Here is a 57,310-nt window from a genome sequence, read left to right as displayed (position 1 = left end):
CGCACGGGATGTACACGATGGCGCTGGTCGCCCGCGCGGTCGAGGAGTGGACCGGCGGCGCCGAGGTACGCCGGCTGGGCGGCAAGTTCACCTCCCCGGTCGTGGTGCCCGCCGACGAGCCGGCCCGCGTGCGCGTCCAGGGCACGGTCAAGGAGGTCGCGGTCGACGACGCGGGGGACACCCTGGTCACCTTGGCCCTCGAGGTCACCTGCGGGGGCACGAAGGTGCTCGGGATGCCGCGTGCGGTGGTGCGGGTGAGCACGGGTGCCTGAGCTGCTCAGCGACCTCACGACGCTGCGCCTCGGCGGCCCGGCCGCCGAGCTGGTCGAGGCCACCACCGAGGCCGAGCTGGTCGCGGCGGTCGCCGAGGCCGACGCCGCGGGCACTCCGGTGCTGCTGGTGGCCGGCGGCTCCAACCTGGTCGTCGCCGACGAGGGCTTCGCCGGCCGGGTGGTCAAGGTCGCCACCCGGGGCGTCGTCCCGGACGTCGAGGGCCCGGACGCAGCGGCCTGCGGCGGCGTGCTGGTCAAGGTCGCGGCCGGGGAGTCGTGGGACGACCTCGTGGCCCGCGCCGTGGCGTCCGGCTGGGTCGGCGTGGAGGCGCTCTCCGGCATCCCGGGCTCGGTGGGGGCCACCCCCGTCCAGAACGTCGGCGCCTACGGCCAGGAGGTGGCCCAGACGATCGCCTCGGTGCGCACCTGGGACCGGGTCGAGCGCACCCAGCGCACCTTCGCCGCCGCCGACTGCGGCTTCGGCTACCGGCACAGCCGGTTCAAGGCCGACCCGGACCGCTACCTGGTCCTCGAGGTCACCTTCCAGCTGCGCCTGGGCTCGCTCTCGGCCCCCGTCGGGTACGCCGAGCTGGCGCGGCGCCTCGGCGTCGAGGTGGGGCAGCGCGCGCCGCTGGGCGACGTCCGGGACGCGGTGCTGGCCCTGCGCGCCGGCAAGGGGATGGTGCTCGACGAGGCCGACCACGACACCTGGAGCGCCGGCTCGTTCTTCACCAACCCGCGGCTCAGCGCCGAGCAGGCCGCCGCGCTGCCCGCGGACGCGCCCCGCTACGCCCAGCCGGACGGCCGGGTCAAGACCAGCGCGGCCTGGCTGATCGAGCACGCCGGGCTCTCCCGCGGGTACAGCCTGGGCGCGCCGGTGAGCCTGTCGACCAAGCACACGCTGGCCCTGACCAACCGCGGCGGCGGCACCACCGCCGACCTGCTCGCCCTGGCCCGCGCGGTGCGCGACCGGGTGGAGCAGGCCTACGGCGTCCGGCTGGTCAACGAGCCGGTGCTGGTCGGCGTCTCGCTCTAGGCCAGCCAGTCGTCGATCTCGGCCAGCACCCGGCTCTTGAGGTCGTCCGGCGCCGCGGAGGCCCGCACCGACATCCGGGCCAGCTCGGCGAGCTGGGCGTCGGTGAGCTCGTGCGCGGCTCGCATGGTGGCGTACTGGCCGGCCAGCTGGGAGCCGAACAGCAGCGGGTCGTCGGCGCCGAGGGCGACCGTCGCCCCGGCCGCCATCAGCTCGGGCAGCGGCACCGAGGTGAGGTCGGAGTAGACCCCGAGGGCCACGTTGGAGACCGGGCAGACCTCCAGCGCCGTGCCCTGGGCGACGATCCGGTCCAGGAGCTGCGGGTCCTCCGCGGCGCGCACCCCGTGGCCCAGGCGGTCGGCGTGCAGCTCGTCCAGGCAGACCCGCACGTGCTCGGGGCCGCGCAGCTCCCCGCCGTGCGGGGTGAGCAGCAGTCCCGCCCGCTCGGCGATGGAGAAGGCGTGGGCGAACTCCGACGTCCGGCCCCGTCGCTCGTCGTTGGAGAGGCCGAAGCCGACCACCCCGCGCCCGGCGTACTGCGCGGCCAGCCGAGCCAGGGTGCGGGCGTCCAGCGGGTGCCGGGTGCGGTTGGCCGCGATCACCACCGCCATCCCGATGCCGGTGGCGCGGGAGGCCTCTGCGACCGCGTCCAGCACCAGGTCGGTGAACGCGGTGACCCCGCCGAACCGAGCCGCGTAGCCGCTCGGGTCGACCTGGATCTCCAGCCACCGGCCGCCGTCGCGCACGTCGTCCTCGGCCGCCTCCCTCACCAGCCGGCGGACGTCGGACTCGGTACGCAGCACCGAGCGGGCCACGTCGTAGAGGCGCTGGAAGCGGAACCAGCCCTTCTCGTCGGCCGCCGAGAGCTGCGGCGGCCACTCGGTGACCAACGAGTCGGGCAGCACGATGCCGTCGCGCTCGGCGAGCTCGAGCAGCGTGCCGTGGCGCATCGACCCGGTGAAGTGCAGGTGCAGGTGCGCCTTCGGCAGGGCCAGGAGGTCGCGCCTGGGGCCGGCGGCGTCGGTCACGGAGCTCAGGAGAAGAGCTTCTGGATCCGGCTGATGCCCTCCACCAGGTCGTCGTCGCCCAGGGCGTAGGACAGGCGCAGGTAGCCGGGGGAGCCGAAGGCCTCGCCGGGCACCACCGCCACCTCCGCCTGGTCGAGGATGTACTCCGCGAGCTCGGCCGAGGTGTCGATCTGCCGCCCCCCGTGCTCGCGGCCCAGCAGGCCCTTGACCGAGGGGTAGGCGTAGAAGGCGCCCTGCGGGGTGGGGCAGTAGATGCCCTCGACCTCGTTGAGCATCTCCACGATCTTGCGACGCCGGCGGTCGAAGGCGACCTTCATCGCGTCCACGGCGGCCAGGTCGCCCTCGACCGCGGCCAGGGCCGCGCGCTGGGAGACGTTGGCGACGTTGGAGGTGGCGTGGGACTGCAGGTTGCCGGCCGCCTTGACCAGGTCCTCGGGACCGATGATCCAGCCGACCCGCCAGCCGGTCATGGCGTAGGTCTTGGCCACGCCGTTGACGACCACGCAGTGGTCGGCCAGGAACGGGCACAGCACCGGCATTGAGCCGGTCTCCACGCCGTCGTAGACCAGGTGCTCGTAGATCTCGTCGGTCAGCACCCACAGGTCGTGGTCCTCGACCCACTGGCCGATGGCCCGGATCTCGTCGGCGGTGTAGACCGCGCCGGTCGGGTTGGACGGCGAGACGAAGAGCAGCACCTTGGTGCGCTCGGTGCGGGCGGCCTCCAGCTGCTCGACGGTGACCTTGTAGTCCTGGGTCTCGTCGGCCAGCACCTCGACCGGCACGCCGCCGGCCAGGGCGATCGCCTCCGGGTAGGTGGTCCAGTACGGGGCCGGCACGATCACCTCGTCGCCCGGGTCCAGCATCGCCGCGAAGGCCTCGTAGATCGCCTGCTTGCCGCCGTTGGTGACCAGCACCTGGGCGGGGGTGACCTCGTAGCCGCTGTCGCGACGGGTCTTCTCGACGATCGCCTTCTTCAGCTCGGGCAGCCCGCCGGCCGGGGTGTAGCGGTGGTTCTTCGGGTCGCGGCAGGCCTCGACCGCGGCCTCGACCACGTAGTCGGGCGTGGGGAAGTCCGGCTCGCCCGCGCCGAAGCCGATCACCGGGCGGCCCTCGGCCTTGAGCGCCTTGGCCTTCGCATCGACCTTGAGCGTCGCGGACTCGGCGATCGCGCCGATCCTGGCGGAGACTCGACGGTCGCGGGGGCTGCCGGTGGACGGGCTCGAGGTGGGGGAGTCGCTCATGGCCCCATCGTAGGCGTTTGGACGACGGTGCCGCGGCCCCGTACACTCCTGGACTGGTGGTTTCTCCAGGTGCTGAGGCCTGCCCTCCCCGGGCAAGTCGAGGTGGAGAACGATCCGGAGGGCACTAGCTCAACTGGCAGAGCATCGGTCTCCAAAACCGAAGGTTGGGGGTTCAAGTCCCTCGTGCCCTGCAAGGCGCACCACGTCTGCAGCAGAACTCAGTCAACTTCCCACATGGAGGCCTCACGTGTCCGACACCAAGGCGGCTCACGAGCCACGCGGTGGCAAGGGCCCCGACAAGGTCTCCGGTGCGAGCACCCGGACCGACCCGGTGACCTTCCTCCGCCAGGTGGTGGCAGAGCTCCGCAAGGTCGTGTGGCCGACCCAGCAGCAGCTGATCACCTACTTCATCGTGGTGATGGTGTTCGTGCTGGTGATGATGACCCTGATCGCCGGGCTGGACCTCGCGTTCGGCAAGCTGGTCTTCGAGATCTTCACCGGCGGCGGAGAGCTGTGATCCACGCCCCTGCGTGGGGCAGGACCGAACAGCTATACGACAGCGATTTCCACAGTGACGGAGCAGCACGTGTCTGAGCAGAACGACTCGATCGAGAACGACCAGGCCGAGACGGCCGAGGTCGAGACGGTCGACGAGACCGCGGCGCAGGCCGGCGACGAGACCCCGGAGGACACCCTCGCGGAGACCTCCGACGAAGCAGAGTCCGACGAGGCGGAGTCCGCGGACGAGCCGGACGAGGACGACCCGCTGGAGCGGTTCCGCCGCGAGCTGTGGGCCAAGCCGGGTGACTGGTTCGTCGTGCACACCTACTCCGGCATGGAGAAGCGGGTGAAGGCCAACCTGGAGAACCGCATCCAGGCCCTCGACATGGGTGAGTACATCCACGAGATCGTCGTGCCGACCGAGGAGGTCGCCGAGATCAAGAACGGCCAGCGCAAGATGGTCACCCGCACCGTCCTGCCCGGCTACGTGCTCGTGCGGATGGACCTGACCGACGAGTCCTGGTCGGCCGTGCGCCACACCCCCTCGGTCACCGGCTTCGTGGGCCACAGCCACAACCCGGTCCCGCTGTCGATGAGCGAGGTCGAGTCGATGCTCGCCCCCAGCGCCATCGCAGTCGCGGAGGCAGAGGCCGAGGCCGCCGCCGACGGCAAGGGCACCGGTGCGCCGACGACCGCGAAGAAGCCGGTCGAGGTGGCCGACTTCGACGTCGACGACTCGGTCATGGTGGTCGACGGTCCGTTCGCCACGCTGCACGCGACGATCACCGAGATCAACGCCGAGTCGCAGAGGGTCAAGGCCCTCGTCGAGATCTTCGGCCGGGAGACCCCGGTCGAGCTGAGCTTCAGCCAGATCCAGCGGGTCTGAGCCCAGGCGCAGCGCAGCAGCACCAGCAACACCCAGGTGGCAGAGCCGGGATCGTGCCCGGCTCGACAAGACCACGACGTACGAATCGAAGGAAGCACCTAGATGCCCCCCAAGAAGAAGATCGCTGCCCTGGTCAAGGTGCAGCTCCAGGCCGGCGCCGCGACCCCGGCTCCGCCGGTGGGTACCGCGCTCGGTCCCCACGGTGTCAACATCATGGAGTTCTGCAAGGCGTACAACGCCCAGACCGAGTCCATGCGCGGAAACGTCATCCCCGTCGAGATCACCATCTACGAGGACCGGTCGTTCACGTTCGTCACCAAGACCCCGCCGGCCGCCGAGCTGATCAAGAAGGCCGCTGGGCTCGCCAAGGGCTCGGGTGTCCCGCACAAGGAGAAGGTCGGCAAGCTCTCCAAGGACCAGATCCGCGAGATCGCCGCGACCAAGCTGCCGGACCTCAACGCCAACGACATCGAGGCCGCCATGAAGATCGTCGAGGGGACCGCCCGCTCCATGGGCGTCACCACCGACTGATCACCGCACGGCCCACCTGATCGACACCCCGTGGCAGAGCCGCGCTGGCTCACCGACCACACTGGAAAGAATCGAGTAACCAGACATGCAGCGCAGCAAGAGCTACCGTGCGGCGGCCGAGCAGTTCGACAAGAACGAGCTCTACGCCCCGCTCGCCGCGATCAAGATCGCGAAGGACAACAGCAAGAAGAAGTTCGACGAGACCGTCGACGTGGTCATGCGCCTCGGCGTCGACCCGCGCAAGGCCGACCAGATGGTGCGCGGCACCGTCAACCTGCCGCACGGCACCGGCAAGACCGCCCGCGTCCTGGTCTTCGCGAACGCGGAGAAGGCCGAGGCCGCCCGTGAGGCCGGCGCCGACTTCGTCGGTGGCGACGAGCTGATCGAGAAGGTGAACGGCGGCTGGCTCGACTTCGACGCCGTCGTCGCGACTCCGGACATGATGGGCAAGGTCGGCCGCCTGGGCCGCGTGCTCGGCCCGCGCAGCCTCATGCCGAACCCGAAGACCGGCACCGTGACCCCGGACGTGGCCAAGGCCGTGACCGAGATCAAGGGCGGCAAGATCGAGTTCCGCGTGGACCGTCACGCGAACCTGCACTTCATCATCGGCAAGGCCTCGTTCTCCGAGACCGCGCTCGCGGAGAACTACGCCGCCGCCCTCGAGGAGGTGCTGCGGCTCAAGCCGGCCAGCTCCAAGGGCCGCTACATCAAGAAGGTCACCGTCTCCACGACCATGGGCCCCGGCATCCAGGTCGACCCGGCGCGCATCAAGAACGTCGCGTCCGAGGACGAGGCGCAGGCCTGACCGCCTGATCCTCTGAGGCTTCAGGGCCGGTTCCCCTCCGGGGGAGCCGGCCCTCGCTGCTTTCCGGGGGCGGGTGCAGACCGCGGCCCGGGTCAGTCGGTGAAGACCCGCTCGTCGACGAGCTTCTCCGAGACCACCTCGCCGTCGGCGAGGAAGTGACCGTGCGCGAAGTGCTTCTTGAACTCGATCTCGGCGCCGGTGCGTCCCGAGCGGTTCTTCTCCACCGTGAGCACCGACCACTCCTTGAAGTGGTCGCCGTTGTTGGCGGCGTACATCAGGTGGTGGCGGGCGACGATGTCGGCCTTGTTGGCCAGGATCAGCACCACGTCGGCCTCGTAGGCCAGGGCGGTGGACCCCTTCATGTTCCGTGCACGCATCCGGCTGCCGGGCTCCAGCCCGGCGCGGTCGGAGGCGGAGATGGCCAGGACCGGGCAGTCGAACTCGATGGCGATGTCCTTGAGCCGTTCGGTGACGTGGGTGATCGCCTGCTCCTCGTCCATCTCCACCACCGGGCGGACCTTCTGCAGGTAGTCGACGACGATCAACGGGGACTCGCCGTGCTCGGCGATCACCTCCTTGACCGTCGAGGAGATCACCTCGAGGTTGGTGTGGGTGGTGGTCGAGCGGTGGATCATCAGCTTGGGGGCGTACTCGCTGACCGTGCTCAGCGCGTCCAGGCCGCCGGGGAAGCGGCTCAGGCGCTCCGGCAGGCCGCCGTCGGCGCCGTCGGTGTCCTCGAACGCGGCGCGCACCTGGTAGACCGAGATCGGCCCGGCGACGCCGAGCTCGGCGGCCTCCGCGGCGATCACCTTCTGCAGCAGCACCTCGGCCTCGAGCTCGTAGGAGAAGAAGAGCACCGGCCGTCCGCGCCGGGCGCTGTGCCGGGCGATCTGCAGGGCGAAGGTGGTCTTGCCCTCGCCCTGGGAGCCCGCGAGCAGGTTGAGAGCGCCGGCGCGCAGCCCGCCGCCCAGGGTGTCGTCGAGCAGCGGGAAGCCGGTGGCCCAGATGCGCACGTCGGAGGCGGGGGAGAGGAGCCGTGCATCGACACGCTCGAGCACCGCGTGCAGGGAGTTCAGCGAGTCCACAGAAGGAATTCGATCACGGAGCGACCGCTGTGCGGACCGAGTTCGTCGATTTGGTCGGCTGCGGGAGACCCGCCTATGGTGTGCAGGTAACCAGAGACCGCCGGTGGTCGGAGCTCCCCCGTGGAGCATCGATCGAAGGTTCCGTGGAAGCGGACGGCCAGCGCAGGTGCCAGAGAGTAGCCCGGAGAGATCCGGGTCCACGCCCTGGGCCCTGTGCCCGGGGCGTTCGTCTTTTCCAGGGGTCCTTGCCCGACAGTCTTCGACGTAGTCCGGAAGGAGACCCATGGCGCGGCCAGAGAAGACAGCAGCCGTCGCGGAGATCGTTGAGTCGTTCAACGAGTCCGCCGGCGCTGTGCTGACCGAGTACCGCGGTCTCACCGTGAAGCAGCTGCAGGATCTGCGGCGCTCCCTCGGCGAGAACGCCAACTACGCCGTGGTCAAGAACACGCTGGCCAAGCTGGCCGCCAATGAGGCGGGCATCGAAGGCTTCGACGACCTGCTGACCGGTCCCACCGCCATCGCGTTCATCAGCGGTGACGTGGTGGAGGCCGCCAAGGGTCTGCGTGACTTTGCCAAGGCGAACCCCGCCCTCGTGATCAAGGGCGGCGTCCTCGACGGAAACACCCTCGACGCGGCAGAGGTGGCCAAGCTGGCCGACCTCGAGTCGCGTGAGGTGCTCCTGGGCAAGATGGCGGGCGCGATGCTCGCCTCCCTCTCCCAGGCCGTCTACCTGCTCAACGCCCCGCTCGCGCAGGCTGCCCGGCTCGCCGGCGCCCTGCAGGCGAAGGCCGAGCAGGACCCCTCGATCCTCGCAGGTGGTGCCGGTACGCCGGCGCCGGAGGCCGCTGCCGACGAGGCTGCTGCTCCCGCTGCCGAGGAGGCACCGGCCGACACCGAGTCGACCGAGGCCACCGACGCCTGAGGCGTCGTACCCACCACCACCTGAAACCCCCGGACGGTCCGTCACCCCGGCCCGTCCAACGAATGGAAGGAACCGCCAACCATGGCGAAGCTCAGCACCGCTGACCTCCTCGACGCGTTCAAGGAGATGACCCTCATCGAGCTCTCCGAGTTCGTCAAGGAGTTCGAGGAGACCTTCGGCGTGACCGCCGCGGCGCCCGTCGCCGTTGCCGCCGCCCCCGCTGCCGGCGGCGCCGCCGGTGGCGAGGCCGCCGCCGAGCAGGACGAGTTCGACGTCGTCCTCGAGTCCGCCGGCGACAAGAAGATCAACGTCATCAAGGAGGTGCGCGCCCTGACCTCCCTCGGCCTGAAGGAGGCCAAGGACCTCGTCGAGAGCGCCCCCAAGGCGATCCTCGAGAAGGTCACCAAGGAGGCCGCCGAGAAGGCCAAGGAGTCCCTCGAGGGCGCCGGCGCCACCGTCACGCTCAAGTGACCTCGTCCCCTCCGGGGGACACCTGCACGACCATGGAAGGCGGTCATCCCCGGCGACGGGGGTGGCCGCCTTTCGTGCTGCTCCGCGACGCGGCTTGACCTGGAGCGCTCGCGCGAGTCATCATCTTCCGCAACCGCAGTGGAATCGACCTCCGTCGGGGGTTTGCCCTGCGTGCCGAGACGCGTTAAGATCAATCTTTGCGTCTGCCCTCAGATGCTCACACCCTGACCGGAACGGGTGCTGTAGTGGTGGGTGGCGCCACTTCACCTTCAGCGATCATTCGAAGGACGCATCTTGGCCGCGCGCAGCTCCGCTGGTAACCCCCGTCGCACTTCTTTCGCAAAGATCAAGGAGCCTCTCGAGGTTCCTCCGCTCCTCGCTCTCCAGACCGACAGCTTCCACTGGCTGATCGGCGACGAGAAGTGGGAGGAGACCGTCGCCGCCCGCCGTGCCGCCGGCGAGGACGTCTCCGAGAAGTCGGGCCTCCAGGAGATCTTCGAGGAGATCTCACCCATCGAGGACTTCAACGACACCATGTCGCTGTCCTTCGAGAACCCGGTCTTCGTGGACCCCAAGTACACGGAGGAGGAGTGCAAGGAGAAGGACTTCACCTACTCCCGCCCCCTCTACGTCTCCGCCGAGTTCATGAACAACACCACCGGCGAGATCAAGGCCCAGACGGTGTTCATGGGCGAGTTCCCGATGATGACCCGCAAGGGCACCTTCATCATCAACGGCACCGAGCGCGTCGTCGTCTCCCAGCTGGTCCGCTCGCCGGGCGCCTACTTCGAGCGCTCGGCCGACAAGACGTCCGACAAGGACATCTACACCGCGAAGGTCATCCCCTCGCGCGGCGCCTGGCTCGAGTTCGAGATCGACAAGCGTGACCTGGTCGGCGTCCGCCTCGACCGCAAGCGCAAGCAGAACGTCACCGTCCTGCTCAAGGCGCTCCAGGCGCTGGCCAGCGAGGAGGGCTACGAGGGCGAGCCGTACGACTACGAGTCGGTCATGGCCGAGCTGCGTCAGTACGAGTCGATCCAGCTCACCGAGGAGAAGGACAACACCCAGGGCCCCGACGACGCCCTCCTCGACATCTACCGCAAGCTCCGCCCGGGCGAGCCGCCGACGCGCGAGGCCGCGCTGACGCTGCTGAAGAACTACTACTTCAACCCGAAGCGCTACGACCTGGCCAAGGTCGGCCGGTACAAGCTGAACAAGAAGCTCGGCCTGCACGAGGCCTTCGACCAGCAGACGCTGACCATCAACGACGTGGTCAACGCGATCCGCTACATCGTCCAGCTGCACGCCAGCGGCGCGCCGCAGGACCCGGTCGACCTCGTGGACCCGCAGGGCAACCAGGTCATCGGGGCCGACGACAAGCCGGTCAAGGTCTTCGCCGACGACATCGACCACTTCGGCAACCGGCGCATGCGCACGGTCGGCGAGCTGATCCAGAACCAGCTCCGTACCGGCCTGGCCCGGATGGAGCGCGTGGTCCGCGAGCGGATGACCACCCAGGACGTCGAGGCCATCACGCCGCAGTCCCTGATCAACATCCGTCCCGTGGTCGCGGCGCTGAAGGAGTTCTTCGGCACCTCGCAGCTCTCGCAGTTCATGGACCAGACCAACCCGATCGCGGGCCTGACGCACAAGCGTCGCCTCTCCGCGCTGGGTCCCGGCGGTCTCTCCCGTGACCGCGCCGGCATGGAGGTCCGCGACGTCCACACCTCGCACTACGGCCGCATGTGCCCGATCGAGACCCCGGAGGGCCCGAACATCGGCCTGATCGGCTCGCTCGCCTCCTACGGACGGATCAACCCGTTCGGCTTCGTGGAGACGCCGTACCGCAAGGTCGAGAACGGCGTGGTCACCGAGCGCATCGACTACCTGACCGCCGACGACGAGGACCGCTACGTCATCGCCCAGGCGAACGCCCAGCTCGACGAGAACGACCGTTTCGTCGACGAGCGGGTGCTGGTCCGGCAGAAGAACGGCGAGGTCTCCGAGATCCTCGCCGGCGACGTGGACTACATGGACGTCTCCCCGCGCCAGATGGTGTCGGTGGCGACCGCCCTGATCCCGTTCCTCGAGCACGACGACGCCAACCGCGCCCTCATGGGTGCGAACATGCAGCGCCAGGCCGTGCCGCTGATCCGCAGCGACAGCCCGCTGGTCGGCACCGGCATGGAGTACCGCGCCGCGGTCGACGCCGGTGACGTCGTGGTGGCCGAGAAGGCCGGCGTGGTCAAGTCGGTCTCGGCCGACGCGATCGAGACGATGAACGACGACGGCTCGTACCAGACGTACCGGATGGCGAAGTTCAAGCGCTCGAACCAGGGCACCTGCATCAACCAGCGCCCGCTGGTCGTCGAGGGTGACCGGGTCGAGGTGGGCTCGCCCATCGCCGACGGTCCGTGCACCGACAACGCCGAGATGGCGCTGGGCACGAACCTGCTGGTCGCGTTCATGCCGTGGCAGGGCCACAACTACGAGGACGCGATCATCCTCAGCCAGCGGCTGGTGCAGGAGGACGTCCTCACCTCGATCCACATCGAGGAGCACGAGGTCGACGCCCGCGACACCAAGCTCGGCCCCGAGGAGATCACCCGGGACATCCCGAACATCTCCGAGGAGGGCCTGGCCGACCTCGACGAGCGCGGCATCATCCGCATCGGCGCCGAGGTCACCACCGGTGACATCCTGGTCGGCAAGGTCACGCCCAAGGGCGAGACCGAGCTCACCCCCGAGGAGCGGCTGCTCCGCGCGATCTTCGGTGAGAAGGCGCGCGAGGTCCGCGACACCTCGATGAAGGTGCCGCACGGCGAGTCGGGCACCGTCATCGGCGTCCGGGTCTTCGACCGCGAGGACGGCGACGAGCTCCCGCCCGGCGTCAACCAGCTGGTCCGCGTCTACGTGGCCCAGAAGCGGAAGATCTCGGTCGGCGACAAGCTGGCCGGCCGCCACGGCAACAAGGGCGTCATCGCCAAGATCCTGCCCGTCGAGGACATGCCGTTCATGGAGGACGGCACCCCGGTCGACGTCGTGCTCAACCCGCTGGGTGTGCCGCGACGGATGAACATCGGCCAGATCCTCGAGCTCCACCTGGGCTGGCTGGCCAAGCAGGGCTGGGACCTGGACCTGCACGCCGACCGCGGTTCCGCGGAGTGGCAGGACCGGCTCATGTCGATCCACGCCGAGAAGAGCGAGGCGGGCACCAAGGTCGCCACCCCGGTCTTCGACGGTGCGCGCGAGGACGAGATCACCGGCCTGCTGGGCGCCACGCTGCCCAACCGGGACGGCGTCCGCCTGATCGACGAGACCGGCAAGGCCAACCTCTTCGACGGCCGCTCCGGCGAGCCCTTCCCGGACCCGGTCTCGGTGGGCTACATGTACATCCTCAAGCTCCACCACCTGGTCGACGACAAGATCCACGCGCGCTCGACCGGTCCGTACTCGATGATCACCCAGCAGCCGCTCGGCGGTAAGGCCCAGTTCGGTGGCCAGCGCTTCGGTGAGATGGAGGTCTGGGCGATGGAGGCGTACGGCGCCGCCTACGCCCTGCAGGAGCTGCTGACGATCAAGTCCGACGACGTGCCCGGTCGCGTCAAGGTCTACGAGGCCATCGTGAAGGGGGAGAACATCCCAGACTCGGGCATCCCCGAGTCCTTCAAGGTGCTCATCAAGGAGATGCAGTCGCTCTGCCTCAACGTCGAGGTGCTGTCCCAGGACGGCTCCACGATCGAGATGAAGGACGCCGAGGAAGATGTCTTCCGGGCGGCCGAAGAGCTCGGCATCGACCTGTCCCGTCGCGAGCCCAGCTCCGTCGAAGAAGTCTGAGAAGGTAGGGAATCAACACAGTGCTCGACGTCAATTTCTTCGACCAGCTCCGGATCGGCCTGGCCACTGCGGACGAGATCCGCACGTGGAGCCACGGCGAGGTCAAGAAGCCCGAGACCATCAACTACCGCACGCTCAAGCCCGAGCGTGACGGCCTCTTCTGCGAGAAGATCTTCGGTCCCACCCGGGACTGGGAGTGCTACTGCGGCAAGTACAAGCGCGTCCGATTCAAGGGCATCATCTGCGAGCGGTGCGGCGTGGAGGTCACCCGCTCCAAGGTGCGCCGAGAGCGGATGGGCCACATCGAGCTCGCCGCCCCGGTGACGCACATCTGGTACTTCAAGGGTGTGCCCTCGCGCCTGGGCTACCTGCTCGACCTGGCGCCGAAGGACCTGGAGAAGGTCATCTACTTCGCCGCCTACATGATCACGTCGGTGGACGAGGACGCCCGCCACCGTGACATGGAGACCCTGGAGAACAAGGTCGGCCTCGAGCGCGAGCGTCTCGAGAAGCGCCGTGACTCCATGGTCGACGAGCGGGCCAAGAAGCTCGAGGAGGACCTCGAGGCCCTCGAGGCCGAGGGGGCCAAGGCCGACCAGCGCCGCAAGGTCAAGGACGGGGCCGAGCGCGAGATGGCCGCGATCCGCAAGCGGGCCGACTCCGAGCTCGCGCGCCTGGAGGAGATCTGGTCGACCTTCAAGTCGCTCAAGGTCCAGGACCTGCTCGGCGACGAGATCCTCTACCGCGAGATGAAGAACTGGTTCGGCAAGTACTTCGAGGGCCACATGGGCGCCACGGCGATCCAGAAGCGCCTCCAGGACTTCGACATCGAGGGCGAGGTGGAGTCGCTGCGCGACACCATCGCCAACGGCAAGGGCCAGCGCAAGGTGCGCGCGCTCAAGCGCCTCAAGGTCGTCGACGCCTTCCGCAAGACCGGCAACCAGCCGATCGGCATGGTGCTGGACGCCGTCCCGGTGATCCCGCCGGACCTGCGGCCGATGGTGCAGCTGGACGGTGGCCGCTTCGCGACCTCCGACCTCAACGACCTGTACCGCCGCGTGATCAACCGGAACAACCGGCTCAAGCGACTGCTCGACCTGGGCGCTCCCGAGATCATCGTCAACAACGAGAAGCGGATGCTCCAGGAGGCCGTCGACTCGCTGTTCGACAACGGCCGTCGTGGTCGTCCCGTCACGGGCCCGGGCAACCGGCCGCTGAAGTCGCTCTCCGACATGCTCAAGGGCAAGCAGGGCCGCTTCCGGCAGAACCTGCTCGGCAAGCGCGTGGACTACTCGGGCCGTTCGGTCATCGTGTCGGGTCCGCAGCTCAAGCTGCACCAGTGCGGTCTGCCCAAGCAGATGGCGCTGGAGCTCTTCAAGCCGTTCGTGATGAAGCGGCTCGTCGACCTCTCGCACGCGCAGAACATCAAGTCCGCCAAGCGGATGGTGGAGCGCGCGCGTCCGGTCGTGTGGGACGTCCTGGAAGAGGTCATCACCGAGCACCCGGTGCTGCTCAACCGTGCGCCCACGCTGCACCGTCTGGGCATCCAGGCGTTCGAGCCGCAGCTGATCGAGGGCAAGGCCATCCAGATCCACCCGCTCGTCTGCTCCGCGTTCAACGCGGACTTCGACGGTGACCAGATGGCGGTGCACCTGCCGCTGTCCGCCGAGGCCCAGGCCGAGGCGCGGATCCTGATGCTGTCGACGAACAACATCCTCAAGCCGTCCGACGGCCGGCCGGTCACCATGCCGACCCAGGACATGATCATCGGGCTGTTCTTCCTCACCACCGACCGTGAGGGCCAGCCGGGCGAGGGTCGTGCGTTCTCCTCGCAGGCCGAGGCGATCATGGCCTTCGACCGACGCGAGATCAGCCTGCAGAGCAAGGTGCGGATCCGGCTGGACGACATCGTCGCCCCGCTGGAGACCGAGGGTGCCGTCGAGGGCCAGCCGGTCCTGCTCGACACCACGCTGGGCCGGACGATCTTCAACGACTGCCTCCCGGTCGACTACCCCTTCGTGAACTACGAGGTGGGCAAGAAGGCCCTGGGCCAGATCGTCAACGACCTCGCCGAGCGCTACACCAAGGTCGAGGTCGCGGCGTCCCTGGACGCCCTGAAGGACGCCGGGTTCCACTGGGCGACCCGCTCGGGTGTCACGGTCTCGATCGACGACGTCACGACGCCGCCGGAGAAGGCCCAGATCCTCAAGGGCTACGAGGCCCAGGCCGCCAAGGTGGACACCCAGTTCGAGCGTGGTCTGGTCACCGAGGACGAGCGCCGTCAGGAGCTCATCGAGATCTGGACCCAGGCTGCGGCCGAGGTCGGTCGCGCGATGGAGAAGACCTTCGACCGGGCCAACCCGATCTACATGATGGTCGACTCCGGTGCCTCCGGAAACATGAACCAGATCCGGCAGGTTGCGGCCATGCGAGGCCTGGTGGCCAACCCGAAGGGTGAGATCATCCCGCGGCCGATCAAGTCCAACTTCCGCGAGGGTCTGACCGTCCTGGAGTACTTCATCGCCACCCACGGTGCGCGCAAGGGTCTGGCTGACACCGCCCTGCGTACGGCCGACTCGGGCTACCTGACCCGTCGTCTGGTCGACGTCTCGCAGGACGTCATCATCCGCGAGGAGGACTGCGGCACCGAGCGCGGTCTGCCCAAGCAGATCGGTGAGCGTCGTGAGGACGGCACGGTCGTCAAGCACCCGCACTCGGAGACCGCGGCCTACGCGCGCTCCGCGGCCGTCGACATCACCCACCCGGAGACCGGGGAGGTGCTCGCCGTCGCCGGTGAGGACCTCGGTGACGTCAAGATCGGCGAGCTGGTCGCGGCCGGTGTCGAGGAGGTCAAGGTCCGCTCCGTGCTGACCTGCGACGCCCTGACCGGTACCTGTGCGAAGTGCTACGGCCGCTCGCTGGCCACCGGCAAGCTGGTCGACATCGGTGAGGCGGTCGGCATCATCGCCGCCCAGTCGATCGGTGAGCCCGGCACGCAGCTGACCATGCGTACCTTCCACACCGGTGGTTCGGCCTCGGCCAGCGACATCACGCAGGGTCTGCCCCGCGTGGTCGAGCTCTTCGAGGCGCGGCAGCCCAAGGGCCTGTCGCCGATCTCCGAGGTCGCCGGCCGGGTGGAGATCGAGGAGACCGACAAGGCTCGGAAGGTGATCATCACCCCCGACGACGGCTCCGAGGTCGTGGAGTACCCGGTCTCGAAGCGTTCGCGGCTCAACGTCGAGGACGGCGAGAGCATCCAGGTCGGCCAGCAGCTGACCGTGGGTACGCCGGACCCGAAGGAGGTCCTGCGCATCCTCGGTATCCGCAAGGCGCAGCAGCACCTCGTGGACGAGGTCCAGGAGGTCTACCGCTCCCAGGGTGTGGCCATCCACGACAAGCACATCGAGATCATCGTGCGGCAGATGCTGCGGCGCGTGACGGTCATCGAGTCCGGTGACACCAACCTGCTGCCGTCGGACCTGGTCGACCGGGCCCGGTTCGAGGAGGAGAACCGTCGCGTGGTCTCCGAGGGTGGCACGCCGGCCTCGGGTCGTGCGGAGCTCATGGGTATCACCAAGGCCTCGCTCGCCACCGAGTCGTGGCTCTCGGCCGCCTCCTTCCAGGAGACGACCCGGGTGCTCACCGACGCGGCGATCCACGGTCGCTCGGACTCGCTGCTGGGTCTGAAGGAGAACGTGATCATCGGCAAGCTGATCCCGGCGGGTACCGGCCTCGAGCGGTACCGCAACATCCGGGTGGAGCCCACCGAGGAGGCCCGCGCAGCGGCGTACTCCGTGACCGGTTACGACTCCTACGACTACGACTTCGGCCAGAGCAGCGGCCAGGCCGTGGCGCTGGACGACTTCGACTTCGGGTCGTACCAGAACTAGTTCCACCGCTTCACCGGCCAGGGCCGGATCCCGCACCCGCGGGGTCCGGCCCTGTGCCGTTCCCGCGCCGGTGGCAGGATGCCGGGCGTGGAGCCTGACCAGTTGCGTGCCGAGGTCGAGCGGGTGCTCGCCGACCTGACCGACCTGGGGGGCCGGCTGGGCGTGGACGTGCGGGAGACGGTCGCGGCGCTCCGCGCGCGGGCCGACGACCTCTCGTCGCCGGTGCGGCTCCCCGACGCTCCTCCGGTGCTCGGCGTGGACGCCTGCCCGGGCGGCTGGGTCGGCGCGCTGCTGACCGGCGGCCGCTGCCAGGTGCTGGCCGGGTCGTCCCTGGCCCGGCTGGTGGAGCTGGCGCGTGAGTCGGCCGCAGTCCAGGTGGTCGGCGTGGACATCCCGATCGGACTGCCGGACGCAGGCCGCCGGCAGGCCGACGTCCTGGTGCGCCGGGAGCTGCCGGGCAAGGGCAGCTCCGTCTTCACCACCCTGACCCGCGCCGCCTACGAGGCGACCACGTACGCCGAGGCACGAGCCGCCAACCTGGAGGCCACCGCGGGCACCGAGGCGATGAGCGCCGCCGCGCAGTCCTACGCGCTGCGCGAGCGGATCCTCGACGCCGACGGCTACGTCCGCTCCGGCCCGCCGGTCGCCGTCGTCGAGGTGCACCCCGAGCTGTCGTTCGCCCGGCTGGCGGGGGAGCCGGTCCTGGCCGGCAAGCGGACCCCCGAGGGGCAGCAGGCGCGGGTGGCCGCCCTGCGCGCCGCCGGTTTCCCCGTGCCGTGGCTCGCGGCCGGCCCCGGGTACGCGGTGGACGACCTGCTCGACGCCTGTGCCGCCGCATGGAGCGCGGCCCGGGTCGCGGTGGGGACCGCGGAGTGCTTCCCGCCCGTCCCCGAGGTGTTCAGCGACGGGGTCCCCGCGGCGATCCGGGCCTGAACGTTCAGCGCGAGCGCGGGGTCACCACCTCGGCGGCGCCCCCGCCGCGGCGTACGGGCTCGGAGACCGCGGTCAGCCGTCGTCCGGCGATCTCGATGGCGGTCGCCGCCCCGATCTCCGCCCGGCTGGTGAACGCGTCGCCGGAGGGCACCAGCGTGTGCCCGTAGGCGGTCAGCGCGGGGCCGTGGGCGGCGATGAACTCCGGTTCGGCGGTGGTGCTGGCGGTGTTGCGCTGGGTGGCGCGCGGCGCCGCGACCGCCTCGGGCAGGGTCATCCCGAGGTCGATCCGGTTGACCAGGATCTGCAGCACGGTGGTGATGATGGTCGAGCCGCCGGGCGAGCCGAGCGCCAGGAACGGCTTGCCGTCCTTGAGCACGATCGTCGGGGACATCGAGGAGCGCGGCCGCTTGCGCGGCTGGATCCGGTTCGGGTCGGTCGAGTCGTAGACCGTGCTGAAGTCGGTCAGCTCGTTGTTGAGCAGGAAGCCGCGCCCCGGCACCGTGATCCCGGAGCCGCCGGTCTGCTCGATCGTCAGCGTGTACTCCACGACGTTGCCCCAGCGGTCGGCGACCGTGAGGTTGGTGGTGGAGATGTTCTCCGTGTCCGGGTCGAGGGTCCCGGCCGCGGGCGCCGCGCCGCAGACCCCGTCGTACCCGGTGACCGAGCCGGCCGCGGTGGGCTTGGCGAACGCCTTGCCGGGGGTGATCGCGCAGGCCCGCTCGGCCGCGTAGGTGTCGCTGAGCAGGTCGCGCAGCGGGACGTCGACGAAGGCCGGGTCGCCGAGGTACTTGCCGCGGTCGGCGAAGGCCAGGGCGCTGGCCTCCAAGTAGTGGTGCAACGCGTCGGTGACCGACATCGACGACAGGTCGTAGCGCTCCAGGATGTTGAGCGCCTCCCCGACCGTGCTGCCGCCCGAGGACGAGGGCGCCATCCCGTAGACCTGGTAGCCGCGGTAGTCGCTGCGGGTCGGGCGCTGCGCCGCGACGTCGTAGCCGCGCAGGTCCCGCAGGCTCAGCTTGCCGGGCGGGACGGGCAGCTGGGTGCTCCGGGTCTTGTCGGGGTTCTGGACCGCGCGCACGATGTCGCGGGCCATCGGGCCGGTGTAGAACGCCTTGGTCCCCTCCCGGGCGATCCGCCGGTAGGTGTCGGCCAGGTCGGGGTTGCGGAAGATCGAGCCCACCCGCGGGGCGTCCCCGCCCGGCAGCCAGAGCCGCCTGCTCTCCTTGGTGGCGGCGAACCGGACGGCGTTGTCGAGCGTCTGCTCGCGGAACGTCGCGTCGACCTTGAAGCCCCTCCGGGCGACCTTGGTCGCCGGCGCGAGGGCCTCGCCCAGGGACCAGGTGCCCCAGCGGCGCAGCGCCTTCTGCCAGGTCTTCAGGGTGCCGGGCACGCCGACGCTGACCCCGCTGGTGACCAGCTCGGGGGTGAAGTTGTAAGGCTTGCCGGTCGCGGGGTCGACGAAGTCGTCGCGGCGGGCCCTGGCCGGCGCGGTCTCGCGTCCGTCGAGGGTGCGCACCCGGCCGGTCTTCGCCTCGTAGAGGACGAAGTAGCCGCCGCCGCCGATGCCGGCGCTGTAGGGCTCGGTGACCCCGAGGGTGGACGCCGCGGCGACCGCGGCGTCGACGGCGTTGCCCCCGGCACGCAGCACCTTGAGCCCGGCCCGCGTGGCCTCCGGGTCGACGGTGGTCACCGCGCCGCCGCGGCCGACCGCGGTCGGCACCTTGGTGGTGGGACGTGCCGCGGGGACCTGGGCGTCCGGCTCCGCGGAGGCGGGGGCCACCGGCGCGACGGTGGCGCACAGGGCGAGGCTGGCGGCGGCTGCGAGGAGCGCGGGACCTGAGGTGCGTGCTGACATGGATCCTCCCGAGATCGGCGTCGCGCGGCGTACGTGACCGGCACCACCCTGCTCCACGCCCCGGCCCGCTGTCGAGGGCAGGCGGCGTTTGGGTCGCAGCCGACCGCCTGCGAGAATCGGGAGGTGCCCGACCACCTGCCCGAACAGACCGACGTGCTCGTCGTCGGCGCCGGCCCCGCGGGGTCTGCGGCCGCCGCCTGGGCGGCCCGCCTGGGCCTGGACTCCCTGCTGGTCGACATGGCCGTCTTCCCGCGGGACAAGACCTGCGGCGACGGGCTGACGCCCCGCGCCATCGGCGAGCTCACCCGGCTCGGCCTGGAGGACTGGCTCCGGGCCCACACGGTCAGCCAGGGACTGCGTGCGCACGGCTTCGGCCAGACGCTGCACCTGCCCTGGGCGGTCCCGGGCAGCTCGCTGCCCGACTGGGGCTCCGCGGTCGCTCGCACCGAGCTCGACGACCACCTGCGCACGGCCGCGATCAAGTCCGGCGCCGTCGCCGTCGACGGCACCAAGGCGGTCGACGTGGTGATGGACGGCGACCGCGTGGCCGCGGTGGTGCTGGAGCGCGACGGCGTACGCACCGAGGTCCGCTGCCGGTGGCTGGTGGTGGCCGAGGGCGTCCGCTCCCCGCTGGGCAAGAAGCTGGGCCGGGAGTGGCACCGCGACACCGTCTACGGCGTCGCCGGACGCTCCTACGTCTCCTCGACCCGCTCGGACGACCCGTGGATCTCCTCCCACCTCGAGCTGCGCGACGAGGAGGGCAAGGTGCTCTCGGGCTACGGCTGGATCTTCCCGCTCGGCACCGGCGAGGTGAACCTCGGCGTCGGCGCTCTGGCCACCTCCAAGCGGCCCGCGGAGATCGCGGTCAAGCCGCTGATGCGCTTCTACGCCGAGCAGCGGCGCGAGGAGTTCGAGCTCGACGGCCCGCTGCGCGCCGAGGCCTCCGCGCTGCTCCCGATGGGCGGGGCGGTGAGCAACGTCGCCGGGCGCAACTGGGCGCTGATCGGCGACGCCGCCGCCTGCGTGAACCCGCTCAACGGCGAGGGGATCGACTACGGCCTGGAGACCGGCCGGCTGGTCGCCGAGACCATCGTCGGGACGCCGGCCGACCGGCTCGACCTGGGCCGGGCCTGGCCGGCCCTGCTCAGCGAGCACTACGGCGAGGCGTTCTCCATCGCCCGGCGGCTCGCCGGCATCGCCACGGTCCCGCGGGTGGTCGCCACCCTCGGCCCGCCCGGGATGCGCTCGGACTGGCTGATGACGCTGGCCCTGCGGTGGATGGGCAACCTGGTCACCGACGAGGACCGCGACCGTGCGGCTCGAGTGTGGCGCTGGGCGGGGCGTCGGTCGATCGCTCTCGACGCGCGTCCGCCCTTCTCCTGAGCCACCCGCCCGCGGTGTTGACCGGGTCCACCAGCCACAGGGCCTTGGTGGCCACCGGGCGCCAGCCGAGCAGCATCGCCAGCGCCACCGCGGCGGCCACGGTGATCAGCAGCGACGCCCACCCGTCGCCGGGCATCGCGTCGGCGTACCCCTCGTGCTCGGCCAGCCGGATCACGAAGCCGTGCAGCAGGTAGACGCCCATCGTGTAGGTGCCCACCTGGGTCAGCGGGGAGGTCCGCCGCGGCACCAGGGTGAGCACCGCGAAGGTGCCCAGCAGCGCCAGCACGATCAGCTGGGCGCGGATCTCCATGCCCTCGGCCAGCGTGGCGTCCAGGGAGTCGTAGGAGGCCCGGTAGTAGAGCCACTGGGTCGACCAGTGGTCGTCGGTGCGCTCGGCCAGCCACCAGAGCCCGCCCAGCACCACCAGCCCGGCCAGGCCTGAGCCGCGGGCCTTGGCCGCCTGCAGCACCCCGCGCGGCAGGTGCAGGCCGATCACGAAGAACGGCAGCAGCCCGAGCGCACGGTTGATGTCGAAGAGCTCCACGTCGACCGTGCCGGCGAGCAGGCTGACGGCCACCGAGAGCGGCACCATCACCGGGTGCCGGCCCAGGACCGGCGTGGCCAGCCGCCACATCACCAGGACCACCAGGTACCACATCGGCCAGTGCGGGTTGAGCCAGAGCGGGGAGAGCACGTCGAGGCTGTCGACCTGCTCGACCACGTGGACGCGCCACAGCGCCATCAAGAGCTCGAAGACCAGGTAGGGGACCACCAGCGTGGTGACCAGGGACCACAGGTGCCGGCGGGTCCACCGGAAGCTGCGGGACAGGTAGCCGGTGACCAGCACGAACGCCGGCATGTGGAAGTAGTAGATGAAGTCGTAGGCCTGTGACTTCAGCGGGCCGCTGGGCATCAGCACGATCGCGTGGCCGACCACCACGACGACGATGAGCACGGCCTTCGCGTTGTCCAACCACGGGTCCCTGCGTCCTGGCATCACGTCACCATAGCCTTGGGGCATGAGCACCCCCCGCCAGCTGCCCAGACACCAGCGAGTGGCGGCGTACGCCGTGATCCGGCGGTTCTCCGCGGCGGGCGAGGAGGTGCTGCTCTCCCGGATGGCGGAGTGGATCACCCCGCAGGAGCTGTGGACGCTGCCCGGCGGCGGGCTCGACCACGGCGAGGACCCGCGGGCGGCGGTGGTGCGCGAGGTGCACGAGGAGACCGGGCTCGACGCCAGCGTCAGCGACACCGCCCGGGTCTACTCCGCGCACATGCCGGGCGTGCGACGCGAGGGGCGGATGGTGGACGCGCACGCGCTGCGGATCGTCTACGAGGGATGGGTGCCCGCCGACGCCCCGGCACCGCGGGTGGTGGAGGTCGACGGGTCCACCGTGGACGCGGCCTGGCACCCGGTCGAGGCCGTGCTGGCCGGAGAGGTCCCGGTGGTCCCGATGGTGACCGAGGCGCTGGCCGACCATCCGCCGGTGCGGCACCAGCGGCTCGCGGCGTACGCCCTGGTGCGCCGGGTCTCGACAGGCTCGACCGACGAGGAGGGCTCGGCCGGCGGGGAGGAGGTGCTGCTGACCAGGATCTCCCGGCGCGGCTTCCACACCGGCTCGTGGACCCTGCCCGGGGGCGGGGTCGACCACGGCGAGACCCCCGCGGCCGCCCTGGAGCGCGAGGTGGCCGAGGAGACCGGCCTGGCCTGCCAGGTCGGCGCGCTGCTCGACGTGCACGACGTGCACTTCTCCGGCACCGCCCCCAGCGGACGGCTGGAGGACTTCCACGGGGTGCACCTGATCTTCGAGGCCACCGTCGAGCCCGGGGCCGAGCCGCGGGTGAACGAGATCGACGGCACGACCGACGCCGCCGCGTTTGTGCCGCTCGCACAGATCGAGGACGGGACGGTGGAGGTTCTCGACGTGGTGAGGCACGCTGTGGCCCACAGCCGCTCCTGACCGGGGTGGGGGGACCGAGCACCAGGAGCCATCCGTGAGCGAGCAGATCTTCACCTACGCAGCACCCGCGCTGAAGTTCGGGCGCGGGGCCACCGGTGAGCTTGCGCACGACCTGCGCTCCCTGGGGGCCTCCCGGGTCCTGCTCGTCACCGACGCGGGCGTGGCCGCCACCGGGCACCCGGGCCGGATCGCCGACCAGCTGGTCTCGGCGGGCCTGGAGGTCACGACGTACGACGAGGTGCACGTCGAGCCGACCGACGCCTCGCTGGAGCACGCGATCGCCTTCGCCCGGGACGCCGGCCCCTTCGGCGCGGTGCTCGCGGTCGGCGGCGGCTCGAGCATCGACACCGCCAAGGCGGTCAACCTGCTCACCACCAACGAGGGGGAGCTGACCGACTACCTGAACGCGCCGATCGGCAAGGGTCGGGCGCCCGAGCGCCCGCTGCTCCCGCTGGTCGCGGTGCCGACCACCACCGGCACCGGTTCGGAGTCGACCACGATCTGTGTGCTCGACGTGCTCGCCCTGGAGGTCAAGACCGGGATCAGCCACCCGGCGCTGCGGCCCACCCTGGCGGTCGTCGACCCGGACCTGACGATGACCCAGCCGGCCGCGGTGACCGCAGCCGCGGGGATGGACATCCTCTGCCACGCGCTGGAGTCGTGGACGGCGCGCTGGTACGCCGACTTCGAGGCCAAGCAGCCCGAGCAGCGGGTGCCCTACTGCGGCGCCAACCCGATCGCCGACATGTGGGCGACCCGGGCGCTGGCGCTGCTCTCCGGCGCATTCCGGGCCGCGGTGCGCGACGGCGACGACGCCAAGGCGCGGGAGCAGATGGCGCTGGCGGCGACCTTCGCCGGGCTCGGCTTCGGCAACGCCGGGGTGCACATCCCGCACGCCTGCGCCTACCCGATCGCGGGCCGGGTCCGGGAGTTCCGGCCCGAGGGCTACCCCGGCGAGGAGCCGATCGTGCCGCACGGGATGGCGGTCTCGCTGACGGCCCCGGCGGCCTTCCGGTTCACCTACGAGGCGGACCCGGCGCGGCACGACGCGGCTGCCCGGCTGCTCGACCCCGCCTCCTCGGCCACCGGGCCCGAGGCGCTGCCGTCGGTGCTGGTGGCGCTGATGCGCGACATCGGGATCCCCGACGGCCTGAGCGCGGTCGGCTACGGCGAGGGGGACGTCGACGCGCTGGTGGAGGGCGCGATGGCCCAGCAGCGGCTGCTGGCCACGGCTCCGCGGCCGGTGTCGGCCGAGGACCTGGCGACCGTCTTCCGGGACTCGATGACCCTGTGGTCCTGAACGCGGTGCGGGCGGCCTCCCGGCGTGGTGAACAATTGGGCTCATGAGGTCCCCGAGGTGAGCCGTCCGGTCGAGTCCACACGGATCACGAGCGACCTGGCGCACGCGCTTCGCCGCGCCGGTGTCTCGGACGTCTCGGACGCCGAGGTCACCCGGGCGGTCTACTCCACCGACGCCTCGCTCTACCGGGTCGTGCCGCAGGTCGTGGTCCGGCCCCGGCACCGCGACGAGCTCGCCGCCGTGCTGTCGGTGGCCCGGGAGAGCGGCACCGGCCTGACGATGCGCGGTGCGGGCACCTCCATCGCCGGCAACGCCGTCGGCCCCGGGATCGTGGTCGACACCACCCGGCACCTCAACCGGGTGCTGGCGGTCGACGGGGAGGCGCGGACCGCACGGGTCGAGCCCGGTGTGGTGCACGCGAACCTGCAGCGGGCCGCGGCACCGCACGGGGTGCGCTTCGGGCCGGACCCCTCGACCCACACCCGCTGCACCATCGGCGGGATGATCGGCAACAACGCCTGCGGCTCCCGGGCGCTGGGCTACGGCCGCACCGCGGACAACGTGCTGGGCCTCGACGTGCTCTGGGGCGACGGCACCGAGGTCTCGCTGGCCGGGGGGACCACGCCGTCCGACCCGGTGAGCCGCCGGCTGCTCGACCTGGTCGAGGGCGACCTGGGCCACGTGCGCCGGACCTTCGGGCGGTTCTCCCGCCAGGTCAGCGGCTACTCCCTGGAGCACCTGCTGCCGGAGTCGGGGCGCGACGTGGCCCGGTTCCTGGTGGGCTCCGAAGGCACCCTGGGACTGGTCCTGGAGGCCACCGTCCGGATGGTCGAGGAGGAGCCCCGCCGGCTGGTGGTGCTGGGCTACCCCTCGATGATCGACGCCGCGGACGCGGTGCCGGGGATCCTGGTCGGCGCCGCCCGCCAGGGACTCGGGCTGGTCGCCTGCGAGGGGCTGGACGCCCGGATCGTCGACCTGGTCCGGGGCGCCGGGAAGTCGGTGCCCGACCTGCCGCGGGGAGCCGGCTGGCTCTTCGTCGAGCTGACCGGCGAGGGCGCGTTGCCGCCCGCCGGCGAGCTGGCCCGGCTGGAGGTCGCCGACGAGGCGGCCGCGGCCGCGCTGTGGCGCATCCGCGAGGACGGGGCCGGCCTGGCCGCCCGGAGCCTGGGGCGTCCGGCGTACGCCGGTTGGGAGGACGCGGCCGTGCCCCCGGAGAAGCTGGGCGCCTGGCTGCGCGAGTTCGACGAGGTGCTGCGCGAGTTCGACCTGGACGGCGTCCCCTACGGCCACTTCGGCGACGGCTGCGTGCACGCACGGATCGACTTCCCCTTCGGCCCGGACTCCCCGGACGGCGGGCGGCGGGTCTTCCGGGAGTTCCTGGAGGCCGCGACCGACCGGATCGTCGCGCTCGGGGGCTCGCTCTCCGGCGAGCACGGCGACGGCCGCGCCCGCTCCGAGCTGCTCTCCCGGATGTACGACGAGGAGTCGCTGCGGCTCTTCGGTGCGGTCAAGGCGGCCGCCGACCCCGCGGGGCTGCTCAACCCCGGGGTGCTCGTCGATCCCGCCCCGGTGGACGCCGACCTGCGGCCGAGCCGGCCGGTGGCGGAGGTCCCGGCGCTGTTGCGGTTCGTCGAGGACGGTGGCTCCATGGGCCGGGCGGTGCACCGGTGCACGGGCGTGGGCAAGTGCGTGGCTGTGCCGGGCACGGGCCCGGCCTCGTCGGTGATGTGCCCGTCCTGGCAGGCCACCCGGAACGAGAAGGACTCCACCCGCGGACGCTCCCGGGTGCTCCAGGAGGCCCTGGACGGAACCCTGGTCCAGGGGCTGGCCGACCCGGCGGTGCACGAGGCGCTCGACCTCTGCCTGTCCTGCAAGGGCTGCGCCAGCGACTGCCCGACCGGCGTCGACATGGCCACCTACAAGTCCGAGACGCTGCACCAGACCTACCGCGGGAAGCTGCGTCCGCGCACGCACTACACCCTCGGCTGGCTGCCCGCCCTGCTGCGGCTCGCCCCGCAGCGCCGCGGCCGCAAGCTGGCCAGCCGGGTGATGGGAGCCGACGGACTGATGAAGGCGGTGAAGAAGGCGGCAGGCATCGACCCCCGTCGCTCGCTGCCCTCGGTGGCGCCCCGGACCGCCCGCGACACCCTCGGCTCGGAGCCGCTCGCCGCCGCGGTGGACGTGTGGATCTGGGCCGACACCTTCACCGACCAGTTCCGGCCGACGGCCGCGCAGGCCGCGATCCAGCTGCTCGAGGAAGCCGGGCTCCGCGCCGCCCTGGTGGGCCCGGACGCCTGCTGCGGGCTGACCTGGATCTCGACCGGTCAGCTGGACAAGGCCCGGGCGACGATGGCGCGGACGGTCGACACGCTGGCGCCCTACGTCGCCTCCGGTGCTCCGGTGATCGCGCTGGAGCCCTCCTGCCTGGCCACCCTGCGCTCGGACGCCGTGCAGCTCAGCGACGACCCGCGAGCCGAGCAGGTCGCCACCGGGGTGCGCTCGCTGGCAGAGCTGCTCACCACGCTCTCGCAGGAGCGCGGCTGGCAGCCGCGGGACCTCACCGGCGTCGAGGTGGTGGCGCAGCCGCACTGCCACCAGCAGTCGGTGGTCGGCTGGGAGGCCGACGCCCAGCTGCTGACCCGGGCCGGGGCCACCGTGACCCGGGTCGGCGGCTGCTGCGGCCTGGCCGGCAACTTCGGGATGGAGCAGGGGCACTACGAGGTCTCCGTGGCGGTCGCCGAGCTCCAGCTGCTCCCGGCGGTCCGCGCGAACCCGGACGCCGTGGTGCTCGCCGACGGGCTCTCCTGCCGCTCCCAGCTCGACGACCTCGCCGGGGTCAAGGCGGTGCACCTCGCCGAGCTGCTGGCGGGCACGCACCGGTCCTGACGCGATTCCCGCAGGGACCTCTCCAGCAGTTGCACCGACGCGGCGATCGACAGCGAGTGGTCTGGGTAGATGCTGTCGATCGACGCGTCGGTACGACCGCGGGGACACCCTCTCGACTGGGCTCTCGGGCCTGGGGAGAGTGCCCGACAGTCGGACACGCGCAGCCCTACGCTCGACCGTCATGAGCGAGGGGGCCGTCAGGAGCCAGCGGGAGACGTGGAGCCAGCGCGAGGCGTGCGAGGTGCTGGGCGCCCGGTGCGGCATGGACCGGGAGACCGCTCGCCGCGTCCTCAGGGCGGGGCTTGCGGGCGCGGGCGTGCGGCTGCGGGGAACGGTGCTCTACGAGGCGGCCGAGGTCGAGGCGCTCGCTCGGCGACCCCTGCTGGACCTCGGGCTGCCCCGGGTCTGCCACCGGGGCACCTTCGTCGCCCGGCTCGGCGCCCGCCGGACGGTTCCGCCTGAGCGGCGCCTGCGCGGGCCGGACGGACTGCCGCAGACCTGGCGCGGCGCGGACCTCGCCGCGGCGCCGGCAGAGCAGCTGCGAGCAGCGTCCGGGCCGTGGCGGCTCTCACCCCTGGCGCGGGTCAGGCTGACGTCGATGGTGCAGCGACAAGGGTTCGTGCCCTTCGTGGCGACCACGGGAGGCTTCGTGCTGCTCGGTGGCGACCTGGTCGCGGCGCGGCCTGCCGAACCGGGGCGGAGCAGCTCCGCCACGATGCTCGCCCTGGCAGACCCGGGGGACTGGTTCGACGCGTGGCGTCGCGGACGTCTCCTCACGGGGCCGGGCGGGCCCTGGCAGATGTGGCCCGCTGGCCTGTGGCAACTAGCATCGATCCCATGAACCCGCGCCACCGCAGACTCGTGATCCCACTGGCGCTCGGGGGACTGATCCTGATCGTCGTGGTCGCCGCGCTGGTGAAGTGATGAGCGCCGAACCCCTGCTCCGCGCCCTGGCCCGGATGCGAAGTCACATCCTCGACCCGGACGTCCTCGTGCGTGCCGTCGGCTCCGGACGCCAGAAGGGCACCCAGCCCCGCTGGAAGCGGGTGGAGCTGCGCTACGTCGACCTCAAGGCGGGCCGACACCTCCAGGTCACGGCGTACGACCAGACGCAGGCGCACACCAGCAACTACGCGGTCGGCGAGCCGGGACAGCCGAGCCCGGCGCGCGACGCGGTCGACGACCTGCTCGACGAGCCGTTCGGCAACTGGCACGTGGAGACCACCACCCAGCAGCACCAGGTGCGGGTCACCAAGAAGCTCGAGGCGCTCGTGCACACCACGGACCGGGCCGCGGAGGTCGAGGTCGACCGGGAGCACGACCGGGACAAGGGACGTCTCCTGCCCGAGGACGACCCGGTGCTGGTGGCGCTGGGCATCTCGACCGCCGAGGGCAGGATCAAGCCGAGCCGCCAGGCCAAGTACCGCCAGGTGGAGGAGTTCCTCCGGCTGCTCGACGCCTCGCTGACCGAGGCGCTGGCGAAGGGCCACCTGCGTCGGCCCACCGACGAGGACCCGCTGCGGGTCGTCGACCTCGGCTGCGGCAACGCCTACCTGACCTTCGCGGCCCAGCGGTACCTCACCGCCGTGCGCGGCCTGCCGGTGCGGGTCACCGGCGTCGACGTCAAGCAGCAGTCGGCCGACCACAACACCGCGGTCGCCGAGCAGCTCGGTGTGGAGGCCTCCTTCGTGGTCGGCACGATCGCCGAGGCGTCGCTGCCCGAGCCGCCCGACGTGGTGCTCGCCCTGCACGCCTGCGACACCGCGACCGACGAGGCGCTCGCCCGGGCCGTGGAGTGGCAGGCGGCGCTGGTGCTCGCCGCGCCCTGCTGCCACCACGACGTGGCCGCCCAGCTGCGCCGCGCGCCCACGCCCGCGCCGTACGCCGCCCTGACCCGGCACGGGATCCTGCGCGAGCGGTTCGCCGACACCCTCACCGACGCCCTGCGCGCCTCGATCCTGCGACTCCAGGGCTACCGGGTCGACGTGGTGGAGTTCGTCGAGAGCGAGCACACCCCGCGCAACACCCTGCTGCGTGCGGTGCGCAGCGGCGCGCCGGTCAAGGGCGGGGGCGTGCGCAAGGAGTACGACGACCTCGTCGCCTCCTGGCAGATCCGGCCGCGGCTGGCCGAGCTGCTCGAGGCCTGAGGCGGGTCGTGGACCAGGCGTGAGCGGCGTACGGCGGGGACTGGCAGGCCTGGTGCTCGCCGTGCCGTTCGTGCTGGGCGCGGCCGCCGCCGAGGCCCCGGAGGCGGGCGACGTGGTCCTCACCCTCACCGACCCCGAGATCGTGGAGTCCTCCGGCCTGGCGCTGGTGCCAGGCGCCGACCTACTGGCCACCGTCAACGACAGCGGCGACGGGGCCCGGGTCTTCGCCGTCGACCCGTCGACCGGGCGGACCGTCGGCGTCACCTGGTGGCGCCAGGCCGGCGACCCGCGCGACGTCGAGGCGCTCGCCCCGGCCGGTCCCGGGGAGGTCTGGGTCGGCGACATCGGCGACAACCTGCGGGCCCGCGACAGCATCGAGGTGGCCCGGGTGCCGGTGGGGCGGGGCACCACCCGGGTCGACGTGCCGCGGACGACCCTGGTCTGGCCCGACGGACCCCGCGACGCCGAGGCGCTGCTGGTCCATCCCCGCTCCGGGCGGCTGCACGTGGTCAGCAAGGGTGTCTTCGGTGGCGAGGTGGCCGTCGCGCCCGAGCGGCTCGTCCCCGGGGAGACCGCGCCGCTGACGGTGCTGGGCGAGGTCGCCGGGATGGTCACCGACGGCGCGTTCTGGCCCGACGGCCGGCACCTGGTGCTGCGCAGCTACGAGCAGGCGCACGTCTACCGCTACCCCGAGCTCGAGCACGTCGCCACGTTCGACCTGCCGCCGCAGCCGCAGGGGGAGGGGCTGGCGGTGACCGACGACGGCCAGGTGTGGATCAGCACCGAGGGGGCGCGGAGCGAGGTGCTGCGTGTCCAGGTGCCCCGCGGGGTACTGCGGGCGCTGGAGGGCCAGCAGTCGCCGACCTGGTGGCAGCGGCTCCTGGAGATGCTCGTGCCCATGAGGTGAGGAGGACGCCATGCCCCGACTGCGCCGCACGTCCCCGGACCAGCCGGGCTGGACGCGGCGGCGCGCCGGGAGGGGCTTCGTCTACCTCGACGAGCACGGGGAGCGGCTCGACGAGGAGGACGCCCAGCGGGTGCGCGACCTGGTCATCCCGCCGGCCTGGCGCGACGTGTGGGTCACGCCGTACCCGCACGGCCACCTGCAGGCGGTCGGTACCGACGACGCGGGCCGCCGCCAGTACCTCTACCACCCGCAGTGGCGCGCCAAGCGCGACGCCGCCAAGTTCGACCGGGTGCTGGAGTTCGGCAAGGCGATGTCGAAGGCGCGCGAGGTCGTCCTGACCGACCTCGGCACCGAGGGGATGACCCGGGGCCGCGCCTGCGCCGTCGCGGTCCGGCTCCTCGACCTGGGCTACTTCCGGATCGGCAACGACGTGTACGCCGACCAGAACGGCAGCTTCGGGCTCACCACCCTCGAGCGCCGGCACGTGACCCGCCGCGGGGACCGGCTGATCTTCTGCTTCATCGGCAAGTCCGGGGTGGAGCACTGCATCGAGATCGACGACCCCGCCGTGGTGGAGGCGATCGAGGTGATGCGCCGGCGCCGCAACCGCGACGAGCCCCGGCTGCTGACCTGGAAGGACGGGCGGCAGTGGCGCACGCTCGACGCCGCCGCCGTCAACGAGTACATCCGCGACACCACCGGCGTGGAGGCCACCGCCAAGGACTTCCGCACCTGGCACGCCACCGTGATCGCCGCCGGCCACCTGGCCCAGACCGAGGAGCCCGGCAAGACCCGCGCCAGCCGGCGCCGGGCCCTGGCGGCCTGCTTCCGCGAGGTCTCGGAGTTCCTCGGCAACACCCCCACCCTGGCCCGCAGCTCCTACGTCGACCCGCGGGTGGTGGAGGCCTACGAGGAGGGGCGGACCGTCCGGCTCGAGAGCCGCTCCTGGAAGACCCCGGACGAGCGGCAGGCGGCGATGGAGCGGGCCGTCCTCGACCTGCTGGTGGACGAGTGAGCCGCGTGGGCGGGCACCGGGCCCGGGTCACCGTGGTGCGGGGTGACCTCACCACCCAGCAGGTGGACGCGGTCGTCAACGCCGCCAACCGGCGGATGCGCGGGGGAGGCGGGGTGGACGGCGCGATCCACGCGGCCGGCGGGCCGGCGGTGCTGGCCGACTGCGTCGCCCGGTTCCCCCAGGGGCTGGCCACCGGGGACGCCGGCTGGACCACCGCCGGCGAGCTGCCGGCCCGGTGGGTGATCCACGTCGTCGGGCCCAACCACCGCGCAGGCGAGCGGGACCGGGGGCTGCTGGTCTCCTGCTACCGGCGGGCCCTGGAGGTGGCCGACGAGCTCGGCGCCCGGACGGTCGCCTTCCCGCTGGTCAGCGCCGGGGTCTACGGGTGGCCGCTGGCAGACGCGGCGCAGGCGGCGGTGGAGACGCTGGCCTCGACGCCCACGCAGGTGGAGGAGGCGCGGGTGGTCACCTTCGGCGACGCCACCGACGCCGCGGTCCGGGCAGCCCTGGCGGGGCTGCCCGGAACCTGAGCGCTCAGACCCGGTCGGGGCGGGGCTGGGAGAAGGCGGCGGGACGCCGCGCGAAGAACGCGTCGCGCCCCTCGGCGAAGTCGGGCCCGCCGAGCAGGCCGATCTGGTGGTGGGTCTCGGCGGCGAGCAGCTCGTCGAGGCTGCCGCCGCTGTCGGCCGCGAGCCGCTTGGTGATGGCGGTCGCGGGCGCGGAGAACGCGGCGAGCTGGTCGGCCAGCTCCAGGGCCCGGTCCAGGGTCTGGCCGTCCGGCACGAGCTCGTCCACCAGGCCGATCCGCTCGGCCTCGTCCGCGCCGACGGTGCGCGCGGTGAGCAGCATGGCCCGGGCCCGGCCGGGGCCGATCCGGCGGGGGAGGGTCCAGGAGAGGCCGGTGTCGGCGACCAGGCCGATCCGGGCGAACGAGGCGGAGAACCGCGACGACTCTCCGGCGACGACCAGGTCTCCGGCGCAGGTCAGCGAGAGCCCGAGGCCGAACGCCCCGCCCTCGACCGCGCTGACCACCGGCAGAGTGGTGTGGACCAGCTCGCGGGCGATCCCGTTGACCAGCTCGAGCCGCTCGAGGGCCACCTCGGGGTCCGGGGACATCGAGCTGATGTCGCCGCCGGCCGAGAAGATCGTCCCGGCTCCGGTGAGGACCAGCGCCCGCAGAGCGGGGTCGGCCGAGGCCTCACGCAGCGCGGCGAGCAGCACCCGCCGGTCGGGCAGGTCGAGCGCGTTGCGTCGCTCGGGCCGGTCCAGGGTCAGCACCCGGACCGCGCCGCGGTCCTCGACCCGCAGGCCGGTCATCGGCCGGCCCCGCGCAGCAGCTGCTTGGCGATGATCAGCTTCTGCACCTCGCTGGTGCCCTCGTAGAGGCGGAAGAGGCGGGCGTCGCGGTAGAACCGCTCCACCGGGACCGAGCGCATGTAGCCCATGCCGCCGTGCACCTGGACCGCGCGGTCGGCGACCCGGCCCACCATCTCGGTGCAGAAGAGCTTGCAGCTGGAGGGAGCGAGCCGCTGGTCGCTGCCGTCGTCGTAGGACTTCGCGGCCTCCAGCACCATCGCGTAGCCGGCGTACGCCTCGGCCTCGGACTCGGCCAGCAGGGCCTGGACGAGCTGGAACTCGGCGATCGGCACGCCGCCCTGGCGGTTGACCGCGGCGTAGTCGACGCTCTCCTTGATCAGGCGCCGGGCCATGCCCACCGAGAGGGCGGCGATGTGCAGCCGCCCCTTGGCCAGCGAGCGCATGGCGGCGGCGAAGCCCTCGCCCTCGACCCCGCCGACGAGGTTCTCGGCCGGGACGGCGACGTCGGTGAAGAACAGCTCGGAGGTGGTGGCTCCGCGCTGACCCATCTTGGCGTCCTTGGGCCCGATCTCGATGCCCTCGGTGCGGGCGTCGACGGCGAAGACGGAGATGCCCTTGGTGCCGGACGTCGCCTCGTCGGTGCGGGCGAAGACCATGAACAGGTCGGCGTCCGGGGCGTTGGTGATGAACCGCTTCTGGCCGTTGATCACGTAGCCGTCGTCGGTGCGCACCGCCCGGGTCCGGATCCCGCTCGGGTCGGAGCCGGCCTCGGGCTCGGTCAGCGCGAAGGAGGCCACCATCTCGCCCGACGCCAGGGCCGGCAGGAAGCGCTTCTTCTGCTCCTCGGTGCCGAAGTTGACCAGCACCTGCCCGGCGATGCCGTTGTTGGTGCCGAACATCGAGCGGAACGAGGGGCTGGTCCAGCCGACCTCGATGGCCAGGCGCACCTCCTCGGACATGGTGAAGCCGAGGCCGCCGTACTCCTCGGGGATGGCGTAGCCGAAGAGGCCCATCGCAGCCGCCTGCTCGCGGATCCGGTCCGGGATCCGGTCGGTCTCCTCGATCTCCTCCTCGGCCGGGACCACCTCGCGCCGGACGAACGTGCGGACGGCGTCGAGGACTGCGGCGAACTCTTCGGTCTCCATGGGTTTTCCTCTGCTGGATCTCTGGTGGGAAGGGGTGGGGAACGGTCGGACGGTCGGCGCGGCTCAGCCGGCGGCCGGAGCGGGCTCGGCGACCTGGGCGGCCCCGGACTCGCGGAGGCGCTCGATCTCCTCCGGCGCCAGGCCGAGCTCGGCGAGGACCGCGGCGGTGTGCTCGCCGAGGTCCGGGACGGCGCCCATCGGCAGCTCGACGTCGCGGAAGGTGGTGGGCGGGAGCAGCGCGCGCAGCGGGCCGACGGGGCTGTCGATCTCGCGCCAGCGGTCGCGCGCGGAGAGCTGCGGGTGGTCGATCAGGCCCTGCATGTCGTTGAGCTGGGCGGCCGGCACGCCGGCGGCCGCGAGGCGGGCGTCGAGCTCGGCGGTGGTCCACTGCGCGGTGAGCTCGCCGACCAGGCGGTCGCACTCGGCCCGGTTGCGCACCCGGGCGACGTTCGTGGCCAGGTCGGGGTGGTCGGCCAGGTCGGGACGCTCCAGCACGCTGGTCAGCGCCACCCAGCCGCGGTCGTTCTGCACGCCGATCAGGATCTGGCCGTCGCTGGTGGGGAAGGCGTCGTACGGCGCGATCGAGGCGTGGCTCAGGCCCATCCGCGGGATCTGGCGACCGGCGTACATCTGCATGTACATCGGGTGCCCGAGCCACTCCGCGGTGGCGTCGAACATGGAGACGTCGACCACCGCCCCCTCGCCGGTGCGGGCCCGGCGCAGCAGCGCCGCGAGCACGGACTGGGCGGTGTAGAGGCCGGCGGCGATGTCGGCGCTCGGCACACCGGTCTTGGTGGCGGTCTCCGGGGTGCCGGTGACCGAGATCAGCCCGGCCTCGGCCTGGATCAGCATGTCGTAGGCCTTCCGGTCGCGTCGGGGGCCGTCGGTGCCGTAGCCGGAGATGTTGACCACGACCAGACCAGGGTTCTCCGCGCGCAGCTGGTCGCCGTCGAGGCCGAGCCGGGCGACGGCACCAGGCGCGGAGTTCTGCACGAAGACGTCGGCGCCGGCAATCAGCCGCTTGGCGGCCGCCAGGCCGGCGGGGTCCTTGAGGTCGAGCGCGACAGACTCCTTGCCCCGGTTGAGCCAGACGAAGTGCGAGGCGAGCCCCTGCACGGCGTGGTCGTAGTTCCGGGCGAAGTCGCCCTCGCCGACGCGCTCGATCTTGATCACGCGGGCGCCGAGGTCGGCGAGGTGGCGGGTGGCGAGCGGGGCCGCCACGGCCTGCTCCAGGGCGACGACGGTGGTGCCCGCCAGGGGAAGCATCGAGTCAGCGGTGTGAGCCATGTCGCAACCATGACCCGGCGTATTGGGCCGCGTCCAATACCTAATCCCGTGGTCATTGTGCCGCATGAGGCATCAATCATGGTAGGAAGAGGCATGGAGTTTCACCACCTGCGCGCGTTCCTGGCGGTCGCCGAAGAGCTGCACTTCGGTCGCGCGGCGGAGCGGATGCACATGGCCCAGCCCCCGCTCAGCCGGATGATCAAGCAGCTGGAGAAGGACCTCGGCGCCCAGCTCTTCGACCGGACCACCCGCAGCGTGCGGCTGACCACGGCGGGCGAGGCGCTGCTGGAGCCCGCCGTCCAGGTGCTCGAGGCCGCGAAGGTCGCGCGCTCGGCGGTGCGAGCGGCCGGGCTCGGCGAGACCGGTCGGGTGCGGGTGGGCTTCGCCGGCCCGTCCTCGCACATGCTGATCAGCCACCTCGCCCGCCTGGTCCGCGAGCGCCACCCCGGCATCGAGCTCAGCATGCAGTCGGTCACCTATGCCTACGAGGGCCTGCGGGCGGTGATGGACGGCGAGATGGACCTGGCCTTCGTGCGCTTCGCGGTCCAGCCCGCCGGGATCGTCTCCCGGGCGGTGGCGAAGGAGCACTACGTCCTGGCCGTGCCCGCCTGGCACCCGCTCGCCCAGCGGGACGAGGTGAGCCTGGCCGACTGCCGCGACGAGCCGTTCGTCGCGCTTCCGGCCGACCCCGGGTCGAGCGTGCGCGACGCGTTCGTGCACTCCTGCCACGAGGCGGGCTTCGCGCCGGACATCGTCCAGGTCGCGCCGGACTCCTGGACCGCGGTCGCCCTGGTGGCGGCCGGGGTCGGGCTCACCTTCACCGTGGACACCGCGGTCTCCAACATGCTCGCCGAGGGGATCGTCAGCGTCCCGCTGGTCGAGGGGCGCGAGCCCGTCTACGGCCGGCTCGCGTGGCGCGCGGCCGACGACAACCCGGCGCTGCAGGCGGTGCTCCGTGCCTCCCAGGAGGCGCTGCCCACTCCGGCCGGCGCCCCGGACGCTCCTCGGGCGGGCTGATCCCGGCTCAGGCCAGGCGGACCAGGCCCACCTGGCCGGCGGTGACCACGTGCCGGCCGGCCTGGTCGTAGATCTGGCCCTGCCCCAGGGTGCGCCCGTGCGCCACGGCCTGGACGTCGCTGTCGAACTGGTGCCACTGGCTCAGGTCGGGGTGGGCGTGCCAGGTCAAGGTGTGGGTCAGGCTGAGGATCCGGCTCCCCGGCGCGTGCCGTCGCGACCCGAGCGCCCGGAAGGCGCCCTCGAGGATGCTCATGTCGGTGACGTACGCGATCAGCGCGGCGTGCACCACGGGGTCGCTCGGCAGTGGTCCGGTGGCGCGTACCCAGGCGGACTGGTGGTCCTGGGCGGGGGCCTGGTCGACGTACGGCGGGGCCTCGGTGTGGCGGAAGTGCACCGGCCGCTCGGCGCGCCACCAGCGGGGGATCCGCTCGTCGTCGCCGAACCGGTCCACGAGGTCCGGGAGCTCGTCCGGGCCGGGGGCCGGCCGGGGGACGGCCGGGCGGTGGTCGGCCAGGTCCTCGCGGATCGCGCCCCAGCGCGAGACGGCGGTGAACCGCTCCGTCCCGTCGGGAGCGACCAGGGTGGTGCGCCGGGTGGTCAGGCTCGGGGCCTCGGAGACCCGGTCGACCCGCCAGCGCAGCGGCTCGTCGGTCGGGACCCCGGCGACGAAGTCGGCCTGCAGGGTGAACGGGCGGTGGTGCTCGGGCACCGACCGGCCGGCGGCGACGACCGCCTGGGCCAGGAGCAGTCCGCCGAAGACGCGGTCCTCGGGGTGTGGCTGGGGGTGGCCCACGGCGTGGCCGTCCTCCTCGGAGAGGTCGAGCAGGTCGAGCAGCTCGGCGAGGGTGACGGCGGTGCTGGCGGTCTTCACGGGGGTGTCCTTCCGGAGGGAGGTGGGCTGTGTCACCCTATTGAGACATCAGTCCGGACCGATAGCGCCCCTCTGATACCGCCTCGACATCAATAGTCTCGTCACAAAGTATTGGATATATGTGACGTAAGTGACGCAGAGTGACCTGAGACACACGGGCCCGGACGGGCCCATGACGAAGGGAACTGTCATGAGGAAGCCTGTTATCCGGGCCGGTCTGGCCACGGTCGCCGCGCTCGCGCTCTCCGCGTGCGGCGGCGCGGAGGTGACCGAGGGGATGCCCGACCAGATCGTCTGGAGCACCTACGGCACGGGCACCTCGACGTACGCCGACGTGGCGGCGGTCGCGGATGCGATCACCTCCAACGAGGGCACCAGCGTCCGGGTCATCACCTCCGACACCGCGGTCGGCCGCCTCACCCCGCTCCGCGAGGAGCAGGCGACGATGGCGCGCACCGGTGACGAGTACATCTTCGGCTTCGAGGGCGACTACGACTTCGCGACCAAGGACTGGGGTCCGCAGGACCTGCGCGTGATCTGGGCGCCGGTCGCCCCGCACGGGCTGATGGTCAAGGACAACTCGGGCATCGAGACCTTCGAGGACCTCAAGGGCAAGAAGTTCCCGCGGATCACCGCCAACCCCTCGGTCAACAACAAGCTCGAGGCGTTCCTCGCCTACGGCGGCCTGACCTGGGACGACGTCAACGTCGTCGAGATCGGCTACAGCGACCAGCCGGGCGCGCTGCAGAACGGCAAGCTCGACGTGCTGTTCCAGCAGGTCTACGGCTCCTCGCTCTACGAGCTCGAGTCCGCCTTCCCCGTCCGCTGGCTGAGCATGGACGACACCTCGGAGGAGAAGGTCGCCGCCGTCGAGGAGATCGCGCCCTCGACCGAGATCGGCGAGTTCACCGGGGCCCCCGGTCTCGAGGACGGGGAGAGCGCGATGGGCATGCTCTACACCGTCCCCGTGGTGACCTACGCGGACGCCGACGAGGAGACCGTGCGCGCCATCGTCGCGGCGATCGACGACAACTACGACGCCTACAAGGACTCCACCGCCACCACCGCGGCCTGGAACCTGGACCAGGTGCAGGCGGGCCCGCGCGAGGTCCCGTTCCACCCCGGCCTCATCTCCTACCTGGAGGAGAACGACGCGTGGTCCGAGGAGGCCGCCGCGCAGCAGGAGAAGCTGCTGGCGCGCGCCGACGAGCTCGACGAGCAGTGGAAGGCGTTCCTCGAGGCCGAGGGCGGCGACGACAACATGCACGACGCCTGGGTGGCCTGGAAGAACGAGAACATGGAGTCCTGATGAGCCAGACCGACGTCCTCGTCGACGCCGAGGAGGAGCACGGCTCCGTCCTGAGGTGTCGTGGGATCTGGCGCTGGGTGGTGATCGGGCTGACGCTTGCCGGCGTCGCGATCACCATCAGCCAGGTCTTCTACTGGAACCCGTTCGGCAGCGGCATGCTGCGCAACACGTTCCTCTACTTCGTGCTTGCCTGCTTCCTGCCGATCGTCTTCCTGGCCTTCCCGATGCGCCCGGCGCAGCATGACCGGGTGCCGTGGTACGACGCCCTGATCGCCGCGGTGGCGCTGGCCGTCCCGGCCTGGTTCGGCCTCAACGCCGAGAACATCATCAACGAGGGCTGGGACTACGGCGGTCCGACCACGGCGCTCGTGGCCTCCTTCGTGCTGTGGGCGGTGGTGCTCGAGGCGCTGCGCCGCACGGCCGGGCTGGTGGTCACGCTGATCGCGGGGGCCTTCTCCGTCTACCCGCTGTTCGCCTCGCAGATGCCGCTGGACTTCCTCACCGGCATCCAGTTCGACCTCGAGGGCACCGCCCGGATGCACGCCATGGGCGTGGACTCCATCCTCGGCCTCCCGCTGCAGACCGCGGCCGGGATCCTGGTCGGGTTCCTGCTCTTCGGCGTGGTGCTCCAGTCCGTCGGTGGCGGCGCGTTCTTCCACGACCTCGCCCAGTCGATGCTCGGCACTCGCCGCGGCGGCTCGGCCAAGGTCGCGGTGGTCAGCTCGGCCAGCATGGGCATGATGAGCGGCAGCGCCGTCTCCAACGTGCTCACCACCGGCCCCCTGACCATCCCCGCGATGAAGCGCAGCGGGTTCTCCGGCGAGTACGCCGCCGGCGTCGAGGCGACCGCCTCGTCGGGTGGCTCCATCACCCCGCCGATCATGGGTACCGCGGCGTTCCTGATGGTCTCGTTCGTCGGCGTGCCCTACAGCGAGATCGCGCTGGCCGCGGCCATCCCCGCGCTGCTCTACTACATCGGCATCTTCACCCAGGTCGACGCCTACTCGGCGCGGCGCGGGCTGCGGGGGCTCAAGCGCTCCGAGCTGCCGCGGTTCTTCACCACCCTGCTGCACGGCTGGCCCTACGTCACGGCCCTCGCCGCCCTGACCTTCCTGCTGGTCGTCTACCGCCGCGAGGCGCAGGCGCCGTTCATCATCGCCGCGGCCCTGCTCGTCTACACGATGCTGCGGCCCACGGACCGGCTCGGTCCTCGCGGCGTCGCGGACGTGGTCTTCAAGGCCGGCCGCACGATCGGCGAGATCCTCGGCATCATCGCCGGCGTCGGGCTGATCATCGGTGGCCTGTCGATGACCGGTGTCTCGCTCTCCCTGGCCCGCGAGCTGGTGAGCGCGGTCGGCGGCAGCGTGGTGCTGATCCTGATCGCCGGCGCGGTCACCTCGTTCGTCCTGGGCATGGGCATGACGGTCTCGGCGGTCTACGTGCTGCTGGCGATCGTGATGGCTCCCGCGCTGGTCACGCTGGGCATCGACCCGATCGCGGCGCACCTGTTCGTCATCTACTGGGCGACCGTCTCCTACATCACCCCACCAGTGGCGCTGGCCTCGTTCGCGGCCGCCGGCATCGCCGGCACGAAGCCGATGAAGACGAGCCTGACCGCGATGCGGCTGGGCATGGTCAAGTACGTCATCCCCTTCTGCTTCGCGGCCAACCCGGCGCTGGTGGCCCAGGGGACGGCGAGCGAGATCGCGGTGACGCTGGTCTTCGCGATCGTGGGCGTGTTCGTGATGGCCTGTGCGTTCGAGGGCTACGCCATCGGCCTGGAGCGGCACCTGCACCCGGTGACCCGGATCATCGGCGTGCCGGCCGGTGCGCTGATCCTGGCGCCCGAGGTGACCAGCAGCCTGATCGGTCTGGCCGTCGTGGTGGTGCTCGCCGTGGTCACCAAGGTGCTGCCGCCCCGGGACGGGACGCCCCGCAAGGAGGCGGATGCCCCGGACGCGGAGCCCAACCCGGCCGACGCGGTGACCGCCTCGTGAGCGAGGTGAAGGTCCGCGGGCTCGAGGAGGCCGTCGCCGAGCACGTCGAGGACGGGATGACCGTGGCCCTGGAGGGCTTCGGTCACCTCATCCCCTTCGCGGCGGGGCACGAGATCATCCGGCAGGGTCGGCGCGACCTGACCCTGTGCCGGATGACCCCGGACATCATCGCCGACCAGCTGATCGCGGCGGGGTGCGTGCGCAAGCTCGTCGCGTCGTTCTTCGCCAGTGGCTCGGCGGGCTCGCTGCACGAGCTGCGCCGACGGATCGAGCGGGCCGACCCGGAGCCGCTCGAGGTGGAGGAGTACAGCCACTACGGCATGTACGGCCGCTACCAGGCGGCTGCGGCGGGGCTGCCGTTCTTCCCCCTGAAGTCCTACGCGGGCAGCGACCTGCCGGCGCTGAACCCGCGGATCCGCAAGGTCGCCGACCCGTACGGCGGGCCCGACGTGCACGTCGTCCCGGCGCTGTCGCCGGACGTCACGGTGGTCCACGCCCAGCGTGCGGACCGCCTCGGCAACGTGCAGGTCTGGGGGATCGTCGGCGCCCTGCAGGAGGTCGCCTACGCGGCGAAGAAGGTGATCGTGACGGTGGAGGAGATCGTGGACGACGAGGTCGTCCGCTCCGACCCCAACCGCACGCTGATCCCCGCGCACGCGGTCGACGCGGTGGTGCACTGCCCCGGTGGCGCCCACCCGTCGTACGTGCAGGGCTACTACGACCGGGACAACGCCTTCTACCGGGAGTGGACCCCGATCAGCCGGGACCCGCAGCTGCTGCGGTCCTGGCTCCAGGAGTGGGTCCACGACCTGCCCGACCGGGCGGCCTACCTCGACCGGCTGGGCGAGGAGCGCTGGCAGGGCAACAGCGTCGGCGAGCGTCTCTCCGGCCAGGTCGACTACGGACGGAGGTCCTGATGAGCCAGGCAGCGAGCACAGGTACCGAGGCCCCGGAGGTCGGGCCGGCCGGGATCACCGTGTCCAGCACGGAGTTCCTGGCCACGGTCGCGGCACGCGAGCTGGCGGGCAAGCGCCGGGTCTTCGCCGGGGTGGGCCTGCCCACCCTGGCCGTGGACCTGGCCCGCCGCACGGTGGACCCGGACATCGGCCTGGTCTACGAGTCGGGAGTCTGCGGCGCGCACCCCGAGGGGATGGCCGAGGGGATCGCGGACTCGGTCCTGGTCTCCGGGGCCGAGGCGGTGGTCAACCTCCAGGCGCTCTTCGGCTACGTCCTCCAGGGCGGGCACGTCGACGTCGGCTTCCTCGGCGCCGCGCAGGTGGACCGCTGGGGGAGCCTGAACACGAGCGTCATCGGCGACTGGCAGCGCCCCACGGTGCGGCTCCCCGGCTCCGGCGGCGCGGCCGACATCATGCCGAACGCGCGCGAGTGCATCACCGTGCTCCGCCGCCACGACCCGGGTGCGTTCCCCGCCGAGCTGGACTTCTGCACCTCGCCCAGCCCGGTGCGGGCCCGCGACCTGGACCCGCGCGCGGTGCCGCCCGGCCACGGGGTCTCCACGGTGATCACCCCGCTGGCGGTGCTGCGCCGCCCCGACCGGTTCGGCGAGCTCGAGGTGGCCCAGGTCCATCCCGGGGTGAGCGTGGAGCAGGTCCGTGCCGCCACGGGCTGGGACCTGGCGGTGGCCGACGAGGTGACCGTGACCCCGTGGCCCACTGAGGAGGACGTCCGGCTGCTGCGCGAGGAGATCGACACCGTCCGGCTCTACCTGCGGTGACCCCGGCGATGAGGACCCCGGTGGCGCCCGAGGAACCGGGCCGGGCGGCCTACGTGGTGCTCCTGGCGTGCACCACCCTGGGCACCCTGTCGAGCACCCTGATCACCTCGCCGATCAACCAGATCGCCGACGGGCTGGAGGCGGGCCCCCGCGAGATCGTCTTCGCGGTGGCCGCCTTCACCCTCGCGATGGTGGTCGCCGCCCCGCTCGCGGGCTGGCTGTGCGAGCGCCTAGGACCCCGCCGCTTCCTGGTCGCCTCGCTCGGGCTGATGGTCGCGGCCGGGATCGGCGCGGCGCTGAGCCCCGACCTGCTGACGCTGGTCGGGATGCGGGCCCTGCAGGGTCTCGCCTGCTCGGCGATCCCGCCGGCGGTCCAGCAGACGCTGGGGTTCTTCTGGGTCCACAACCGCGCCCGGGTGATGGCCACCTGGGCGTCGGCGATCGGCGTGGGCCAGGCACTCGGCCCGCCGATCGGGGGCCTGGTGGCGGACCTGGTCGGGTGGCGCGGGGTCTTCGTCACCCACGCTGCGCTGGCCGGCCTGCTGGCCGTGCTCCTGCTGCGCGTGGTGCCGGCCGCTCCCGCCGGGCGGCCGCCGATGCACGTCACCGGCATGCTGACGCTGGTGGTGGGTGCGGGCGGCCTCGTCGGGGCGCTGACCGTCGTCGGTCAGGGCGGTGCCCTGGTCACGACCCTGGCGCTGGCCGCAGTCGGGCTGGTCGGGGTGCTGGTGCACCTGATGATCGCCCGGCGCAGCAGCCGCGCCCTGGTCGAGCCCCGCCTGCTTCGCGAGCCCCGCTACTTCCGCAGCACGGTGGCGGCCGGGTCCGTGATGTCGATCCTGGGCATGTTCATCGTGGCCACGCCCCTGGAGCTGGGACGCGCCTTCGGCCTCTCGCCCGGCCGGATCGGCGCGATCACGGTGGCGCTGGCCGCCTCGATGGCGATCTTCGCCCCGGTCTCCTCGCGGATCGGCGAGCGGATCACTCCGCGACGGGTGATGCACGCCGGTCTGGCCGTGCTGGTCTGCACGCCGCTGCTGGTCCCGCCGGCGCTGGCGCTGGAGGGTTCCACCGCGCCCCTGGTGGCGGCGTTCGCCGTGCTGGCGCTGAGCGGTTGCGCCATCGGGGCGGTGCAGTCGGTGGCGGCGCTGGGGGCGATGCGCAGCCCCGCGTCGCGCAACGGCACCGCGATGGGCATCCACAACATGGTCCGCTTCTCCGGGCTCGCGGCCGGCTACGCGTGGGTGGCGCTGAGCTATCCCACCGGGCACCTGATGTTGGTCTTCGCCGGCCCCGCGACGCTGGCCGCGCTGACCTTGGCGGTCGTCCTGGTCGGGCCGCCGGCCGCCCCGGTGGTCGACACGGCCCCGACGCTCGGCACCGGTCCCGGCTCGCCGGCGGTGGGCACGTGAGTGCCGGGCGCGGCTCAGTCCTCCGTGCTCACCGCGAGGTCCGCGTGGTCGACCAGGAGCTGGCCGGCGTGGATGATGTGCTCCTCCATGGCCCGGCGAGCGCCCTCGGCGTCCCGGGCGCGGATCGCGTCGAGCAGCCCGGCGTGGTCGTGCCGCGAGGCGTCCGGCCAGCCGCCGATGCGGTGGTAGAACCGGTTGGGCACGTAGCGGGTGGCCGCCCGCAGGAACCACGCCAGCTTGGGGGATCGGGCGGCCAGGTTGATGGTGCGGTGGAAGGCGTGGTTGCTCCGCTCGACCTCGTCGAGCTCGCCGGCCTCCAGGGCACGGGTGATCGTGGCCTGCAGCTCCTCGAGCTCCGCGACCTCGGCCGGCGTCAGGCGCGTGGTGGCGCGCGCGGCGAGCTCGCCAGCGAGCCGGGCCTGGACCCAGAACAGGTCGCGCACGTCGTCCTCGGTGAGCTCGGCGACCACGAAGCCCCGGCGCGGTGCGAGCTCGAGGAAACCCTCGCCGCGCAGCGCGAGCAGGCCCTCGCGCACCGGGGTCACGGACATCTCCAGCTGCTCGGCGACCCGGTCGACCCGGACGAACTCGCCTGCCCGGAGCTGGCCGGTGAGGACGAGCTCACGCACGTAGGCCGCGGCCTCGTCACTCAGCTGGGGTCTTCCCATTCCTGCTCCTCGGGTCGTCGCCGTCTCACGGCCGGAGCACCAATGTAGGCTCTGCGGACGTGCATGCATAATATATTCTATTTCCACAGGACGCAGAGCGTTGGAGGAATCGTGCGGAGGAGCAGGGGATGAGTGCAGGACAGGACCAGGCGGCCGGGCCGCTGGCGGGGCTGCGGGTCGTCGAGCTGTCGAGCTTCGTCGCGACCCCGCTGGCCGGGCTGACCCTGGCCCAGCTCGGGGCGGACGTCATCCGGGTCGAGCCGCTCGGCGGCGGCCCGGACCGCGGTCGCTGGCCCCTGGCGCCCTCGGGGACGAGCCTCTACTGGAGCGGCCTCAACCGCGGCAAGCGGGCCCTGGAGGTCAACCTCGCCGACCCCGCCGGGCGTGCGCTGGTCGCCGACCTGGTGGTGGAGGGCGACGGGATCCTGGTCGCCAACAACGAGCGCTGGGCCGACCTCGGCCACCAGGCGCTCTCCGAGCGCCGCAGCGACGTCATCCACGTCCTGCTCACCGGTCGCCGCGACGGCGGCACCGCAGTCGACTACACCGTGCAGGCCGGGACGGGATTCCCCCTGGTCACCGGTCCCGCCGGGCACGCCGCGCCGGTCAACCACGTGCTCCCGGCCTGGGACGTGGCCGCCGGGCTCTACCTGGCCGCCGGCCTGCTCGCCGCAGAGCGGCACCGCGCCCGCACCGGGCTGGGCAGCGCCGTCCGGGTCGCCCTGGAGGACGTCGCCCTCGCCCTGGCCGGCAACCTGGGCTACCTGGCCGAGGCCCAGCTGGGCGGTGACCGGGTCCGCGAGGGCAACGACGTGCACGGCACCTTCGGCACCGACCTGACCACCGCCGACGGGGTGCGGTTCATGTTCGTGGCTCTCACCCCCCGGCAGTGGAGAGACCTGCTGGAGATGACCGGGCTCGGCGACGTGGTGGCCGGCCTGGAGAAGGCGCTGGACGCCGACTTCGCCGACGAGGGGGACCGCTACCGGCACCGTGCGGCCCTCTTCGGGCTGCTGGGGTCCTGGGTCTCCACCCGGTCCTGGGCGGAGGTCTCGGAGGCGCTCTCGCGCACCCGCATCCTGTGGTCGCCGTACCGCAGCTTCGCCGACCTGGCCGCCCACGACGCGGCCGAGCTGCGCGCCCACCCGCTCTTCGCCACCGTCGACCAGCCCGGGGTCGGCCCCTACCTGGCCCCCGGCTCCCCGATCGACGTCGCCGGCGCCCCGGCCAGCAGCGCCCGCGCCCCGCAGGTCGGCGAGCACAACGCCGAGCTGCTCGCCGAGCGCCTGGGCCTGCCGCCGGAGCGGATGGCGGCGCTGATGGCCGACGGCGTGGTCCGCGACCGCCAGGAGGTGGAGGCGTGAGCGCCCACGCGCCCGTCGTTGCGGCCACCGCGGCGACCCTGCTCTTCGTGCCGGGCGACCGCCCCGAGCGGTTCGCCAAGGCCGTCGCCGCCGGCGCCGACCTGGTGGTCCTGGACCTGGAGGACGCCGTCGCGAGCGCCGACAAGGCCGCCGCCCGCGTCGCGGTGACGGACTGGCTGGCCACCGCGACCGGGGCCTGCGCGGTCCGTATCAACGCCGACCCGGCCGAGCGGGCGGCCGACGTGGCCGCGCTCGCCGCACTCCCGGCGTCGACGCCGGTGACCGTGGTCGTGGCCAAGGCCGAGCAGCCCGGCGACCTCGCCGCGCTGCTCGCCGCCCTGCCCGCCGGCTCCACGGCCGTCGCGCTCGTGGAGACCGCGCGCGGCGTGCTCGCCGCCGCAGCCCTGGCCGAGGTCCCCGGCGTGGTCCGTCTGGCGATCGGCACCTTCGACCTCGCCGCCGAGCTCGGGATCGACCCCGAGGACGACGAGGCGCTCGCCCCCTCGCGGGGCGCGCTGGTGCTGGCGTCGGCGGCCGCCGGCCTGGCCGGGCCGGTCGACGGCGTCACCGGCGCCGTCGACGACGCCGAGCTGCTCACCGCCGACACCACCCGGTCCCGCCGCCGCGGGTTCGCCGGCAAGCTCTGCATCCACCCACGCCAGGTGCCCGTGGTCCGGGCCGGCTTCGCGCCCTCGGCGGCCGAGGTCGCCTGGGCCGAGCGGGTGCTCGCCTCCGCGCAGGACGGCGCACTCGCCGTCGTCGACGGACGCATGGTCGACAAGCCCGTGGTGGACCGGGCCCGACGGGTCCTGGCCGCCAGCAAGACTTCCGAGAACGAGGAGAAGCGATGACGACACGCAACGGCCTGAGCGCCGACGAGCAGGACATGGTCCGACTGGTGGCCGAGTTCGTGGACCAGCGCGTGCGCCCCCACGTGCGCGAGTACGAGGCCGACGACATCTACCCCGAGGCGTTCATCGAGGAGATGAAGGAGCTGGGCTTCTTCGGCCTCCTGGTCCCGGCCGAGCACGGCGGCGTGGACGTCAGCACCGCCTGCTTCGCCCGGGTCACCGAGGAGCTGGCCCGCGGCTGGATGAGCCTCGCCGGGGCGATCGGCGGCCACTCGGTCATCACCTACCTGATCCGCACCTTCGGCACCCCCGAGCAGCAGGCGCACTGGCTGCCCCGGATGGCCGACGGCAGCGTCCGCGCGACCATGGCGCTCACCGAGCCCAGCGGCGGCAGCGACCTGCAGGGGATGCGCACCTACGCCGTGCGCGACGGCGACGACTACGTGGTCCACGGCTCGAAGACCTGGATCTCCAACGCCCAGCACTCCGGGCTGATCGGCCTGCTGTGCAAGACCGACCGCGACGCCAAGCCGGCGCACACCGGGATGAGCGTCCTGCTGGTCGAGCCGGGGGAGGGGTTCAGCGTCTCCGGCAAGATCCCCAAGCTGGGCTACCGCGGAGTCGAGGCCTGCGAGCTGACCTTCGACGGGCTGCGCGTCCCCGCAAGCTCGGTGCTGGGCGGCGAGGCCGGCACCGGCTGGCAGCAGATGATGCGCGGTCTCGAGCTCGGCCGGATCCAGGTCGCGGCCCGGGCGGTCGGCGTCGCGCAGGCGGCGCTCAACGACGCGGTGACCTACGCCCAGCAGCGCGAGTCGTTCGGCAAGCCGATCTGGAAGCACCAGTCGGTGGGCAACCTGCTCGCCGACATGGCCACCCGGACCAAGGCCGCGGCCCTGATGACCGCCGACGCCGCCGAGCGCCTGGACTCCGGGCGCCGCGCCGACATGGAGGCCGGGATGGCCAAGCTCTTCGCCTCGGAGACCGCGATGCAGGTCGCCCTGGACGCGATGCGCGTCCACGGCGGCTACGGCTTCTCCAAGGAGTACGAGGTGGAGCGGTACTTCCGCGACGCCCCCCTGATGATCCTCGGCGAAGGCACCAACGAGGTGCAGCGCAACGTGATCGCCGCCCAGCTGGTCGCCCGCGACCGCAACCACGAAGGAGTCTGACCATGTCCCTGCTCGAGAACCGCACCGCCGTCGTCACCGGAGGCGCCCAGGGCATCGGCCTGGCCATCGCCCGCCTCTACGTCGAGCACGGCGCCAAGGTCGTCATCGGCGACCTCGACGAGGCCGCCGCCAAGGCCGCCGCCACCGAGCTCGGGAACGGCGCGGTCGGCGTGCGCTGCGACGTCGTCGACGCCGAGGAGGTCCAGGGCCTGGTGCAGACCGCGGTCGACTCCTTCGGCTCCCTCGACGTCTTCGTCAACAACGCCGGCATCACCCGCGACGCCACCATGCGCACCATGAGCGAGGAGGACTTCGACCTGGTGATCCAGGTCCACCTCAAGGGCACCTGGAACGGCACCCGGCTGGCCGCGGCCCGGATGCGCGAGCAGAAGTCCGGCGCGATCGTCAACATCTCCTCGCTCTCGGGCAAGGTCGGCATGGTCGGGCAGACCAACTACTCGGCCGCCAAGGCCGGCATCGTCGGGATGACCAAGGCCGCCGCCAAGGAGATGGCCCACCACGGCGTCCGGGTCAACGCGATCCAGCCGGGCCTGATCCGCTCGGCGATGACCGAGGCGATGCCGCAGAAGGCGTGGGACCAGAAGATGGCCGAGATCCCGATGGGCCGCCCCGGCGAGCCCGACGAGGTCGCCTCGGTTGCGCTCTTCTACGGTTCCGACCTCTCCTCCTACATGACCGGCACCGTGGCCGAGGTGACCGGCGGACGGTTCATGTGACCGAGTCCCACGAGCCGTACGCCGGGCCGTCGTACGAGGGCTGGGAGCCGACGACCTCGGTGGTCACCGAGGTCGTCGCCCCCACCCCCGTGCAGGCGCTCGCCGCCCTGCTCGACGACGGGCGCGACGTCGGTCCGGGCGACCCCCTGCCCCCGCTGTGGCACTGGGTGGCGCTGCCCCGCTGGGCGGCCTCCTCGGTGCTCGGCGCGGACGGCCACCCGCGGACCGGATCGTTCCTGCCGCCGGTCGGCCTGCCCCGGCGGATGTTCGCCGGCGGCGAGGTCACCTGGCACCGGTCCCCGGCGGTGGGCGAGGAGGTCCGCAGCGAGTCGCGGGTGGTCTCGGTGACCGACAAGACGGGTCGCTCCGGACCGCTGGTGCTGGTGGTGGTCGAGTCCCGTGTGCTCGGCGCCGACGGCGGGCTGTGCCTCGTCGAGCGCCAGGACATCCTCTACCGCGAGGCCGGTGCCCGGTCCGGGACCGCCCCCGAGCCGCCGCTGGGCCAGGAGCCCAGCGGGCCTCCGCTGCGACGGGGCCCCGCCCCGGAGGACGGCTGGGACGTGGTCACCGACCCGACGGTGCTGATGCGGTTCAGCGCCGCCACCGCCAACGCGCACCGGATCCACTACGACTGGCCCTACGCCACCGGCGTCGAGGGATATCCCGGCCTCGTCGTGCACGGCCCGCTGATGACCCTGCTGCTGGCCGAGTCGCTGTGGCAGGCCGGCGAGCTGTCGGGCCCGGCGCGCCTGCAGCACCGCAACCGGGCGCCGCTCTTCTGCGGCCAGCCCGCCCGCATCACCCACGAGCACCACCCCTCCGGGGTCCTCTCGCTGCTCTCCGGAGCAGACGGAGCACCCCGGACCACCTTGGACGCACATCCCCTCGAGAAAGGCACGCACCATGCGTGAAGCAGTCATCTGTGAGCCGGTCCGCACCCCGATCGGCCGCTACGGGGGGATGTTCGCCTCCCTCACCGCCGTGGACCTGGGCGTCGCCGCGCTCCGGGGCCTGCTCGAGCGCTCCGGCCTCGACGGCACGGAGGTCGACGACGTGATCCTCGGCCACTGCAACGGCAACAGCGAGGCGCCGGCCATCGGCCGCGTCGTCGCCCTGGACGCCGGCCTCCCGGTGACCGTGCCCGGTCAGCACCTGGACCGTCGTTGCGGCTCGGGCCTGCAGGCGGTGCTCAACGCCGCCATGCAGGTGCAGACCGGGGCGATGGACCTGGTGGTCGCCGGTGGCACCGAGAGCATGAGCAACGCCTCGTTCTACTCCACCGACATGCGCTGGGGCGGCGCCCGCAGCGGCGTCACCATGCACGACAGCCTGGTCCGCGCGCGGTCCACGGCCGGCGGCCGGCACTACCCGGTGCCGGGCGGGATGCTGGAGACCGCGGAGAACCTGCGTCGTCAGTACTCGATCCCGCGCGAGGAGCAGGACGCTCTGGCGGTGCGGTCGCACCAGCGTGCCGTGGCCGCCCAGGAGTCCGGCGTGCTCGACGAGCAGATCGTCCCGGTCACCGTGCCGGGCCGCAAGGGCGAGTCGACCGTGGTGACGGTGGACGAGCACCCCCGCCCCGGCACCACGATGGAGTCGCTGGCGAAGCTCAAGCCGATCCTGGCGGGCTCCGACCCCGAGGCCACCGTCACCGCCGGCAACGCCAGCGGACAGAACGACGCGGCGTCGATGGCGATCGTGACCACCCCCGAGAACGCCGCGCGGCTGGGTCTCACCCCGCTCGTGCGCGTGGTCAGCTGGGGCGTCGCGGGCGTCGAGCCCAAGATCATGGGCATCGGCCCGGTGCCGGCCACCCAGGTCGCGCTCGACCGGGCGGGCCTCTCGCTGTCCGACATGGACCTGATCGAGCTCAACGAGGCGTTCGCCGCGCAGGCCCTCGCCGTGATGCGGGAGTGGAAGTTCACCGAGGCCGACCACGAGCGGACCAACGTGCACGGCTCGGGCATCTCGCTGGGCCACCCGGTGGGTGCCACCGGCGGCCGGATGCTGGCCACGCTGGCCCGCGAGCTCAAGCGCCGCGAGGCCCGCTACGGCCTGGAGACCATGTGCATCGGGGGCGGCCAGGGCCTGGCGGCGATCTTCGAGCGGGTCGCCTGATGCGCGTCCTGAACAGCATCGAGGAGATCGAGGCGGCGGTCGGGGAGCCCCTCGGCACCACCGAGTGGGTCACCATGGACCAGAAGATGGTGGACACGTTCGCCGACCTCACCGGGGACCACCAGTGGATCCACGTCGACCCCGAGCGGGCGGCGCAGTCCTCCTTCGGCGGGACGATCGTGCACGGTCTGCTGACCCTGGGGATGCTGCCCGGCTTCGGGCTGAAGATCTTCCGGATCGACGCGGGCAGTGCCCGGCTCAACTACGGGTCCGAGAAGGTCCGGTTCCCGGCGCCGCTGCGCACCGGCACCCGGGTCCGCGGCTCGGCCACCTTCGTCGCCGTCGACCCGGTGCCCTCGGGCACGCAGGTGAGGACCCGGTGGACGGTGGAGGCCGAGGGCAGCGAGCGGCCCGTCTGCGTGGCGGAGACGATCACCCTCGTCCTGCCCTGACCCCCTCCTTGGGGCCCGAGAGGGGCCGTCCCGGTGATCCCGGGACGGCCCCTCTCGGCTGTTCGCTCGCGCTGTCGGCTCAGAGCGCCGCGACCACGTGGTCGAGGCAGCGGGTCAGCTGCGCGACGTCCCCGGGGTCGACCGCGGGGTACATCGCGATCCGCAGCTGGTTGCGGCCCAGCTTGCGGTAGGGCTCGGTGTCGACCACGCCGTTGGCCCGCAGCACGGCCGCCAGCCGGGCGGCGTCCACCGACTCGTCGAAGTCGATGGTGGCGACCACCAGCGAGCGGTGCTCGGGGACCGCGACGTACGGCGAGGCGAACGACGAGGCCTCGGCCCAGTCGTAGAGGATCTGCGAGGAGGCGGTGGTGCGCTCGACCATCGCGGGCAGCCCGCCCTGGCCGTTCATCCAGTCCAGCTGCTCGGCCATCAGGAACAGCGCGGCGACCGACGGGGTGTTGTAGGTCTGGTCCTTCGCGGAGTTGTCGATCGCGGTGGGCAGGCTGAAGAACGCCGGCACGTACCGGTCGCTCGCCGCGATCTCCTCGGCCCGGGCCAGCGCCCGGGGCGACATGGTGGCCAGCCACAGCCCGCCGTCGGAGGCGAAGCACTTCTGCGGCGCGAAGTAGTAGACGTCGGTCTCGGTCAGGTCGACGGGGAGGCCGCCGGCGCCGGAGGTGGCGTCGACCAGGACCAGCGCGTCGTCGTCGGCGCCGGGGGGACGGCGTACGGGTGCCATCACACCGGTGGAGGTCTCGTTCTGCGCCCAGCAGTAGGCGTCGATCCCCTCCTCCGCGACCGGCTCGGCGCGCGAACCCGGGTCGGCGGAGATCACGCTCGGGTCGGCCAGCCACGGCGCGGCCTGCACCGAGGCGGCGCACTTGGCGGTGAACTCCCCGAAGACCAGGTGCTGGCTGCGCTCGCGCACCAGCCCGAAGGCGGCGATGTCCCAGAAGGCGGTGGCGCCGCCGTTGCCGAGCACCACCTCGTAGCCCTCGGGCAGGTCGAGCAGCGCGGCGAGCCCCTCGCGGACCCGTCCCACCACCCGGCGGACCGGCGCCTGCCGGTGCGAGGTGCCCAGCAGTCCGGAGCCGGTGGCCGCCAGCGCGTCCAGGTGGCCGGTCTGGATCTTGGAGGGGCCGGAGCCGAACCGGCCGTCCGCCGGGAGCAGCTCGGTCGGGATCCTGATCGCGTCCTCGACGGTGTGGTTCACCGGCATCCTCTCGCTCTGAGCAACGTGCCTATTGTGTCACCCGGTCCGGCTGCCCGACGCCCGACCGCCCGACGAACGGAATCGATGAGGAACCGCCCATGACCACCGCCCTGCCCGCCGCCCTCAGGTTCGAGCGGCGTGCGCTGACCCACCCGGACGCCGTCCGGCTGATCGACGAGGTGCAGGCCGAGTACGTGGCGCTCTACGGCGGTCCGGACAGCGCCCCGATCGACGACACGGAGTTCGCCGGGGACGCCGGTCGGTTCTACGTGGGCTACCTGGGCGACGAGCCGGTGGCGATGGGGGCGTGGCGGCGGCTGGCCCGGGCGCCGTCCGACCAGCCCGAGCCCTGCGCGGAGGTGAAGCGGATGTACGTCGCCGCGGCGTACCGCCGCCGTGGCCTGGCCCGCCAGGTGCTCGCGCTGCTCGAGCGCGAGGCTGCGGCCGCCGGCACCCGGAGCCTGGTCCTCGAGACCGGGCTGCGCCAGCCCGAGGCGATGCGGCTCTACGAGTCCTGCGGGTACCGGCCGATCCCGAACTACGGCCACTACCGCGACTCCGGGCTGTCCCGGTGCTTCGGCAAGACGCTCGGTCCAGCCGACACGCCGTAGGTCGCGGCGGTTTCTCGGGTTTTTCCGTCGTACGCCGGACAGCGCCCGCGCGCCGGACGTAGCGTCGCGCACGTGATCGGAGGAACTCGGGGAGGACGGCTCACGACCGGCAGGGGAGTGACCGCACGAGGTGTCGTGGGGGCACTGCTCGTGCTGCTCCTGGCCGTGGCGGGAACGGCGCCGGGCCCCGCCCAGGCCGGTCCGGCGCCCGATCCCACGAGTCGGGCCAAGGCCCGGGTGCCGGTGCTCAGCGCGGCCTTGGTCTTCTCCTCCGCCGTCGAGGCCTACGCCGGCTACCAGCCGCAGACCCGCTGCCGGCGCAAGCCCAAGCCCGGGGTGCTGATGCTCGCCCAGGCGCTCGTGGCGCGGGGCGGCTCAGCCGGCCCGATCGCCCGCAGCTGTGCCGGCTCCTCGGTCTCCGAGCACAAGGAGGCGCGCGCCTTCGACTGGATGCTGGACGCCCGCAGGCCCGCGGACAAGGCGGTGGCCGACGCGTTCCTGGCCGAGCTCTTCGCGCCCGACGCGCTGGGCAACCCGCACGCGCTGGCCCGCCGGATGGGCGTCATGTACGTGATCTGGGACGACACGATGTACGCCGCCTACCGCGGCTTCGAGCCCAGGCCCTACCTGTCCTCCTCCTGCCGCCGCAAGCGCGGCTGCTCGCCCACCCTGCGGCACCGCGACCACGTGCACGTCTCGCTCACCCGCCAGGGGGCCCGGGGGAAGACCAGCTGGTACGTGGAGCAGCCTGCCGGCTGACGCCGACGGGCTGCTGCGGTCCTGCTGACGCTCTGCTACTCGTCGTCGTCGACGACGTGCATCGCGGCCTCCTCGGCGCTGGCGCCCGCGCCGTCGATGCCGACGTCCTCGCCGACCAGGTCCTTCTCGGTGTCCTCACCGATGCCGCGGTCGGGGTCGACCAGCCGGCCGGCCCGCTCGCTGCCCACCTCGCCGTCGTCGACGTCCTCCGCCGACTCGGCCTCGGCGGCCGCCTCGTAGGGGTCGGGCTCCGGGACCTCCTGGGCGACCCGCTGGTCCAGGGTCTCCCCGGTCGCCTCCTCGTACGGCGTGTTGCCGAACCGCTGAGCGGCCGACCACTTCTCCGGCGGGGAGTAGCCCTCGTCCAGGGGGTCGGGCAGGCCACGGTCACTGACCAGGCTGTCGCCGTCGCCCTGCGGCTGGTCCTCGTCGTCCACGCTGTAGCCGTGGTAGAGCTCGCCGTTGGCGTCACCTGAGTCGTCCACCGCGGGGTCGGTACCGATCTCGGTGGGGACGTCGGGCTGCTCGGTCATGGCGGACTCCTTGTTGTTTCTCTCGGGTGTTCTCTCGCGAATGCGTCCCTCGCCTCGTACCCAATCGGGGGCGACGGATTCGGGGATCCGGGTGCGGGTGAAATGCAGGACAGCCGCACCCTCACGAGGGTGCGGCTGTCCTGGAGCTGCTCAGCGGGACGGCTCAGGCGGACCAGTCGGGGTTCCAGCCCTCGATCGCCGAGGCGGGGCGCGCCTGCGGCCCGGTGTAGATCGCGGACGGCCGGATCAGCCGGCCGGTGCGCTTCTGCTCCAGGATGTGCGCCGACCAGCCACCCGTGCGGGCGCAGGTGAACATCGAGGTGAACATGTGGGCCGGCACCTCGGCGAAGTCCAGGACGATGGCGGCCCAGAACTCGACGTTGGTCTCCAGCACCCGGTCGGGGCGACGCTCGCGCAGCTCGGCCAGGGCCGCCTTCTCCAGCGCCTCGGCGACCTCGTAGCGCGGTGCGGACAGCTCGCGGGCCGTCCGGCGCAGGACGCGGGCACGCGGGTCCTCGGCGCGGTAGACGCGGTGGCCGAAGCCCATCAGGCGCTCGCCGTCGTCGAGCAGCTTCTTGACGTAGGCCCGGGCGTCGCCGGTCTTCTCCACGTCCTCGATCATCCCCAGCACCCGCGAGGGGGCGCCGCCGTGCAGCGGGCCGCTCATCGCGCCGATCGCGCCGGAGAAAGCGGCCGCCACGTCGGCGCCGGTGGAGGTGATCACCCGCGCGGTGAAGGTGGAGGCGTTCATGCCGTGCTCGGCCGCCGAGGACCAGTAGGCGTCGATCGCCTTGACGTGCTTCGGGTCGGCCTCGCCCTTCCACCGCAGCAGGAACTTCTCCGCCAGGGTGCGGCCCTCGTCGACGACCCTCTGGGTGACGACCGGACGGTGCAGGCCGCGCGCCGACTGGGCGGCGTACGAGAGCACCATCACCGCGACGCGGGCCAGGTCCTCGCGGGCCTGCTCGTCGCTGATGTCGTAGGTCTGGCCGAAGCCGAACGCGGGGGCGAGCATGGCGATGGCCGCCTGCACGTCGACCCGCACGTCGCCGGTGTGGACGGGGAGGTTGTAGGCCTCGGCCGGCGGCAGGCCCGGGGTGTAGGAGCCGTCGATCAGCAGTCCCCAGACGTTCTCGAAGGGGACGCGTCCGACGATCTCCTCGATGTCGACGCCACGGTAACGAAGGGCCGAGCCCTCCTTGTCAGGCTCAGCGATCTCGCTCTCGAAGGCGATGACGCCTTCGAGTCCGTGGTGCACCTCGGTCATGCGTCTTCGACTCCTTCGTCGGGGAATGTGTGTCAGGTCGCATTCTGCACCCCGAGCTGTTCCGGTGCGGCATCCGGCCGGTCTAGGGTCGCGCTCGTGGACAACCCTGCTGGTTCCCGCGACCCTGCCGAGGTCCTCGCCGCGCTTCGCTCGGAGTACGCCGAGCGCGGCCTCTCGGAGGAGGACGCCGGCCGCGACCCGCTGGCGCTCTTCCGGCGCTGGCTGCTCGAGGCGCTCGACTCGACCATGCACGAGCCGAACGCCATGGTGCTCTCCACCGTCTCGGTCGAGGGCGTGCCGTCGTCGCGGACGGTGCTGCTCAAGGGGTTCGACGAGCGCGGGTTCGTCTTCTTCACCAACCGCGGGTCGCGCAAGGGGATCGAGCTGGCCGCCAGCCCCGCGTGCGCGCTGCTCTTCGGCTGGCACCCGGTGGAGCGGCAGGTCCGCGTCACCGGCGAGGCGTGGGCGCTGCCGCCCGACGAGGTCGCGTCGTACTTCGCCACCCGCCCGCGCGGCGCCCAGCTGGGCGCCTGGGCCTCGCGGCAGTCCGAGCCGGTGACCTCCGTCGAGGAGCTGCACGAGGCGTACGCCGCCGCCGACGCCCGGTTCGCCGGGGAGCAGGTGCCGGTCCCGCCGTTGTGGGGCGGCTACCGGGTGCGCCCGGTGGCGATGGAGTTCTGGCAGGGCCGGCCGGGCCGGATGCACGACCGACTGGAGTACCGGCGCGGCACGGAGGACCCGGCCGTCTGGCACCGCCGACGCCTCTCTCCCTGACGCCTCGGGAGAACGAGAAAACCCCTTGGCCGGGGGCGCGGGCCGACCTAGCCTGGGAGGTACACGGGAAAGGAGGTGGTCCGAGAGATGAAGTCTTTCAGGATGCGTGAGGTGGCTGCGAGCTAGCAGCTAATCCACCGCAGTCACCCGACCCGCAGGCTCCGGCGCCATCCGGCCGGCCCCGGCTCCGCCAGGAGCAGCCTGCGGGTCGCCTGCGTCCGGGGCTCCGGCCACGTGAGACGCTGCCGCCCATGGGGGACGTGGGGCCGAGCGTGCTGTGGAGCTCGCTGGTGGAGCTGGGCTCCGACCTGGACGAGACCGAGGTCCTGCGCCGGACCGTCGAGGCCGCCTGTGCAGCCACCGGGGCGGGCCGCTGCCGGCTGGAGGTGCTGGCCGCCGACGGACGGGTCCTGCGGGTCCTCACCGAACGGGGCCGCTGGTCCACCCGGCCGCCGCGCAGCGCGGCGCCGGTCGAGCGGATCGTCGAGCAGGTCGTGGTCGACGGGGTGCCGGTGGCCCGGGTGGTCGGCTGGAACAAGCTCGGGGACGCCGCCTTCGACGACGACGACGCCGGACGGCTCGCCCTGGTGGCGCTGATGGCGGGCACCGCGCTGCGCCACACCCGGGTGCGGGTCGAGAGCGAGCGGCGCCGGCTCGGGCTGGAGGCGGCCCGCGAGGTCGCGCGTGCGCTCAGCTCCTCGGACTCCGGGGAGGACGTGCTCTCGGTGCTCAGCGGCTCGCTGCGCCGTGCCCTGGCCGCCACCGGCGTCGGCCTGCTGGTGCCGCACGCCACCGGCGTCCACGACATCCAGGCCATCGACGTGGGGCGGGGGTACCTGCCGCGCAGCCGGACCCTGTTCGCCCTGGCCGGCCCGCGGATCAAGGAGATCCTGCGGACGGGGGAGGAGCAGGTGCTCACCTTCGACGACGACCTGATCGCGGTCCTGCCGGTCGAGCCGAAGGCCGGGGGCAGGCACCTGCTGGGGGCCTGGTGGACGGGGCGGACCGAGCCGGTCTCGTCCGAGGAGCTCGCCCTGGTCCGGATGTTCGCCGACCAGGCCAGCATCGCGATGGACCAGGCGCGCGCGCGGCACGACCGGGAGCAGCTGCTGCTGGTCAGCGAGCGTGAGCGCATCGCCCGGGACCTGCACGACGTGGTGATCCAGCGGATCTTCGCCACCGGGCTGCAGATCCGCGGCCTGCGCCGGCACGAGGACGTGGCGAGGATCCGGGCCGGGATCGAGCGCGGTGTCGGCGACCTCGACCTGGTCATCCGCGACATCCGCACCACCATCTTCCAGCTCGAGCACGGCACCCGGCCCAGGCTGCGCCGTGACGCCCGGTCCCTGGTGCGCGAGTACGTCCCGGTGCTGGGCTTCACCCCGGTGGTGCTGGCCCAGGGCGACCTGGACACCGAGGTCGACCCGGTGGTCGCCGAGCACCTGCTGGCGAGCCTGCGCGAGCTGCTCTCCAACGTGGTCCGGCACGCCGAGGCACGGTTCTGCCGGGTCGAGGTCGGCCTGCACGACGACTGGGTCGTCCTGGAGGTCCAGGACGACGGGCGGGGGGTCGACCCGGAGGCGCCGCGCAGCGGGCTGGAGAACGTCGGCCTGCGGGCCGCGCTGCTGGGCGGGACGATGAGCCTGGAGACGGCGCCCTCGACGGGGACCCTGGTGCGCCTGCGCGTCCCGGTCAGCGCTCCGCCGGGTCCCCAGCTCCGTGCGCCGGCTGGTCGGAACCGGCCTCCTCGGGCGCCCGGAGCGGTTGGGGAGCAGGACGCGACGCCGTCATCTGGATCAGGACGTTGAGCCCCGC

The 57,310-nt window shown here is 72.3% G+C and carries 50 protein-coding genes and 1 tRNA gene (1 of these 51 running past the window's edge); 38 read left to right on the top strand and 13 right to left on the bottom strand.

Going from position 1 to position 57,310, the window contains the following annotated elements; translation table 11 throughout:
* A protein-coding gene (locus H8838_RS16645) for a MaoC/PaaZ C-terminal domain-containing protein (RefSeq protein WP_224766205.1) crosses the window boundary here: on the top strand, positions 1–272 show its 3' portion. The gene continues 163 nt to the left of window position 1, outside the view; the window shows 272 of its 435 coding nt (coding positions 164–435); the start codon falls outside the window, past its left edge; it ends in the stop codon at positions 270–272.
* Positions 265–1,308 (top strand): UDP-N-acetylmuramate dehydrogenase, encoded by a 1,044-nt coding sequence (locus H8838_RS16640; protein ID WP_185994569.1) that lies wholly within the window; start codon positions 265–267, stop codon positions 1,306–1,308. The genes H8838_RS16645 and H8838_RS16640 overlap by 8 nt, the downstream gene beginning before the upstream one ends.
* Here the strand turns inward: H8838_RS16640 and H8838_RS16635 are convergent.
* A complete protein-coding gene (locus H8838_RS16635; protein WP_185994570.1) occupies positions 1,305–2,333 on the bottom strand; it encodes an adenosine deaminase in 1,029 nt (342 codons plus the stop codon). The two genes, H8838_RS16640 and H8838_RS16635, sit on opposite strands and share 4 nt — an antisense overlap.
* A 5-nt stretch (positions 2,334–2,338) precedes the next feature.
* Positions 2,339–3,574, bottom strand: a complete 1,236-nt coding sequence (locus H8838_RS16630; protein WP_185994571.1) for a pyridoxal phosphate-dependent aminotransferase — start codon at positions 3,572–3,574, stop codon at positions 2,339–2,341.
* A 118-nt stretch (positions 3,575–3,692) separates the two neighbouring features.
* On the opposite strand from H8838_RS16630, the gene H8838_RS16625 reads away from it, so the two are divergent.
* The 5 genes from H8838_RS16625 (at position 3,693) to rplA (ending at position 6,297) form a co-directional block, all read left to right on the top strand.
* Positions 3,693–3,765 (top strand) — tRNA-Trp (locus H8838_RS16625).
* Positions 3,766–3,821: 56 nt separating this feature from the next.
* Positions 3,822–4,091, top strand: coding sequence for a preprotein translocase subunit SecE (gene secE, locus H8838_RS16620; protein WP_181313093.1), 270 nt, complete (start codon positions 3,822–3,824; stop codon positions 4,089–4,091).
* A 69-nt stretch (positions 4,092–4,160) separates the two neighbouring features.
* The gene (gene nusG / locus H8838_RS16615; RefSeq protein ID WP_181313094.1) at positions 4,161–4,961 is read left to right on the top strand and encodes a transcription termination/antitermination protein NusG; all 801 of its coding nucleotides are present in this window, start codon (positions 4,161–4,163) and stop codon (positions 4,959–4,961) included.
* A 102-nt stretch (positions 4,962–5,063) separates the two neighbouring features.
* The gene (gene rplK / locus H8838_RS16610; RefSeq protein ID WP_181313095.1) at positions 5,064–5,492 is read left to right on the top strand and encodes a 50S ribosomal protein L11; all 429 of its coding nucleotides are present in this window, start codon (positions 5,064–5,066) and stop codon (positions 5,490–5,492) included.
* 85 nt (positions 5,493–5,577) lie between these two features.
* Complete coding sequence (gene rplA / locus H8838_RS16605) at positions 5,578–6,297, top strand: 50S ribosomal protein L1 (protein ID WP_181313096.1); 720 nt, start codon at positions 5,578–5,580, stop codon at positions 6,295–6,297.
* Between the two features lie 92 nt (positions 6,298–6,389).
* Here rplA and H8838_RS16600 read toward each other — a convergent pair whose 3' ends face one another.
* A complete protein-coding gene (locus tag H8838_RS16600) occupies positions 6,390–7,382 on the bottom strand; it encodes a DnaB-like helicase C-terminal domain-containing protein (RefSeq protein ID WP_181313097.1) in 993 nt (330 codons plus the stop codon).
* A gap of 283 nt (positions 7,383–7,665) precedes the next feature.
* On the opposite strand from H8838_RS16600, the gene rplJ reads away from it, so the two are divergent.
* From rplJ to H8838_RS16575, 5 genes are all read left to right on the top strand, one after another.
* A complete protein-coding gene (rplJ, locus tag H8838_RS16595) occupies positions 7,666–8,304 on the top strand; it encodes a 50S ribosomal protein L10 (protein WP_181313098.1) in 639 nt (212 codons plus the stop codon).
* Positions 8,305–8,385: 81 nt separating this feature from the next.
* On the top strand, positions 8,386–8,775 hold the full coding sequence (rplL, locus tag H8838_RS16590) for a 50S ribosomal protein L7/L12 (RefSeq protein ID WP_181313099.1): 390 nt from the start codon (positions 8,386–8,388) through the stop codon (positions 8,773–8,775).
* Positions 8,776–9,069: 294 nt separating this feature from the next.
* Complete coding sequence (rpoB, locus tag H8838_RS16585) at positions 9,070–12,612, top strand: DNA-directed RNA polymerase subunit beta (RefSeq protein WP_181313100.1); 3,543 nt, start codon at positions 9,070–9,072, stop codon at positions 12,610–12,612.
* A gap of 20 nt (positions 12,613–12,632) precedes the next feature.
* A complete protein-coding gene (locus H8838_RS16580) occupies positions 12,633–16,502 on the top strand; it encodes a DNA-directed RNA polymerase subunit beta' (RefSeq protein ID WP_181313101.1) in 3,870 nt (1,289 codons plus the stop codon).
* A gap of 87 nt (positions 16,503–16,589) precedes the next feature.
* Positions 16,590–17,435, top strand: coding sequence for a DUF429 domain-containing protein (locus H8838_RS16575; RefSeq protein ID WP_185994572.1), 846 nt, complete (start codon positions 16,590–16,592; stop codon positions 17,433–17,435).
* Positions 17,436–17,439: 4 nt separating this feature from the next.
* Here H8838_RS16575 and ggt read toward each other — a convergent pair whose 3' ends face one another.
* Positions 17,440–19,290 carry a gamma-glutamyltransferase gene (ggt, locus tag H8838_RS16570; RefSeq protein ID WP_185994573.1) on the bottom strand — a complete coding sequence of 617 codons (1,851 nt, stop codon included), beginning with the start codon at positions 19,288–19,290 and terminating at the stop codon, positions 17,440–17,442.
* A gap of 123 nt (positions 19,291–19,413) precedes the next feature.
* On the opposite strand from ggt, the gene H8838_RS16565 reads away from it, so the two are divergent.
* Positions 19,414–20,673 (top strand): geranylgeranyl reductase family protein, encoded by a 1,260-nt coding sequence (locus tag H8838_RS16565; protein ID WP_181313104.1) that lies wholly within the window; start codon positions 19,414–19,416, stop codon positions 20,671–20,673.
* On the opposite strand, the gene H8838_RS16560 is transcribed toward H8838_RS16565, so the two are convergent.
* On the bottom strand, positions 20,582–21,670 hold the full coding sequence (locus tag H8838_RS16560; RefSeq protein ID WP_185994574.1) for an acyltransferase family protein: 1,089 nt from the start codon (positions 21,668–21,670) through the stop codon (positions 20,582–20,584). The two genes, H8838_RS16565 and H8838_RS16560, sit on opposite strands and share 92 nt — an antisense overlap.
* Positions 21,671–21,692: 22 nt before the next feature.
* On the opposite strand from H8838_RS16560, the gene H8838_RS20295 reads away from it, so the two are divergent.
* From H8838_RS20295 to H8838_RS16520, 8 genes are all read left to right on the top strand, one after another.
* The gene (locus H8838_RS20295) at positions 21,693–22,634 is read left to right on the top strand and encodes an NUDIX domain-containing protein (protein ID WP_185994575.1); all 942 of its coding nucleotides are present in this window, start codon (positions 21,693–21,695) and stop codon (positions 22,632–22,634) included.
* Positions 22,635–22,668: 34 nt separating this feature from the next.
* Positions 22,669–23,934, top strand: coding sequence for a hydroxyacid-oxoacid transhydrogenase (locus H8838_RS16550; protein ID WP_185994576.1), 1,266 nt, complete (start codon positions 22,669–22,671; stop codon positions 23,932–23,934).
* Positions 23,935–23,991: 57 nt separating this feature from the next.
* The gene (locus H8838_RS16545; protein WP_224766204.1) at positions 23,992–26,820 is read left to right on the top strand and encodes an FAD-binding and (Fe-S)-binding domain-containing protein; all 2,829 of its coding nucleotides are present in this window, start codon (positions 23,992–23,994) and stop codon (positions 26,818–26,820) included.
* 181 nt (positions 26,821–27,001) lie between these two features.
* Complete coding sequence (locus H8838_RS16540) at positions 27,002–27,661, top strand: hypothetical protein (RefSeq protein WP_185994577.1); 660 nt, start codon at positions 27,002–27,004, stop codon at positions 27,659–27,661.
* Between the two features lie 82 nt (positions 27,662–27,743).
* A complete protein-coding gene (locus H8838_RS16535) occupies positions 27,744–28,967 on the top strand; it encodes a class I SAM-dependent methyltransferase (RefSeq protein WP_181313109.1) in 1,224 nt (407 codons plus the stop codon).
* 19 nt (positions 28,968–28,986) lie between these two features.
* On the top strand, positions 28,987–29,874 hold the full coding sequence (locus H8838_RS16530) for an esterase-like activity of phytase family protein (protein WP_181313110.1): 888 nt from the start codon (positions 28,987–28,989) through the stop codon (positions 29,872–29,874).
* Positions 29,875–29,884: 10 nt separating this feature from the next.
* The gene (locus H8838_RS16525) at positions 29,885–30,889 is read left to right on the top strand and encodes a DNA topoisomerase IB (protein WP_181313111.1); all 1,005 of its coding nucleotides are present in this window, start codon (positions 29,885–29,887) and stop codon (positions 30,887–30,889) included.
* 5 nt (positions 30,890–30,894) lie between these two features.
* A complete protein-coding gene (locus H8838_RS16520) occupies positions 30,895–31,419 on the top strand; it encodes an O-acetyl-ADP-ribose deacetylase (protein WP_181313112.1) in 525 nt (174 codons plus the stop codon).
* A gap of 4 nt (positions 31,420–31,423) precedes the next feature.
* On the opposite strand, the gene H8838_RS16515 is transcribed toward H8838_RS16520, so the two are convergent.
* The 3 genes from H8838_RS16515 to H8838_RS16505 form a co-directional block, all read right to left on the bottom strand.
* On the bottom strand, positions 31,424–32,206 hold the full coding sequence (locus tag H8838_RS16515) for an enoyl-CoA hydratase/isomerase family protein (RefSeq protein ID WP_181313113.1): 783 nt from the start codon (positions 32,204–32,206) through the stop codon (positions 31,424–31,426).
* The gene (locus H8838_RS16510) at positions 32,203–33,351 is read right to left on the bottom strand and encodes an acyl-CoA dehydrogenase family protein (RefSeq protein WP_181313114.1); all 1,149 of its coding nucleotides are present in this window, start codon (positions 33,349–33,351) and stop codon (positions 32,203–32,205) included. The genes H8838_RS16515 and H8838_RS16510 overlap by 4 nt, the downstream gene beginning before the upstream one ends.
* Positions 33,352–33,414: 63 nt before the next feature.
* Positions 33,415–34,638, bottom strand: a complete 1,224-nt coding sequence (locus H8838_RS16505; protein ID WP_185994578.1) for a CaiB/BaiF CoA transferase family protein — start codon at positions 34,636–34,638, stop codon at positions 33,415–33,417.
* Between the two features lie 93 nt (positions 34,639–34,731).
* On the opposite strand from H8838_RS16505, the gene H8838_RS16500 reads away from it, so the two are divergent.
* Positions 34,732–35,655 (top strand): LysR substrate-binding domain-containing protein, encoded by a 924-nt coding sequence (locus H8838_RS16500; RefSeq protein ID WP_185994579.1) that lies wholly within the window; start codon positions 34,732–34,734, stop codon positions 35,653–35,655.
* Positions 35,656–35,662: 7 nt separating this feature from the next.
* Here the strand turns inward: H8838_RS16500 and H8838_RS16495 are convergent, their stop codons facing one another.
* Positions 35,663–36,526 carry an acyl-CoA thioesterase gene (locus tag H8838_RS16495; protein ID WP_224766203.1) on the bottom strand — a complete coding sequence of 288 codons (864 nt, stop codon included), beginning with the start codon at positions 36,524–36,526 and terminating at the stop codon, positions 35,663–35,665.
* Between the two features lie 190 nt (positions 36,527–36,716).
* Between H8838_RS16495 and H8838_RS16490 the strand changes: the two genes are divergently transcribed.
* From H8838_RS16490 to H8838_RS16470, 5 genes are read left to right on the top strand one after another with little or no spacing between them, the layout of a single operon-like run.
* A complete protein-coding gene (locus H8838_RS16490) occupies positions 36,717–37,835 on the top strand; it encodes a TAXI family TRAP transporter solute-binding subunit (RefSeq protein ID WP_224766202.1) in 1,119 nt (372 codons plus the stop codon).
* Positions 37,835–39,832, top strand: coding sequence for a TRAP transporter permease (locus tag H8838_RS16485; RefSeq protein ID WP_185994582.1), 1,998 nt, complete (start codon positions 37,835–37,837; stop codon positions 39,830–39,832). The genes H8838_RS16490 and H8838_RS16485 overlap by 1 nt, the downstream gene beginning before the upstream one ends.
* Positions 39,829–40,749 (top strand): CoA transferase subunit A, encoded by a 921-nt coding sequence (locus H8838_RS16480; protein WP_185994583.1) that lies wholly within the window; start codon positions 39,829–39,831, stop codon positions 40,747–40,749. Before H8838_RS16485 ends, H8838_RS16480 begins: the two co-directional genes overlap by 4 nt.
* Positions 40,749–41,567, top strand: coding sequence for a CoA-transferase subunit beta (locus H8838_RS16475; protein WP_181313121.1), 819 nt, complete (start codon positions 40,749–40,751; stop codon positions 41,565–41,567). Before H8838_RS16480 ends, H8838_RS16475 begins: the two co-directional genes overlap by 1 nt.
* A 20-nt stretch (positions 41,568–41,587) precedes the next feature.
* Complete coding sequence (locus H8838_RS16470) at positions 41,588–42,979, top strand: MFS transporter (RefSeq protein ID WP_185994584.1); 1,392 nt, start codon at positions 41,588–41,590, stop codon at positions 42,977–42,979.
* A gap of 14 nt (positions 42,980–42,993) precedes the next feature.
* Here the strand turns inward: H8838_RS16470 and H8838_RS16465 are convergent, their stop codons facing one another.
* Positions 42,994–43,647, bottom strand: coding sequence for a GntR family transcriptional regulator (locus H8838_RS16465; RefSeq protein WP_185994585.1), 654 nt, complete (start codon positions 43,645–43,647; stop codon positions 42,994–42,996).
* Between the two features lie 128 nt (positions 43,648–43,775).
* Here H8838_RS16465 and H8838_RS16460 point away from each other — a divergent pair, with 128 nt between their 5' ends.
* The 7 genes from H8838_RS16460 to H8838_RS16430 are packed head-to-tail and all read left to right on the top strand — an operon-like array spanning position 43,776 to position 50,338.
* Positions 43,776–45,011, top strand: a complete 1,236-nt coding sequence (locus tag H8838_RS16460; protein ID WP_181313124.1) for a CoA transferase — start codon at positions 43,776–43,778, stop codon at positions 45,009–45,011.
* Positions 45,008–45,862, top strand: a complete 855-nt coding sequence (locus H8838_RS16455) for an HpcH/HpaI aldolase/citrate lyase family protein (protein ID WP_181313125.1) — start codon at positions 45,008–45,010, stop codon at positions 45,860–45,862. The genes H8838_RS16460 and H8838_RS16455 overlap by 4 nt, the downstream gene beginning before the upstream one ends.
* Entirely contained in the window at positions 45,859–47,031 is a 1,173-nt protein-coding gene (locus H8838_RS16450; protein WP_181313126.1) for an acyl-CoA dehydrogenase family protein, read from the top strand. Before H8838_RS16455 ends, H8838_RS16450 begins: the two co-directional genes overlap by 4 nt.
* Positions 47,032–47,033: 2 nt before the next feature.
* The gene (gene fabG / locus H8838_RS16445; protein WP_181313127.1) at positions 47,034–47,768 is read left to right on the top strand and encodes a 3-oxoacyl-ACP reductase FabG; all 735 of its coding nucleotides are present in this window, start codon (positions 47,034–47,036) and stop codon (positions 47,766–47,768) included.
* Positions 47,765–48,679 carry an FAS1-like dehydratase domain-containing protein gene (locus H8838_RS16440; RefSeq protein ID WP_224766201.1) on the top strand — a complete coding sequence of 305 codons (915 nt, stop codon included), beginning with the start codon at positions 47,765–47,767 and terminating at the stop codon, positions 48,677–48,679. Before fabG ends, H8838_RS16440 begins: the two co-directional genes overlap by 4 nt.
* Positions 48,672–49,886 carry an acetyl-CoA C-acetyltransferase gene (locus H8838_RS16435; RefSeq protein ID WP_181313128.1) on the top strand — a complete coding sequence of 405 codons (1,215 nt, stop codon included), beginning with the start codon at positions 48,672–48,674 and terminating at the stop codon, positions 49,884–49,886. The genes H8838_RS16440 and H8838_RS16435 overlap by 8 nt, the downstream gene beginning before the upstream one ends.
* A complete protein-coding gene (locus H8838_RS16430; protein ID WP_185994586.1) occupies positions 49,886–50,338 on the top strand; it encodes a MaoC family dehydratase in 453 nt (150 codons plus the stop codon). Before H8838_RS16435 ends, H8838_RS16430 begins: the two co-directional genes overlap by 1 nt.
* Positions 50,339–50,417: 79 nt before the next feature.
* On the opposite strand, the gene serC is transcribed toward H8838_RS16430, so the two are convergent.
* Entirely contained in the window at positions 50,418–51,557 is a 1,140-nt protein-coding gene (gene serC / locus H8838_RS16425) for a phosphoserine transaminase (RefSeq protein ID WP_181313130.1), read from the bottom strand.
* Between the two features lie 92 nt (positions 51,558–51,649).
* Between serC and H8838_RS16420 the strand changes: the two genes are divergently transcribed.
* Positions 51,650–52,162 (top strand): GNAT family N-acetyltransferase, encoded by a 513-nt coding sequence (locus tag H8838_RS16420; RefSeq protein WP_185994587.1) that lies wholly within the window; start codon positions 51,650–51,652, stop codon positions 52,160–52,162.
* Positions 52,163–52,297: 135 nt separating this feature from the next.
* On the top strand, positions 52,298–52,921 hold the full coding sequence (locus tag H8838_RS16415) for a hypothetical protein (protein WP_181313132.1): 624 nt from the start codon (positions 52,298–52,300) through the stop codon (positions 52,919–52,921).
* Positions 52,922–52,956: 35 nt separating this feature from the next.
* Here the strand turns inward: H8838_RS16415 and H8838_RS16410 are convergent, their stop codons facing one another.
* Positions 52,957–53,454 carry a DUF5709 domain-containing protein gene (locus H8838_RS16410; protein WP_219924545.1) on the bottom strand — a complete coding sequence of 166 codons (498 nt, stop codon included), beginning with the start codon at positions 53,452–53,454 and terminating at the stop codon, positions 52,957–52,959.
* A gap of 163 nt (positions 53,455–53,617) precedes the next feature.
* The gene (locus tag H8838_RS16405; protein ID WP_181313133.1) at positions 53,618–54,721 is read right to left on the bottom strand and encodes a citrate synthase 2; all 1,104 of its coding nucleotides are present in this window, start codon (positions 54,719–54,721) and stop codon (positions 53,618–53,620) included.
* A 96-nt stretch (positions 54,722–54,817) separates the two neighbouring features.
* Between H8838_RS16405 and pdxH the strand changes: the two genes are divergently transcribed.
* Together pdxH and H8838_RS20240 are read left to right on the top strand one after the other, a co-directional pair.
* The gene (gene pdxH / locus H8838_RS16400; protein ID WP_181313134.1) at positions 54,818–55,495 is read left to right on the top strand and encodes a pyridoxamine 5'-phosphate oxidase; all 678 of its coding nucleotides are present in this window, start codon (positions 54,818–54,820) and stop codon (positions 55,493–55,495) included.
* 251 nt (positions 55,496–55,746) lie between these two features.
* Entirely contained in the window at positions 55,747–57,303 is a 1,557-nt protein-coding gene (locus H8838_RS20240; RefSeq protein WP_185994588.1) for a sensor histidine kinase, read from the top strand.
* Positions 57,304–57,310 lie beyond the last annotated feature (7 nt).

It is taken from the genome of Nocardioides campestrisoli (assembly GCF_013624435.2).
Lineage (GTDB): Bacteria > Actinomycetota > Actinomycetes > Propionibacteriales > Nocardioidaceae > Nocardioides > Nocardioides campestrisoli.
This window is presented reverse-complemented; position numbering and strand designations above follow the sequence as displayed.

Excerpts from the sequence above, each read along its gene's own strand:
- H8838_RS16630 (WP_185994571.1), bottom strand. The coding sequence starts at position 3,574 with ATGAGCGACTCCCCCACCTCGAGCCCGTCCACCGGCAGCCCCCGCGAC.
- rplK (WP_181313095.1), top strand. The coding sequence starts at position 5,064 with ATGCCCCCCAAGAAGAAGATCGCTGCCCTGGTCAAGGTGCAGCTCCAG.
- rplA (WP_181313096.1), top strand. The coding sequence starts at position 5,578 with ATGCAGCGCAGCAAGAGCTACCGTGCGGCGGCCGAGCAGTTCGACAAG.
- rplJ (WP_181313098.1), top strand. The coding sequence starts at position 7,666 with ATGGCGCGGCCAGAGAAGACAGCAGCCGTCGCGGAGATCGTTGAGTCG.
- rplL (WP_181313099.1), top strand. The coding sequence starts at position 8,386 with ATGGCGAAGCTCAGCACCGCTGACCTCCTCGACGCGTTCAAGGAGATG.
- ggt (WP_185994573.1), bottom strand. The coding sequence starts at position 19,290 with ATGTCAGCACGCACCTCAGGTCCCGCGCTCCTCGCAGCCGCCGCCAGC.
- H8838_RS16560 (WP_185994574.1), bottom strand. The coding sequence starts at position 21,670 with ATGCCAGGACGCAGGGACCCGTGGTTGGACAACGCGAAGGCCGTGCTC.
- H8838_RS20295 (WP_185994575.1), top strand. The coding sequence starts at position 21,693 with ATGAGCACCCCCCGCCAGCTGCCCAGACACCAGCGAGTGGCGGCGTAC.
- H8838_RS16540 (WP_185994577.1), top strand. The coding sequence starts at position 27,002 with ATGAGCGAGGGGGCCGTCAGGAGCCAGCGGGAGACGTGGAGCCAGCGC.
- H8838_RS16535 (WP_181313109.1), top strand. The coding sequence starts at position 27,744 with ATGAGCGCCGAACCCCTGCTCCGCGCCCTGGCCCGGATGCGAAGTCAC.
- H8838_RS16525 (WP_181313111.1), top strand. The coding sequence starts at position 29,885 with ATGCCCCGACTGCGCCGCACGTCCCCGGACCAGCCGGGCTGGACGCGG.
- H8838_RS16515 (WP_181313113.1), bottom strand. The coding sequence starts at position 32,206 with ATGACCGGCCTGCGGGTCGAGGACCGCGGCGCGGTCCGGGTGCTGACC.
- H8838_RS16510 (WP_181313114.1), bottom strand. The coding sequence starts at position 33,351 with ATGGAGACCGAAGAGTTCGCCGCAGTCCTCGACGCCGTCCGCACGTTC.
- H8838_RS16505 (WP_185994578.1), bottom strand. The coding sequence starts at position 34,638 with ATGGCTCACACCGCTGACTCGATGCTTCCCCTGGCGGGCACCACCGTC.
- H8838_RS16500 (WP_185994579.1), top strand. The coding sequence starts at position 34,732 with ATGGAGTTTCACCACCTGCGCGCGTTCCTGGCGGTCGCCGAAGAGCTG.
- H8838_RS16490 (WP_224766202.1), top strand. The coding sequence starts at position 36,717 with ATGAGGAAGCCTGTTATCCGGGCCGGTCTGGCCACGGTCGCCGCGCTC.
- H8838_RS16485 (WP_185994582.1), top strand. The coding sequence starts at position 37,835 with ATGAGCCAGACCGACGTCCTCGTCGACGCCGAGGAGGAGCACGGCTCC.
- H8838_RS16475 (WP_181313121.1), top strand. The coding sequence starts at position 40,749 with ATGAGCCAGGCAGCGAGCACAGGTACCGAGGCCCCGGAGGTCGGGCCG.
- H8838_RS16465 (WP_185994585.1), bottom strand. The coding sequence starts at position 43,647 with ATGGGAAGACCCCAGCTGAGTGACGAGGCCGCGGCCTACGTGCGTGAG.
- H8838_RS16460 (WP_181313124.1), top strand. The coding sequence starts at position 43,776 with ATGAGTGCAGGACAGGACCAGGCGGCCGGGCCGCTGGCGGGGCTGCGG.
- H8838_RS16450 (WP_181313126.1), top strand. The coding sequence starts at position 45,859 with ATGACGACACGCAACGGCCTGAGCGCCGACGAGCAGGACATGGTCCGA.
- fabG (WP_181313127.1), top strand. The coding sequence starts at position 47,034 with ATGTCCCTGCTCGAGAACCGCACCGCCGTCGTCACCGGAGGCGCCCAG.
- H8838_RS16435 (WP_181313128.1), top strand. The coding sequence starts at position 48,672 with ATGCGTGAAGCAGTCATCTGTGAGCCGGTCCGCACCCCGATCGGCCGC.
- H8838_RS16430 (WP_185994586.1), top strand. The coding sequence starts at position 49,886 with ATGCGCGTCCTGAACAGCATCGAGGAGATCGAGGCGGCGGTCGGGGAG.
- serC (WP_181313130.1), bottom strand. The coding sequence starts at position 51,557 with ATGCCGGTGAACCACACCGTCGAGGACGCGATCAGGATCCCGACCGAG.
- H8838_RS16420 (WP_185994587.1), top strand. The coding sequence starts at position 51,650 with ATGACCACCGCCCTGCCCGCCGCCCTCAGGTTCGAGCGGCGTGCGCTG.
- H8838_RS16410 (WP_219924545.1), bottom strand. The coding sequence starts at position 53,454 with ATGACCGAGCAGCCCGACGTCCCCACCGAGATCGGTACCGACCCCGCG.
- H8838_RS16405 (WP_181313133.1), bottom strand. The coding sequence starts at position 54,721 with ATGACCGAGGTGCACCACGGACTCGAAGGCGTCATCGCCTTCGAGAGC.
- H8838_RS20240 (WP_185994588.1), top strand. The coding sequence starts at position 55,747 with ATGGGGGACGTGGGGCCGAGCGTGCTGTGGAGCTCGCTGGTGGAGCTG.